A 54,029-nucleotide genomic window follows, 5' to 3' on the forward strand; every position below is an offset into this window, starting at 1 on the left:
ACTTCGGCCATCTCCTCAGGTGTCACACCAGGTCAACGACACCCACGAGCAAGCAGACACGCCACTCACGAGTGAAGATGACCAAGCCCTACTAGTGCTGGATTCCTCTTTAGCTGGGTATATGTCCTGGTGGCGGGGTAGTTGAGGGTGCTCGGGGGCGGGTGCTGGGCGATGGTTTTATGGGCACGGCCGGAGCGTGACGAGGACGAGCGGGCTGTCGTCCGTCGCCTGGCGCGGGCACGGAAGGCACCGCGGGATGTGGTGATGCGGGCCCGGATGATCGAGCTGAGCTGGTCGGGGCTGCGGGTGCCGGCGATCGCGGTGGAGCTGGACTGTAGCCAGAAGACGGTCCGATGCTGGGTGCACCGCTTCAACCGATCGGGTCTGCAGGGACTGGATGATCTGGGTGGGCAGGGCCGAAAGCGGCGGATCACCGAGGAGGAGCGGTCCCGGATCATTTCCCTGGTCAAGACTGTGCCGCCGGGGCGGCTGCGATGGGAGCCCGTCGGAGAACTGTGGGCCTTTGACGAGTCCGGGCCGGCCGAGTGGACGCTGGATTATCTGGCCGCGCAGGCGCGGGCCGAGGGGATCGAGGTGGGCCGATCGCAGGTGCGCCGCATCCTGCTGGCCGAGGGCGTGCGCTGGCGTCGCACCCGGTCCTGGATGCGGTCGAAGGACCCGGACTTCGTCCCAAAAGGACAAGGATCATCGGTCTCTACACCCAGCCGCCCGACAACGCGACGGTGATCTGCGCCGACGAGCTGGGCCCGGTGATCCCCCGGACCTTCCCGCCCGCACCTGCCTGGTCACCCGACGGCCACCGGATCAAGGCGGAACTCGACTACAGCCGCGGACCCGAGAAAACCTGGGTCTATGGGGGCTTGCGTGTCCGGGACGGCCAGCAGATCACCATGGCCGCTTCCTCCCGCAACAGCGTCTTCTACCAGCAGTTCCTGCAACTGGTCGAGGACGCCAACCCCACCGGTGAGATCTGGATCGTCACCGACAACCTGTCCTCCCACAACAGCCTGTCCACCCGCACCTGGCTGGAGGACCACCCCCGGATCCGCCACGCGTTCATCCCGGTCGGCGCGTGCTGGCTCAACCTCCAGGAAGGCTGGTGGCGGATCTTCCGCAAGACCGCCCTGGCCGGGCGGTCCTTCGCCAACCCCGACGACATCACCCAGGCCACAGCCCTGGCCACCACACAGCTCAACTCCCGCGCCCGACCCTGGATCTGGGGCCGACCCGCCCCGCCCACCCGCCAACTACGACGCCGATATATGTACATCCAATGAGGAATCCAGCACTAGGGCGCGTATCGAGTCGTGATCAATCTGCGGGTTTCGCCCTCGCGGTGGGGCCCGGACCCGTAGACCGTCTTGAGTGACGCGAGTGCAACTGACCGACGCCGAGTGGGAGTTCATCGGGCCGTCGGCGAGTACGGTCCGTACCCCGAGCGGCTGCGGCAGCAGTTCGAGGGCGTGATCTGGCAGTTCAAGACGGGCGGGCAGTGGCGGGAGATGCCGCGAGAGTTCGGTGCCTGGTCGACCGTCCACAACCGCTTCCGCCAGTGGCGTGACGCGGGAGTCTTCGAGGCCCTGCTGGAGGGGCTGATCACGGAGGCCGCGAAGCGGGGCGAGGTGGACCTGTCCCTGGTCAGTGTCGACTCCACAACCGCGCGGGCCCGCCACGACGCCACCGGGATGCACCTGGACCAGGGCGTCCTCACCGCCAGCGCTTGTGGGACTCCATCGCGGAACAACACCCTGACGAATGGGCGCAGCCGATGCAGGCCGCGGCCCGGGTCTGGAACATGCACAGGCAGCACCAGCGCTGACCTCCGATACGGCCCCGCTCCTGGTGGGCTTCATCAGCCCCCGGACCGGCTCGACGCCGCTCGAGCGCGCAGCAGCACGAGCGGAACCAGCCGACCACGGAGGCCGCTGCGTGACCCGTGGATTCTTCGTCACCCTCGACGGTCTCAGGGCGTCGGGAAGGCGACGACGATCGCCGCGTTGCACCAGACCAGCCAAGGAGCTGCGCTTCCATGAAGAAGCCGCGGCGGCCCTCGAAGAGCACGGTGTCGGCGTACTGCGTTGATTCGTCGACCACCACTCCATCGGGGGTAGCCGGCAGCGTCTGGTTTGGCGGCCTTGGCGTGGCCGCGCGGGCTCCGAGGCAAGTCAGCGTAGGGCGGGACGGAGAGGGAGGTCCGGGGCGCCACGCATGTCACCAGCAGGATCACCGCGTGCGGGATGACAGCGCACCCGCTCCAGCTACTGGGACCTCTTACAGTCCGGGAGCGTCAAATCCGTTGAGGGCCCACAGCGCGCCGGTATACCACAGCACTCCGACGGCGCAGACGAGGACGCTGCCGGTGACCGGGAGCATCCAGCCCGGCAGGCGACGGCTGCGCACCACGAGCACCTTGGCGACGAACGCGCCGTACAGCACGCTGCCGACAACGGAGTGCAGCAAGACCCGCGTGGTCGTGGTCTCCACCCCGTAGGTGCGGACGCAGTGGTACGCGATGGGCAGCGACAGCAGGAAGGCGACCAATCCCAGCACACGGTGTCCGGTACGCACGGGGCGAGGCGCGGCCGCGAGGCCGGGAAGGCGGTGGTACATCCACAGAGCCAGCACGAGCTGGACGAGCGCAAGGCCGAACAGGGCGCTGCCCAGACGGGCCTTGAGGTCGACGGCGTCGGTGCCGTGGGCGCCGAACAGTCCCATCTCGTACTGGGGGCTGTGATGCCGTCCCGTCACCCAGATCGCCACCGCCACGGCGGCGCCCAGCACCAGCGCGACGGCGCCCCCTGGCGGAGCGTCGCCCGGAAGCGCGGTGTCCTTCGGTCATCGTCGCGTCCGCTGCTCGGCGACGGACGGGGCGGCGGTCAGCTCAAGTCCACTTTTTGGCCGCTGGTGTTGAGCACGTACCAGGCGGCGCCGAACTGGTTGAGGCCCTGGCCGTTGGTGTCACCCGGCTTGGAGTCTCCGGCGTACCCGTACAGCGGATGCCCGTTATAGGTGACCTGCATCTTGCCGTCGGACCGCTTCGTGGTGCCCAGCAGTGCGGACTTGGCCGAGCCGCTCGCCGTCGGGCTGCCGGACGTCAGCAGCGGTGGCCAGGCCGCGGCGCACGAGCCGGTGCAGGTCGACTGCGTCGACTTGTCCGCCTCGAACAGGTAGAGGGTGTTGCCCTTCGCGTCGGCCAGGATCGTGCCGAGCTTGCCTGCCGTGGCGGTCATGACCGCGGCCTGAGCACCGGCCGAGGCGCTGCTTGCTGCTGCGGACGCGCTTTGAGCGTAGCCGGACGCACTGCTCGTGGCCCCGTTCGACGGCGTCGCCGACGAGGACGACGAACCACTACTGCTGGAGCAGCCACTGGCGCCGACGCCGAGCACCACAGCGGCAGCGGTCCAGGCAACAACAGCCAGGCGGGTGCGCCTCATCACAGCTCCACAGCATCGCAGTGCCCCGGACGGCTGACCGACGCATTGGAGTCATGCTCCCCGCAGCTCCCGGATCCGCGTGCTCCGCAGCGCCGCAGCACCGGGCGATTTCGCCCAGATGGATGCCCCGACGACACCCGATTCCGGCACGGCCGATGCCGAGTGTGATCGTGTACGGCACTGGCCTACCTTGACGACCTGGGCTCGAGGAGCAGGACACGCCTCGGGCCCGTAGTCGGTGCTGGAGGGATCACTAACTGTCGTGCCCTTCCTGTTCATCGAGGAGTTGGGCACTCTCGGCTTGCTGATCGAGGTCGTCCTCGTGATCCTTCTCCTCGCTCACCAGCGCGGCGACGTCGTCGGTTCTGCCGACCGTGCCCTGCGCGTCACGTGTGGTGAGTTTGAACAGCTCGTCAACATCGACGTGTTGCCCCTCGTCTCCAGGCGCTACCAGGTCGAACGTTTGGCGGAGGAACTTTTGCAGAGCTGCCCGGGGGGCCTCCAACAACGCTGTTCCCTCAGGGGACTGCAGGGTGATGAAGACAACTTCCATTCCCACCGAGACGGCAGGCCGCATCTTCACATCCATGACACCAGCAGAGGTGCGCAGGCCAGCGGTGAGAATCTCACGAGAGAAGACCCAGCGCACGAGCTCGTTCGGGCTCGCTCGAAACCACGCCTCGATGGCGTAGGGATCCGACGACCGGTAGCGCAGCGTTGTCGGCACGGGCATGGAGGAACTGCTGGAGACCACCAGCCGCATGCGGACGTTGCAAACTACCTGGAACGCTTGGGAACTGCCCTTGGCCTTCGGCTGCGCCTCGTTCTGCCGGCGCCGATGCTCTAGGTAGCCGCGCAACAGAGAGTGCAGCCGGCCCAGGGTCCCGCGCACAGGTTCAATGGCACCGTCGCTATGAGGTTGCGTGCCGGTGGTGGCGCACCCCTCCAGTTCGGCCAGCCGCTTCTCGACGCGTTCCCGGATTTCGGCGCCGGTACGCGCGCGAAGCGCCGCCGCTCCGGGCGCGCCGAGCGAGGACCGCTCCAGCAGGGTCGCGAAGTCCGGTCCGCTCAAGCCGTCCGGTCGCCCACTCGTATCCCCGAGCTCTTGGTCCACGCGCTCCTGCAGTTCCGTGAGGTGTTCCAGACACGCACGAAAACTCTCGCGCAACGCTTCGGGGGCATGCAGTTCTGCCTCCTGAATCCTCGCGATGGCCTGTGCGAGAACCTCTGCGGAGCCTTCTTCCCGCTTCACGTGTCCTCCCTGCCATCCTGCGCCGTCGAGGGGGTGAGTCGATCTTCCGAACCGCCCTGCTGCGGTGGGCTCTTTCTCAGCCGAGACATACGCATGGCGACGGCCGCCGCCGAAAGGTCGAGATGCTCGCCGATTTCTTTGGTCGTGTATCCCCGCCACTTGAGGAAGAGGGCGGTCCGCGTGGTCTCATCCTTCACTTCGGCAAGCACCCGCCGCACAGCGTCATGGCCGATGGCCTTGTTCTCGGGTTCCTCACCGGGATGGCCTGCGACATTGTGCAACGCTTCGATGCCGTCCGGGTCACACGGTGGGCGCCGGGCGCGCTCCAAAGCCCAGCGGTCATAGACCCCGGCGAACTCCCGCAGGACGCCACCGACGAAGTATGTCTTCAGCGCCGCGCCACCGTCTGGGCGCCAGCCCTTGCCGGCGAGTGCGTTGCGTCGGTAGACGTGCAACGCCCGCGCGATGACCTCGCAGAGGAGTTCCTCCCGTTCGTCTGGGTCGGTGCGCAAAGTCTCCCCGTCCTGCAGCGTCCGGGAAGCCCGAATAGGCCGCCCCCGATCCGCGCACAAGGAGAAGATCTCCCCTGTGTAAAGCCAGTTGGTCACGATCGGGTAGGCATACTCGGTCAACGCCCGAGCAAAAAGACTCCAAACCGGGCCATCGAACTGTGCCGCTTCCAGGGCTTGGAAGAGGGCCGCATCGTCGGCCGCTCTCTGGCTGGTCTCGGCAGCGGTCGCGTCTGCGAGTTGAACAAGAGCAGCGGAGTCCTCCTCGATCCGCACTCTGAAAAGCGGGGGCTCTTGGGCGTCGGTGCCGACGCGCGCGGCTGGCAGTTGCTGGGCTCCTAGCGGCGGAGCCCCGTCGAACTGGTCGTCGGGCATACCTCTCCCTGCGAACCGATGCGGTCACGTTCTGAGAGCTTTGTAGGGAGAGAAACGCCCTACAGATAACGCGATCCCGAAAAGGAATCCCTGAACGTGTGAACCGCCACCAGGACGTGATGCAACAGCCGTGTCAGCCCCTACGACAACGGCATGACCCAAACTGTCGTCATCGCCACGGCCGGCGTGCTGGCCGTCCTCACCGCAGTGGAACATCTGCTGCGGACCCTCACCCGCCTGATCTGGACCTGCATACCGCTGGCCAAGGCATGGAGAGAGCTGACGGGGACAACCGAGCAGAACGCGTCAGCCCAGATCCCACCCGAGCCCGAGCCACGTCAACTACTGAATAGGTCCCGCCCTAACCACCAGGCCCGTCAGTCACCCCTGGCTCTTCCCGGCACAATCCCACCTCCCGCCACCTCCTGCGCAACGACCGCATCATCGGCCGCGCACGTTCTAAGGCGGCGATCTTGCTTCGTGGTGGGTGGCGGGAAGCATGCTGAGACGGCCAGCGAGGCGCACAAGGCAGGCACCCTGGCCCCTGCCAGAGCGCTACGGGAGCCCGGGGGGCTGAGGACCCTGGGCCGGGCGCGAAGCCACAGTCCTCAGCACGCGCGCATCAGACGCGGGCCCGTGTACGCGATCGCTGGTGAAACGATCTCCAACGCTGGCACACACGGCGCGGTCAGAGTCGAAGAGGCGCGTGCCGATCTCCACCGGGCCATCAGAGGTGATGCCCAGATGGTGGGGATGGCGGCCCAGCACTCTTTGCAGAAGTCTGGGCCCCATCCCCTCCCGTATTGCAAACTGACCTGCAGATGCATGATCGAGGCATAGCGGGCGGGGGACGACATACTGGATGTAACGCTGAGGAATGCTCACTGACGACGTCACCGACAAGGCGGGCAACGCCCCCGCCATCACCGAGGACGACCTGGCCCTCCTGCGCCGAGCACTGATCGCTGAGCCCGAACTGCTCGGCCGGGCAAGCCTGGTCAACAAGGCCCCGTCGGAGGGCCAGATGGGATCCGGCATCGAACTGCTGACCATTGCCATCGGCAGCAGCGGCGCCGTCACCGCCCTCATACGCTCGCTCCCCACCCTCCTCAAAGCCTGGCGGGCGGCGGCCACGGTGGAGCTCACGCTGCCCGACGGCCGCAGCGTGAAGGTCACCGCCGACTCCGCCGATGACACCCAGACACTTTTGGACACCGCGCTGCGCGACCACCGCCAGCCGTGACCCTCCGCCGGCCGGACCCCCGGGGCTCCCGCGCGGTCCTCATCGGCACCTCCCGCTACGACAGCGACCTGCCGGATCTCCTCGCCGTACGCAACAACCTGGAAGTCCTACAGGAGCTGCTGACGTCCGACGCGTTCGGCGGCTTCCCAAGAGGGCGGTGCACTGTTGGAGCCACCGGTGGAGGGATACGGCCTCGCCTGGCAGCGGCGACCCGCGGCAAAGGCGCATGTCGCGCCCCCCAAGCGGTATCCCCATGCAGCGGCAGTACGCGGCCGCGTCGTCGGTGCTGCTGCCTCCGGCCCGATCGGACGGGGAGGAATTGGTGTTCTGAGGCCCGCGACGGGGAAACCACATTCAACTGGGCGGAGTCCGCTCGCGATAGCGGGGCGGCCACCTCCTCGGAGTCCGCCCGAAACGCTGAGCACGGGGAGTTTCGGGGGTAAAACGTGAAGCCGCGTCTGGTGTTCGTGCACGGCATCGGTGGACCACGAAATCCCACCGCCGAACTGGACCTGTGGTTACGCGCGTTGGCCGACGGCGCCCGCGACGCAGGGCATGCAAGCCGAGTCCTCGATCTGATCCAAGGCTGGGCGGCCGACACCCGCTTCGCCTACTACGGCGACCTGTTTCGAGACGCTCAAGCGCAAGGCGGGACCTCCACGGCGGACGACGACGAGGCCGTGTTCGTACGGGAGATGCTCACAGCAGCCGTCACCGAACGGCTGGAAGATCCCACCCACGGCGAAGAGATTCCGGTGCTGCGCCATGCCCAGGCACAACTCGGGCCCCGGGGCGCTCCCCAGGGACCCGGCTCGGTGGCCCGCCAGGTGCTCGGCGCCGCCAACACCCTGTTGTCCGTGCCCGGACTGCGCAGCTTCGGCGGCTGGGCCAGCGCCCGCCTGATGGTGGGTCACCTACGTCAGGTAGCCCGGTATCTGGGGCGTGGTGAGCCAAACGTGGAAGGTCTCACCCTCGACACCAGGATCCGCCGCCGTCTGGAGCGCGAACTGGACACCGGCGGGCCCACCATCGTCGTCGCGCATTCACTCGGAACGGTGGTGGCCCTCGAGACACTGGCCGCGTATCAAGGGGACGTCCCCCTGCTGGTGACCCTCGGATCCCCCATGGGAATGCGCGCGGCGGTGGGCCTGCGGATGCGCCCCCAGCCGTTACGAGTTCCCGGCTCGGTCGGCCGATGGCTCAACTTTTGGGACCGGGACGACCTCGTAGCCGTACGTCCGATACTGGAGAAGACCGTCAGCCCCAACGCGCGCCGCGTGCTGCCCCGCAGCAGACGCGTCGACTCGGACGGCATCTCGGTGCATCCCGCCGTCAAGTACCTCGCGCAGGCGCGCGTCGCCGGACCCGTCGTCGAGCAGCTTCAGGCGGTCACCCCTTCATGAGCGCCTCGATGCCACTTCGGCACGCCCTCGTCATCGCCCCGCAAAACACGGACCTGGGACTCCTGAGCGAACTGGAGGACGCCGCGCCCTCCCTGCGGGACGCGCTCACACACCACTGGACGGGAGGATGCACACGCAGCCCGTCGGTCACCTCGGCGCTCTTGTACGGCGATGCCGCCCGCAAGGACGACATCGAGCGGGCGGTGCGGACCGCGGCGGTCAGGGCGGGCGAGGCCTGCGCCGTCCTCGTCGTCGCGTTCCTTGGCCACGGCATCACCGACGGGGACAACCCCGGGCTCCACCTGATGGCCGCGGACTCCCAGGAGGACTGGATCGGCTCCGGAGTCGACGTCGGACAGGTGTTGACGGACATCCTCAGAACCCCCGGGCTTCCCGGGCTGATAGCCCTGGTCGACACCTGCCACGCGGGTGGCGCGATGCCCGATATCCGAGCACTGTCCGCCGGGGTCCGCAGGGGAGCGACCAGGTTCGCCCTCCTCACGGCGGTCGGTGCCACCGAGGAGGCGCACCGGCTCGCCTTCAGCCGAGCCCTGGTACAGGTACTCGCGGAGGGGGTGGTCGCATCCGGTGAGTTCCTGCGTCCCGACGAGGTGATCAAGGCCATACGGGATGTGGTGCAGGACCAGACCGCCCACTTGGCCGAACACGACGGCACCCGATTCGGCGCACCCCTATGGATCGCGCGCAACGCCAGCCACTTCAAGGGGATCGCATCGGTCCTTGGGCCCATCGCGACCGAGAAGCTGGAGGAGGCACTGGCCCCCATAGGCGGCTCGGAGCTGCTGCCGACACCCGTGACCGACCTCCTCGTACTGGAACGGCTGCACGAGGAACTGAGCCGCCGTACGGCCCGCGACACGACCGAACTGGCCTGGGCCCTGCGGGTCGTCGACGGTCTGCGCGCCGTGCTGCGTACCGTCGATCTGCTCTATTCCTGGTCGGGACAGCCACTAACCACCGACCGGCTCAAAGACGCCCTCCGGTCGGCCGCCGGACTACCCGAGAAGGAACTGCCCCAGACTCACGGCAGCGAACTGCTCCGTGACGCAGCGGAGTTCCTCCGGTTTCGGGCCCGTCGCCCCGGCGAGTCACCCACAGCGCGGCTCGCGGCCTTCGTGGCCGCGCTGGCCGGCGACGAGGGCAGAACCGAGGACAGCCCCGACCTCACCGCCTGGGCACGCGCGGTCGGCGCCAAGGTCGAACTGGGCGATGCCTTCGAGGCCCAGCGCAAGCAGCGGGACAAAACCCGACTCCGGCTGATCGTGAGCCTGCATGCCGCTCTCGCCGATGAATGGCCCGAGACCCTCGAGGCATGGCTGGTGGACGGCGCCCAGGTGCACGCACACGAGACCTTCGATTGCCGGCCCGACCAACCAGGTGCCGAGACGGCGCTGGCCCGGGCGCTCAAATGGGGCTCCCAGGCGGCGGGCGGGGAAGCAGGAGCGCTCCGTCGCGTCGAGGTCGCCGCGTCCGCGCCGCTGCTGCTGCGCTGGCGGCCAGAGCTGACCAACTTCGGTGAACGGCTCGGCGATCGGTACGACGTGGTGATGCGCTGGAGCGAGCGGCTATGCCCGCCTGAACACCTCTTCTGGATCAACTGGCGGGCCCGGGAGAAACTGACCGCGATGCGCGAGACCGGAGCGGAACACGCGCCGGTGGACTGGCTCAGCCCGCAACTGACCAAAAACCCGAGCGAGCTCGTCGAGCGGTTCCTGCGCGGTATGTACGTTCAAGCCATCGGACTGGGGCACCGGCCCAAGGACTTCGAGCAGGTCATGGAGGTCCTCTTGGCGTACGCCCCCATCGTGCTTTGGCCCGGTGCGGAAGGCCGCATGCCCGGCGGCTGCCGGACCAGTCTCGATCAGTACTGGAATCTGCTGCCCACAGAGTTCAGCGAGGCCTACCGTCGCAGCTGGGGCCCGGCAGGTCGGGCCGGACGCGAGCGCCGGGATCACCTGGCCCTGTGGCGGAGTGTGTGGCACGACCACGAGTGGCTCGACTTTTGTGACTGGTTCGAGCGGATCGACGAACGGGGAGAGCCCGCATGACTTGGCAGCCCTATTTCGTGGGCGACGGCGTTCCGCGCGACGTCGATCTCGGTGATCCGCCACCGTGGCGGAGCTTCCCACGCCAACCCCTGCACCGGCAGTTCCAGCCGCCGCCAGGACTCGTCTCCGCAGTCAACGCCGCGCTGGCGCTGCGCCGCCCGCTGCTGATCACCGGTCCGGCAGGCTCGGGCAAGTCCACAGTCATCGAACAGGTCGCGGCGGAACTGAAGCTGGGCCGACCGCTGCACTGGCACATCACCTCGCGCAGCACGCTCACGCAGGCGCTGTACCGCTACGACGCGCTGGGCCGCATCCACGCGCAGCGGCTCTCCGGTCCCCAAGGCAGCGACAACATCGCACCGTTCCTGCAACTGGGCCCCCTGGGAACCGCGCTCCTGCCGGCCCAGCGTCCCCGGGCACTGCTGATCGACGAGATCGACAAGAGCGACCTGGACCTGCCCAGCGATCTCCTCGATGTCCTGGAGCGCGGAGAGTACGAGATCCCCGAACTCGCCCGCTATACGGAGAGGCTCGTATCCGTGCGGCACTGGGACAGCGACCAGGACCGCAGCCCTGTCGAGCGCGGTCGCATCCAGTGCGACCGCTTTCCATTCGTCGTGATGACGAGCAACGGCGAACGCGACTTCCCCGCTGCCTTCCTGCGACGCTGCATCCGATTCACAATGCCGACGCCGACGCTCGAGGCGCTGCGCTCTGTGGTCGAAGCCCATCTGAACATCGGTACGGATCTGAAGCAGAGCACCGCAGTCGACGAACTCATCAGGTCGTTCGTCGCGCGCGTGGCGGCCGGTCAGAGCCTGGCCGTGGACCAGCTGCTGAACGCGGTGCACCTCCTGACCGGCGCCACCGCGCTGTCCGACGCAGACCGCCAAGAGCTCCTCGACCTGGTGCTGCGCGAGCTGTCCCGTGCCTGAACCGGGCCCTTTGGAGGCCGACCCCTTGGGGCAGGTAGTGGCGGCGATCCATACCGTGGCGCCCGGCCTCGACGGCACGGCCCTGGCCGACCTCCTGTGGCTCGCCTCCCGTATGAGCGAGGCGGGGGGACAGGGGCCCGCCACCACCATGCCCGTGCCACCGAGCGAGCCCCGCCGGGAACCACGGCCGGTTCCCGGGGTTTTGGCCCCCGAGCCCGCGGCGCAGCCGCAGGCACACGAGCACCCCTTACACGAGCGGCTTGCCGCAGCGCCCGCCCGGCTCCGCGGTGACGCGGTCGCGCTGTCGCGGGCGGGGGCCCTGCCTGATGGGCTGCCGCTGACGCGCGCCCTACGACCGTGGAAGCGGCCCTGGCCCCGCGGGCGCGAAGACGAGCTGGACATCGACGCGACGGTGGACGCCTATGCCCGCAGCGCAGAACTTGTGCCGGCGTTCCGGCCCGCCCCCGAGCGGTGGTTCGGGCTGGTCTTGGTGGTGGACCGCTCCCCGACGATGCAAGTATGGCGGGAGGTGATCGACGGCTTCACCGTCGTACTGGACCAGCTCGGTGCCTTTCGGACCCTGCAGGTGCGCGACCTCACCTTCGGCGAGCGAGGGCCAGAACTCCGGGACGGGCTAGGACGGTTGACCGGACCGGGACAGTTGTGCGCGCCAAACGGGCGCCTGCTGGTGGTGGCGGTGTCCGACTGCGTGGCCGCGGGATGGCGGGAGCCAGCCGTGTGGCGGCAACTGCGCGCCTGGTCGCGGTCGGCACCCGTGGCGCTACTCAACCCCCTGCCGGTGAAGCTGTGGCGAAGGACGGGGCTCGATCTGCCGACGGTCCGCGTGCTGCCCGGGCCACCAGGCGCGCACAACACCCAGCTGTCCTTCGATCAGCCCCTGCTGCCCGGCGCTGGACCCGACGCCGAGGACAAGGGCACCTGGCTGCCCATACCGGTACTGTCCATGTCACCGCATTCCCTAGGTCGCTGGTCGCGCACCCTGATGCGCACGGCAGCCGAGGGATGCGGCGCGGTCCTGGTCCCGCCCGGGGGACGACCCGCCCGCCGTACCGACCTGCACGGCGAGCCCGTCACGACGCAAAGCTCCGCACGGCCCGTTCCACCACCAGCGGTGAGATTCCTTCGCACGGCCTCACCCGCCGCCGCCCGCCTGGCCGAACTGTGCTCGCCCTTCGACAACCTGAGCATCGCCCTGCTGCACCTGATCCGCCAGGAACTGGTGCCCGAGGCGAGTGTGGCGGACATGGCCGAACTGCTCGTCAGCGGGCTCTTCCCGGTCAGCACTGACCAGGGCGGGGGTGCGGCGCTCCGGATACCTGAGGATGTGCGGGATCAGCTCCAGGACGGAGTCACCGAGCACCAGATATGGCAGCTGAACAGAGCTCTGAGCCGTTACCTCTCGTCCCGCCCGGGAGCGAGCGGGCAGCTGACCGCAATCGTGCCCGGCCCAGAGGGCGACACGGACGTTCCGGCCGAACTGAGGTCGTTCGCGCAGGCATCGCAACGGACACTGGAACTTCTGGGACTGACGGCCGCCCGGCGGGGACAGAGGAAAGAAGTGCGGCGCAGACAAGGCTGGACGGACATGGCCACAGCCGTCACCCAGCCGCCGAAGGCGGGACTTCGCCCACACACGACGGAACGGGAACGAGTGGTGGACAACCGGCCGTATTTCTTCCTGAGTTACGCACACACGCCGAGCTCAGGATCCAGCGCAGGAGACCCCGACCACTGGGTATCCGCCTTCTTCCGCGACCTTTGCGACCACATCATGGCCCTCACGGATCTGCCCGCGGGCTTAGCCGCGGGGTTCATGGACCGGGAGATGCGTTCTGGCGACGGGTGGCCCGAACGGCTCGCGGAGAACCTCGCCGCCTGCCGGGTGTTCGTCCCATTGCTCTCGCCGCGCTACTTCACGAGTGAGATGTGCGGACGAGAGTGGTACGCGTTCAGCGAACGTGTTCTACAGGCGCGTTCCTCGGGTGCGTTTGGACCTGCGTCGCCGATCGTCCCAGCCCTGTGGACGCGGGTCGAATACGCCCAGCTACCAGACTCCGTGCGCCATCTCCAAGTGGTCTCGGCGGAGTTCGGGAAGCCCTACATGGACAGCGGGCTCTACGGATTGATCAAACTCAACCGGCTGCGCGACGAGTACGAGGAGACTGTTTTCCGGCTAGCCCAGCGCATCGTGCAGACCGCGCAGGAGTTTTCGCTGCCTGCGGGCGTGCCGCGTGCTTACGAAAGGACCCCCAGTGCTTTCAAGCCGCGTGGCCAGGGCCCCCGGCGCATCCACCTGACCGTGGCGGCGCCCACCCGGGACACCATCCCACCCGGCCGCGACGTGCGCCCCTACGGCGACACCGCCCATGACTGGAATCCGTACTTCACCGAGTCCACCAGGCCCATCGCGGCCCTCGCGGAGGAGCTCATGCGAGCCCTCGACTTCCGGGTCACCGTCTCCTCTTTGGACGACTACGACGCCATGAGCGAACCCGCCGACGACGAGGAGTGGGCGAACCAGCCCAGCATCCTTCTCATCGACCGCTGGGTACTCACGGACAGCGCACGCCGGCGAAAGCTCCAACTCCTCGACGCCCGGTCACGACCGTGGGTCCGCGCGATCGTCCCCTGGAACCGTGTCGACGTGCAGTGTAAGGAGGAGGAGGGCCGCGTACTCACGCACGAGCTGGAGAACACCCTGCCGCTCACCCTTGACCGAGGCCGCCGTGCCGAGTCCCGTATCGCCGTGAACGGACTACCAACGCTTCGGTCCTTCGTCGACGAGCTCCCCTCGGTCGTCGCCCATGCGACCCGGCACTACCTCGAGCATGCCCCGTCGCATCCCCCCACCGGCCCTTACACCCCACGGCCCCGCCTCATGGGGCCCGCGCTCCCGTCCTACCGCCACCCCGCGGACACGGCGCCCGAGACCGGAGACGACGCATGACGACGCCGCAGCACGGGCGCATTGTCACCTTCTACGCTTCCTCGGCCACCGGCGGATACTCACTGCCGACCGCGGTCCGTCGGTCAGCAAATGCTCGCTGGGCAGCCGCTTTCTGGCGACCTCGGCATGTGGCACCGCATCCTCTCCGACGACATCAGCCGGGACGACAAGATCGCCCCCTCTCAATCGGACTGATTCATTCCACTACTGACAGGCTGTGGTCAGGTATAGGGTCTCCGCTGCTCAGGCCGTTGGAAGCGGTGGGCACGATCTTCGGGGCGCGGAGGCACAGTGGACAGCGAACGCTACATACCTGACCCCAACCAGACGATGCACCCCGGTACAGGCCGGGTTGAGCGGTACAACGACACCAACGGCGCCGTCTACGAGACCACTTGGCACGACGCCCACGGGCACACGTACACAACTGGCCACCAGTTGGGGCCTGCTGAACGGTACGGTTACGACTACGTGGGTGGAGCCCCTTCCGCCACGCGGCCGCAGACCTCGTGGCAAGCCCCTGACGTAGTGCCTGCTGTGCCGAGTGATGACCACTTCATCAACACCTCTCCGGATCGGAATCGGGGCAGCGACGACGAGGGCGAGCAAGGCCTCAGTGAGGGTTTCGGCATCCTCGTTCTGGTGGCCTTGGGTGTCGTTCTGGGGCCTTTGATCCTCGGCTTTTTCGGCGTTTTTGGCGTCCCGCGGAGAAGTAGATGGCTGGGCTATTTCCTCATCGCGCTTGAGCCTGGGTGGCTGCTGTGGCTCCGGTACTGGCTCGCGGATGATGCGTCAATGTGGCCTGCCGTTGTCCTGACATCGATACCGTTCGCTGTCCTGGCGGTGGCGTGGGCCGTCAACGACTGGCGTGTATTGCGGGCGCGGGCCACTCGGTCGTGAGTTCATCCGACCTTGCCGCTACGGCGGACCATGCTGAAAATCCTTACCGCCTGCCGAACGTGCCTGTGGCGGCGGATCGTTGCCGTTTCTCCTGCACGGCGAGGGCCGCGTCGAAGGCCCGCCGCATCCGCGGTCCAGCGAGAAGCTATTCCAGGCGGCGTACGACTGGGCACGGCCGCTCGCCGACGCCGAATGCATGAAGCGGCATCGGGTCGGCATCAATGTGAACATGGCCTTCGGCGCCGGCGCACAACGGCCTGATCGTCGGTCTCGGAGCTCCGGTCTATCTCACGCAGCCAGTGTTCGATGCGAAACTGCCCGGCTCGTGGCTGGCCGACCTTTCGTCCTGTGTGCAGGGCGCAGGGAGAGCGGGGCGTGGCTGTTCGGTACGCCGGGCCTGCTGGGTGGCGAGCCGCCTGGCCTTGCCGTGGACCGGTTCGCCGAAGGTGCTGGGGCCGCCGCCGGCCCTGGCACCTTCGGCGCCGGATGATGGCCTCGTCCTTGGGGTACGACGCGGATACCACCTGCCGCTCGGCGGCGTCGAGGCCGCGCAGTACGCGGTGACCGGGAGGTGGGCTGGGTTTGGTCAGGCGGCGCTGGGGGCGCCAGCGCCGTGCCCGTCACGGGTGATGAGCACGGGCCCCCGTGCTGGCCTGTTCTGCTTTCGCGCGACAGCCGGGCTGGCGCCGCCCGGTGGCTTGCGCAGTGTCACTGCCCTGCCGCCGTCTTGCGGACCCTGCCTTGGGCTGAAGGTGCTCTTGGCCTGTGTGTTCTGGGTGGCGATAGCGCCTGGTCCCGCCTGGACCATTCCGGCGTGCAGAAGATCTGAGCGGATCGGGGCTTCGCCGGCTGCCTCGTTGAGTGGTCACGCACGATCCTCGGCCTTGAGCTGGAGATCGTGCGCAAGACCCCGGACCAACGCGGATTCCAGGTCCAGCCCAAGAGATGGGCGGTCGAGCGCACCTTTTCGTGGCTCATAGCCCACCGCCGCCTCGCGCGTGACTACGAGACCGGCCCGGCCCGCTCAGATACCATGATCCGCTGGGCGATGATCGCGTCATGGTCCGCCGACTCATCCGTGGCCGACCGGCGACGCGTCCCGGCCCGTGCTCGTTTCTGCGAGACGTTCCGTAGGTCCCCCGGCCGCCTTCCCTTTCATGAGAAATGTCCTGAGCCGGTGCTCTATGGAGCCAGGAAGCGTTCGGCCCTCTGTTGCAGGTCAGGGGGCAGGCCGGTCAACTTCGAGACGATCGCACGAAACTCTCGGCCGAGTTCGGGAAACTCGGCGGCCCAGAGCGATGGGTTCCTGGTGAAGACCGCGGACAGCAGATCACCTTCGTACATGTGCCCCTGCGCCATCGGGTTCTCGCGCAGTACCTCCAGTGCCAGTGGCAGGAGGTAGGGCAGGCCTATGTCCTGCCTGATCAATAAGCGCATGTCCTCGACGGTCAGTTCGCCGATCGGCCGACGCCGCAAGGCGTGTGCAGTAGTGACAAGACGAGTGTCGTCGGCTGACGGGGCTCCAGCGGGCGCGTTCAAATTCTTCAAGGGAGCGGTCATGATTCAAGGGGCGCGTCGCCAAGGGATTGTCTTACGACCAGATCTCAAACGCGGTCCGAGCCACTCGGCCTCTGTGGTCACCCATTTGGCCCTGTCGACTTGCGCCGCGCGTATCAAATCGTACGGTTGCGATGGTGGTGATTGTAATTTTCGGCGACTGTTCGTTCGTGCCCCGTCTGGACAGACGCCTGACCCGTAGGGAAATGAGGAGATCTTGAGTACTCAAGACCTTTCGCAAATCCTGTCCAGCCTTACGGCGGACAAGATATCGGTTGACGAGCAGGGCAGGGTGGTCATCGACGACCCTCAGATCGCCGCGCAGGTCAGAGACGCCGCGGGCAAAGAAGTCCTTGCGGCCGATCCATCCAATGGAAACTGCGGCAGCGGAGGCTGCAATACGGTGTTGGGGTGTTCTACCAATACGGCAATTCACTGCGGCGCGCTCAAGGCGGTAGAGGCATAACTGCAGCGGTCCGGACTCAGGGAATGAGGAGATGATGGACGCTCAAGGCCTTTCAGGAATCCCGGACAATATTTCGGTTGACGAGCAGGGCAGAGTGGTCATTGATGACCCTCAGCTCGCCGCGCAGGTCAGAGACGCCGCGGGCAAAGAAGTTCTCGCCGCCAATGCCGCATCCAATGGAAACTGCGGCAGCGGAGGCTGCAATACGGTGTTGGGGTGTTCTACCAATACGGCAATTCACTGCGGCGCGCTCAAGGCGGTAGAGGCATAACTGCAGCGGTCCGGACTCAGGGAATGAGGAGATGATGGACGCTCAAGGCCTTTCAGGAATCCCGGACAATATTTCGGTTGACGAGCAGGGCAGAGTGGTCATTGATGACCCTCAGCTCGCCGCGCAGGTCAGAGACGCCGCGGGCAAAGAAGTTCTCGCCGCCAATGCCGCATCCAATGGAAACTGCGGCAGCGGAGGCTGCAACACGGTTGTCTTCTGCAGCACCAACACGTCTCCGCATTGTGGTCATCTGAAAAAAAAGAGGGTCTAGCGGGCGTACGGAAATGGGTTTTTGGTGAGTGACACCCGCAGACAGATCAAAGCATCACGGTGGCGGGCCAAGGGTGAGTTGTCATGTGTGACTCCGAAACAGACTCCGAAACTGCGAAGCATGTGCGGGACGAGGTGGCTGTCCAGCAATGCGATCCAGGGCTGGTCGAAATCAATCATTAGAAAAAGAGGTAGAAGAATGACCCATGTTATCACGCACGCTTCGGGGGTCTCGTCACGTCGCGATGCCGCGTTTGATCGGGAAATGGTTGCATCGCTCAGGTCGGATAGCCTGCACCTTATTATCTTGCCCACAGAGCAGTGCAATTTCAGGTGCACATATTGCTACGAAGACTTTGAGATCGGGCGCATGGGCAGGTCGACCGTGGAGGCGATCAAGCGCCTAATTGACCGGCGAATGGGCGATCTGCGGGCTCTTAGCATCTCGTGGTTCGGCGGTGAGCCCCTACTTGCCCGCAATGTTGTCGAAGACATCTCGACACACATTTCAGAAGCGGTATCAGGCCGAGAACTCGTCAGCTATGTGGCCGACATGACGACAAATGGCTATCTTCTCGATGCGTCAGCATTCGAAATGCTATCCGGTCTGGGAATTCGATCGTATCAAGTGTCCCTCGATGGGCCCTCGGGCGTTCACGATAAGACACGTCGGCGGGCAGACGGAAAGGGCTCTTTCGATCGCATCTGGCAGAATCTGGTAGCGATTCGGGACAGCAGGACCGAAGCGAACGTGCTTCTTCGCGTGCATCTGACACCAGCCAATATCCATGACGCTCCGGAACTCCTGGTCGCGATTCGAGATACCTTTCTGGCGGATGAGCGTTTCTCAGTTCTACTTCGCCCTATTGAGCGTCTTGGTGGACCCAACGATGCCAACATGGAAATCCTTGAAGGTCAGCAGCGGAATTCTGTCATCGCTGAGCTCGAATCAATTCTTCACGAGGGTATCGACCGCACTCCCCTCTTCGACGCTCCAAAGGTCTGTTACGCATCCCGGCCCAACTCTCTGATGGTGCGCGCTGATGGAAGGGTTGGGAAGTGCACAGTGGCTCTGAGCGACCCGGCGAACACCATCGGACGATTGATGCCTGACGGATCCGTCAAGATCGATCAAGAGCTGCTGAAGCCGTGGCTGCGCGGTTGGTCAAGCGGCGACTGGGAGGACATCGGCTGCCCCTACGGCGGTATGCCACGTAGGAGTTCACCACCGCTGCTGCAGATCGACCGAAAGCCCACGGATTGACATCCTCGCCCACCTGCGTTGCCACGCTTCCATACGGCTTTCGGAGAGCTCTCCGCTATACGCCACGCCCGTTTCCCCGAGCGGCGCGCTGCTCGGCGTTCTTACGGGTCTTACGGGTCGCGGCGCGCTGGTTCTTCGCCCAGGTTTCGATAGCCAGACTGCCGTCACCGCTACCACCGCCCCAGACAGCGTTGGCGGGCGGGAGGAAGTGCCCGTGGACGGCCGCGTAGTCCTTGGCGACGGCAAGGCCATCAGCCCAAGCCGTGTCCCACGCCGCCCACACCATCCCGAGCGCCTCGAGCTCGGTGACGCGCTTGGCCTCCAGCGTGTCGACGGCGTAGGAGCGTCGCACGTCTGCCAGCCACCACCTCAGCGGAAACCCGCCCGCCGCGCCGCCCCATTCCTGCGGCATCACGAAGACGTAAGGCACCCGTAGCTCCGTGCTGCCCATCTCGCGCAGCCACCGTGTCGCGGCCTCGATGCCGCGACGCCAGTACGCGCCCTCGGGGTCGATGATCCGCAGCCGGATGAACTGCCGTCAGCGCGAACGGATCCCGCTCCTTCCTTTCTCGTGGCGGTGAGCTAGTCATCGGGGCCATCAGGCCGCAGGGTCGGCGAGCCGGCGGGCCGGCGGGCCGTGTGGACCGCGCGCGACCCACGAGATCGGGGGCGATCGGACGGTCCGCTGCCGCATCATCTCTTGCACCATCTCCTGCAACTACTCTTGCGACATCTGTTGCGTCATCTCTTGCGTGAGATGCGGAAGCCGAAGCTGGCATCCACCCAGCTCAACCCACGTTTTTCACTCGTGGTCGCAATGCTGGCATCCTCTCGGGAGCCGCTTTTGCCAGGCCGGTTGAAGAAGAATGAGAAGAAGGCGGGACGGACGCAGACGAGCAACAGTCACAAAGATGGCGACCCATCCAGGCCGTGTCGGGCATCTTCGCTGCTGCGCCGGACCCACAGCGATCACGACGAGCCCACGCCGCAGGGCGGCCCGGTCGACAAACAGACAAGCAAGCGGCCGACGCCATGCCTCGACGATCGCCCCGCGCGCCGCCGAGTTGAGCCAGACCGCCCGACAAAGCCCGCGCCCCACACCCACGCTGCGCTTGGGCCTGACACCCACGCTGCGCGTGGGCCTGACACCCACGCTGCGCGTGGGCCTGCTCCGCAGGCTCGGAGCGCCGCCGCTTCGCGGCGTTGCGGTGGCTGTGGCGCTCCGCGCCACTGCGGTGCTCTCCCGTGCGCTCCGCGCCCGGGATCCTTACTGGTTGAGGTCGGTGTCCGTGGTGCGGGGCATCGTGCTGCCGCGATGGGGTGGCCGTCCCAGCGTGGCAGCGCTTTGCACCGTGAACAGAAGCTCGTTGGGCTGGTGTGGATTCCTCCTCGGTCGGAGCCGCTGTCCTGACGTCCAGGCACGCCGAGAACCTGGGAGGGGCGCAAGGTCGTACGTCCAGTGGGGCGCTCCACCTTGCGCCCCTCCCAGAACCTCGGCGGGCTATCGCCCATCAGGACAGCGGCCCCGACCGAGGAGGAATCCATGAACACCCATCGCTACCGCATCGTCAAACTTCGCGGCGGTTGGGCTGTCAAGGACACGCGAACGGGGGAGAGCTGGACCGGCCTGGTGCACGCGGGCGCGGTTGCTCTGGCCAGCCATCTGAACCGTAGGGCCGGCTGACGCACCAGGCCCGGAGGCATCCAGCCTCCGGGCCCAGCTGGCGCGGCTCGGGCGGGGTGGCCCAAGAGGCGACGGTGCAAGGAGACAGAATGCGCGCCAGCTTGCGGTTGTTTGGTGATCGGGTTGAGGACGGCGACTTTCAGCGGGGTCCGGGCTGCGGCCTGGATGCGGGCGAGCCAGATCTGGCCAGGCACCAGAATCGTCAGGTCCATCGGCCACCGGGGGCAAGTGCTGCGGGGTCAGGGCGCACCACGCCAGCGAGTCTGAACTCCCTGTGCAGTGTGGACCGGCTGTAGACGAGCAGTCCGTTGCCGTGGGCAGAGTTCTGACCGAAGCAGCGCGGACCATCCGTGTGAAGGCGGGCCACACCGCGGCGTCCATCCCCGCGTGTTCGAGGAAGGTTGCCAGGCGCTCGTACTCGGCCTGCTGTTCCTGCGCCTGCTGCAAGGCCTCGCGCAGGCGACGTTCGCCGACGGCGGCCCGCTGCGCCGCATCCCGGCGGCTGCGTTCGGCAGCCGCGGCCCGCGCGCCAGCCTCCGCCTCGGCTTCCAGTCTCGCGCGGGCTGGACGTACGGGAGAGCCGTCCACCACACCGTGGCGCCTGGACCGGTATGGGCGTGCACCTGCCCGTGCAGGATCCACCGGATCGCATTGCCGAGCGGGCAGGCGATGTGCGGCCACGCCGCTTTGCCCTGCAGCGTGCGGGGCTCCCAGGTGTAGCGCGCCATGCCGTACGAGACCGTCCAGCCCTGTTTCCGCGTCGTGGGGAACCGGGAGACAGGCCTCGATGAGGGAGGCCGCCTGGTCCCGACGCCGATCGAGAGTCAGCTGGGACCAGTTCCCTGAGCTCTGGCTACTTCCCATGAAGTCGAAGCCGAGTACCTGATATCCGAGCGCGGCGAGATCCTGCGCCAGGGAAAGGCTCGCCTCCTTGCCGTCACCCATGCCCCCGCCGTGCATGAGGACGATGCGCTCCGGCGCGGTCCTCGATGATCTGGTGCTACTTCAAAGTAGCTGAGCCGTTCCGCGTCCCATGCATGGGTCGATCTGACGATGGTGGGCATCGCGTCCTTCCCTGAGCGAGCGATGCGCCTGTGGGGGAAGATGCCAACCGGCGCTCGCCACCTCCAGTTTCGGCCCGTACTTTCACAGCGGTCATGCCGCCGCCAGGGGAGTTGCGGCACCTTCGCAGCTGCAGCACGCCGCGGCCCCAGCCCTGAGCTGGGGCGCTGCATGGCGGGAGCAGCGAGGGTTCGGTTCCCCGGCCGCCGCCGGTCTGGGCTGCTTGCGCTGCCGCGCTTCTCCAGTTGGTCGCTGGGATCGTGTGGACCGGCGCGGCCGGACCGCTGGCTCGAATGGCAGGGCGTCTGCCGTCTAACCTCTCCTCTTGAGGGGTGGGACTATGGGAAAGTCGATCTTGGTCGAGTCCATTAGGTACTCCGCTGTGTGCCAGGAGTGTGGTGCCGAGGCAGAGTGGTGCGGTGTTCAGGCACTGGTGGGCGAGGCACTGCGGTGGGATGTTGAGTTGACGTGTCCGACCTGCGGGTTTGCCCTGGCTGTTTGTGGCGGTGACCTGCCGGATGAACTGCGTGGCCGGGTGCTCTCCGAGCACGGGCGGGCAAGGTTGCGGGTAGCCCGGCCGACGAGGAACGCGGCCATCATGCGGGTGCTGCGGGCGGAACTCGGCATCGGCCTGGACGGCGTCCGGGCTGTGCTGGAGCAGGTCCTGACCGGGCAGTACTCAGGAACCCTGCCCGAGATGGAGCTCCTGGCCCGGAAGCTGCGGGCATCAGGCATCGAAGCGGCCGCTTCGCGGGCGGTGGAGTGAGTGAGCTTGCCGGACTGAACGCCGGGCGCAGGTTGCGCTGGATTTACACCTGCGTGCCTTCGCCGTGGATGCCGGTGTCCCAGCCCTCAGGTGCGAAGAGCTCCGCCCCGCATACGAAGCGACCGTCGCTGCTCTGGGGCACGCACCCGGCGGACTCACAGGTCGGCACGTAGAACCCCTCGACGGGCCCGCTCATCCGCCGGATGTCCTGCACCGGCCGAGCTGTCCAGGAGCACTGTGCAGCCTTGGCGCGGTCGACCCAGCGACCCGAGGCGTCGAGTAGTTCCGGCAGGAGGGGGGACGGGCAGGGTTCGCCGTCGCGGGTGGTGAGGTTGTGTACGAAAGCTTTCGTGCTTCGGTCGCTCACAGGCATCAAGATCGAAAAGCCCCGCAGCATTCGCGCCAAGCGCGAGACCGGTGACGTGGGAGACGGTCGGCGGCGGGTTCCTGTCCTGCAGCGACCACGTGCCCGAGGACCCACAGAAAGGCCGACGCTGCCGCGCGCGCCGCCGCCCGCAAGCTCTGTCCGGCCGGTTCACGGGCGGCTCAAAGCGCCTGATCACGAAGCCGGGGGGCCTCCCACGGGTCCTCACACCCACATCTTGCAGACGACCGCTGGCCGCGAGGCCTGGCTCCATCGGTGAGTCCTGGGTTCCGGCACACGCGTTGACCTGGCCAAGTACCAGATGGACAAGGTCGGACGCGTGCTCCTCACCGAGCTCCAGGTCTGCGTTGCCCACGCTGCCGGCATCGTGCCGTACTTCCGTAAAGTCCAGCGAACTGCCCTCTTCCAGCGCCAGCTTGAGGCCCGGGAGAAGATCGGCCACAGCTGGAGGGCCAATGCCTCACACGGACCCGCTCTCCGGCTATTCCCCGAATTCGGCGGGCTCGCCGTGGTTCCCACGGACGTGAAGGTGCAGATCGTCCGCCGGATGACCCTGTGCTACATCGGCGAACCGGGCGGTCATGGCACGAGGGGGCGCGGTCGACATGGCTTCTACAGCAACAGTGCTGCGCCTGTGATCGAGCAGATGTTCAAGGAGGACCGCGAGATCATCCGTGATGATGTCAGCGGCCTTCGGAAGGACCGCAGCGCGGGAGCAGTGTTCAGGGTGGGCTTACGGTGCTGTGAGGGCGAGGAAGACGCAGCCTCGCCCTCACAACGTGATCATTCTGGTCGGACGCCCTGCTCAGGCAGCCTGATCGGGGACTTCTGGGTCATGCTTCAGTCCGAGCCGACGACGAACAGCCACAAGCCGTTCCGCTTGAAGACGGTGAATGGCTCCGTCTGTTTGGTGCGGCGGTAGTGGATGTATCCGCCGCGGACGTCGTATGGATCCTCGGCGGTGAATTCGATGGAGACCGCGCCCGCTGCGCCCTTGCCGAAGGTACGAATGACCCGGCGCGCGCCGGCTGCCTCGTAGCGGCGTGCGAACCATTGGTTGTGCCAGGACAGATCTGACAGTCCGTCCACGTCGCCGGCACGCACGCGTTGCACGTACAGCGTCATGTACAGCTTGAGCGTGTCGGGGGTCGTCTTATCCCCTGTGTACGACACCGCCGGCAATCCAGCCTGGCTCGCTTGGCGGTAGTCCCACTGGTCGCGCGGAGCGCCCCAGGCGACGATTCCCCCGGCCAGCAGGACGGCCAGCGTCAGCGCGACCCATGGAATGGCACGTTTTATGTTCATACTAGTACCAATCCGGGGTTATGTGAGCGATGTAGATTTTGACGCCCGGCCTGCGCTTGATGATTGCCGCCATGTTTGTGTTCCGGTGGCTGCTGGAGTGCTGGTAGACCTTCATGGAGCCCCACGTGGAGCCGGCGCTGTAAATGACGCCCGCGTGGTCAAGGTTGCTGTCACCGTCACCAGCGTATTCCAGCAGCATGATGTCGCCGGGCACGGCATCATTGACGTATTTGACCCACTTGACGCTGTCTTCGTTGATTATGAAGCTGGCGAAGTTGTTCGCTGCGGTCCAGGTGTAGGTCATGTTCGAACTCGACTTGCGCCACCATTGGTAGGGGCTATGTATCGTGTCGATGATTGAGCCGTACTCCATGTGCGCGCCGCCGCCCCTGTTGAGGGCCTTGGAGGCGAAGTTGGTGCAGTCGGTGCGCAATTCGTCCTTGTCGGCGTAGTGCTTCGCTGCCCAGGAAGCGGTTCCGCTGTGGCTGATGGAGGCGTACTTGCTGGCGGAAAGGCCGGTGGTTTTCACCGGGAGTGGGTCTCCGTCGGTGTACAAGGCGTCCATGACGGGCGCGGTGGCGTCCGTGTCGTCGTCGGCGAGGGGAACCTGAGCGGCCGCGTTGCCGGAGACGGACAGACTGGCCAAAAAGTCGTCGGCGGACAGCTGCTGGGACAGGACAGGAACGGTGCCGCTGGTGTCGAAGGCGTAGACCTCGTACGCGTCCTCTTCGATCCCGGTGCTGCCGTCGGTCATGGTGGTGGTGCCTGTGTGGTGTGTATAGACCAGGTCCGAGGTGCTGCTCAGGGGTCCAGCAGTGGTACTGGCCAAGGTGGCGGTGATGGAGGAGTAGCCGAGTCCGTCGCCTGCGTAGCGGGCCTTCTCGGCGAGCAGGTCGTCCTCTTCGGCGTGCAGCCGGGCGCTGAAGGAGGCCCCGTTGGCGCTGGCTGCGACAGCAGCGTCCGCACTGGGGTAGCCGCCGGTGAGCAGCTTGTTCCGGGCGTCGAGGTACTGCTGGACGATCGCCTGGTATGAGGTGGTGCTCACGCCGTGTGTGGCGGCGGGCTTGGTCAGAGCGGAAGTGGCTACCGCGCTGGTGCCGTTGACGGTGGTCGCGGTGACGGTGACGGTGTATCCGGTGCCGTTGGTGAGGCCGGTGAGCACGGCCGTGGTGCCCCCGGTCGCGGCATCGACCGTGGTCTGAGCAGCCTGCGTGGTTCCGGCGGCGTAGGCGGTGACCCGGTAGGAGGTGATGTCACCGGAGTAGCCGGTGTTCTCGGGGGTGTTCCAGCTGACCAGCAGGCCTGCGGCGGTCGGTGTCGCGGTGACGGCCGTGGGCGCGTCGGGGGCGCCGGGGGCGATGTAGGTGACCGTGATCTTGGTTCCGGAGGCCGGGTAGGTGGTGCCTGTGGTGGTGTCCGAGGCTTCGTCCGCGCCTTGGAGGGCGAGCCCCTGATTGGGGTTAGAGCCGTCGAGCCAGAGCTGTACTGCTGAGGTGACGTCGAGCGCTGCCGGGTCGGCGGCGCTCAGGTCGAGAGTGTCGCTGCTTTCCGCCGAGACCAGGTCGGTGCCGCTGCCGGTGGTGGCCCAGTCGGCGTTGAGCGGGTGGACCTCGACATCGTGCGCCTCACAGATGCCTAGGCAGCCAGCGGTGCCCATGCTGAGGGTCGCCGAGGTGATCTGGGCTCCGGCGGGAAGTGCGGACAGGTCGGGCCGGATGTAGCTGCGCCAGTGGGTGGTACCGGAGGCGCCGACCTTCAGTGTCGCCGCTGCCGAGCCGGTGCACGTGGTGCCGGAGCAGTCGGTGGCTCCGGTGTCCACGGTCGCCTGGGTCAGTGCGGAGCCGCTGATGACCTTGGTTGTCGTGGTGGGCGTCGCGGGTGCACCGGCGAGGTGGACGGTGAAGCTCTGGAGAGCGGTGTAGTTGGAGCAGCGGCTGTTGGAGCAGCCCCTCATCTTCCAGGTGTAGGCGGCTCCGTCGCTGAGCAGTCCGACCGGGACCTGGACGGCTGCCCGCTCCCCGTTGCCGGCGCCGACCGTGGCCAGAGGGCTGCCCCCCAGGGTCGCGCCGGTGCCGTCGTACAGCAAGAAGTCGGCCTGGACCGTGTCGCCGGACAGGGCCGAGACCACGCCGGACAGAATCGGGGTGAGAGTCTGGGTAGCGCCATTCTGAGGTGCTGCCGGCACGTCGGCCGCGGGCTTGAGGGCCTTGGACGTGTCCACGGTGAAGGCCAGCCAGCCGGACCAGGCCGAGTAGTCGGTGCCGTCGTAGCTGCGCACCTGGTACTTGTACGTGCTCTTGTCGGAGAGAACGCCTGCGGGCACGGTCCAGGTGGCCTTCGAACCGGCTGCAACGGAGGCTCCCGAGCCCGTGGCCACCACGGTGCCGCTGCTGGTGGCCACGGAGAACTGAGTGGTGAGGCTGTTGGAGTCGGCGTCCTTGACCAGAGTGGACAGCGACGGGGTGGTGGAGGTGACGTACGAAGCGCTGCCGGAGGTGCTGCCCGGGGCGCCCTGCAGACTGGACGGCTTGGCGGGCAGCGTGTTGTAGGTGACGGCGAGAGTCGGCTCACGCGTGGCGGTGTAGCAGGACGTGTGCGAGGAGTCCGGGTTCATCGAGCAGAAGCGCTTGCCGTAGGTGAGGTCACCGTCGGCGTTGTTCAGCTGGATGCCGTGCTGGTCGTGGGTGCCGTCCACCCAGCCTTTGATGATCTTGGTGATGTCGACGGTCTCGGAGGCGTTGTCGCAGCCGTCGGTTTCGTCGCCGTGATTGAAGCTGTCGCTGAGGAACCATGTGCCGGAGTAGTCGGCAGCCGGCCTGTTGGACCACACCGACGAACCCGAGAAGTTGGCGTCGAGCGGGTGGATCGACATCGGCTTGGGCGTGCAGGTGTTGGCATCGTACTGAAAGAGCTTCAGATTGGCGCTGACGACGTGCTTGCCCTGGATGGCGTCGAGCTTCCAATTCAGGTACGAGCGGTAGTTGGTGGCGCCGTCGTCGAACGTGCCGACCATCAGGCGGTAACTACTGATCTGAGGCGTCGTGCTGTTGGTGTAGACGTAGGTGTCGCCGTTGCGGCTGAGGGAGGAGATGTCCGGGTCGATGGTCACGGGGTAGACCGTGTGCGGGCTGGTCAGGAACTTCATCGAGGGCCGGAGCCGCATCCGGGTGGTGCCGTCCGGGGCCTTGGTCAGAGTGGTGGCGACCGTGTGCTCGGCGTTCGGGTCCGGCTCGGCGCCGTGCGCGGAGTCCCACATCGTGAACTGATGTGCCGAGGCGACGGTGGCACCGGAGCTGCTGTGGCGCAGGGTTATCGCGCCGTCGGAGGACTGACGGGCCTTGAGACGACCGCCAAGGACGAGCGGAAGAATGAGGGAGACGCTCTTCGTCGGTCGTGCGGTGAGCACGACATGGGCCGTGAACCCGCTTGCGGTGGTCGACACGACCAGCTTCTCGGTGGCGGAGATCCGGTACGCGGCCACGCCGCCGTGGATCTTGGGCGAGGGCAGCTTCGAGGGCCAGCCGACGCCGACCTTCGAGCCGTCGCTCTGGGTCAGCGTGGCGACCGTCCGGGAGCCTCCGCCGGATATCAGCACATGAGCTGGTGAGTTCTTCGGGGTCCAGGCCCCGTTGGCGGAGTGCTTGAGGGTCAGGTCGACCAGGCTGTAGGTGCCGTCGGGGCGGGCAATGCGCTGCTGGCCCTCAGATATCTGGGTGGTGAGCGTGCCGTCGGGGTTGGCGAACGTGGTCGAGAACTCGTCGTCCAGACCCGTGATGTGGACCTGTTCACCGGTGTCCGCAGCCTCGGACAACGCCGATGCCGCGTCTCCGCTTATGGCGTCTGCTTGCGCGCTGTTCGGCGACAGAGCCGGGGTGGCTGCCGCCGCGCCGACTCCATTGGCGAGCAGCATGTCCAGCGTGAGTGCGGTAGCCGCGAGCATGGCGGTCCGTCTCAGGCGTCTGGTGAGGTGCAAAGTCGTTCCCTTGATCATTAAACGAGACGCCGTGAATATTCACAAGAACTTCACGTTTCTTTCAAGGGGGTTGGCGGTAAATATACCGTGTCTTTACTCGATTTCCGCAGGTCAGGGCGCTGCATGGGCTCTGATCGACCGGATACCACCACCAACACCTGCTAGAGACCATCACGCGCTATGAAGGCTGCGGCCAGGAAAACTGAGGAGAAGTCCCGCCCCAGGACTGCTCGTTGGGCAGGCAGGACGACGCACAACACAGCTCCCAGCCCGCCCCGAAAGCCGAGGACACCCTCCTGACAGCAAGCCGCTTTGACCCCAGTGAGACCCTAGTGTCCTGCGCCAGTAGTTGATCGTTAGAAGTTGCGTGACCTCTACTGCTGGTGCGTCAGCTCCACGTCGGGGCCCGAAGTTGGAAGCGTTGCTGCTGTCTGGTGATGAGCGGGCGGTGTTGGAGCGGCGGACGCGTCGGGCGACGCAACCGCCGAACGACGTCACGTTCGCCCTCTCGTCGACGACACCCGAGGTGTGGAGGGCTTTGGCGATCCGGTCTGCCGCCGCACCGCCGGAGGCGTGAAGAGAACAGCGTGCACATCGGCCTGCGGGAACGTCAGCGGACGTCGACGTAGTCACCTGAGGACGAGGTGTCGAAGTACTGGCTCGTTGCCGTCCACGTCGTGGTCCAGGTGCCGTCCCGCAGGGCTGTGAACTTCTTGGAGAAGGTGCCGCCCTTGCCGGTCTTCACGGTGCTCATCAGGGTGGGTGTCTTCGAGCCCGGGACGGTGAACCAGACGTGGACCGTCTGCCCGGACAGCCCGGCCCAGGTCTTGCCCTGGTTGGCCTGGAGTGTTCCGGCCACGGTGATGAGCTGGCCCTTGCGCACCGGCTCGGGGCTCGCGTTGAAGGCGGTGATGCGGGTGGCGGTGCGAGAGACCGGGATGAAGTAGCGAGCTGTCGCGGTCGCGTCGGCGCTGCCGGGGTAGTAAAGCCGCAGGTAGCCGTTGCGTTTGGCAGCCGGGATGGTGGCTGTGGCGTCGAAGGCCCCGGTGCTGTTGGGGGTGACCGTGGCGATCGTCGACCAGCCGGTGCTGCCGTCGGGGGACTGCTGTACCTGGACCTTGCCCTGGGGGCACGGGCCCGGGGCTGCTGTGAGGCTGCCCTTTACCCGCACTGTTCCGGCGCCGGAGATCGTCCGGTCGGTCCAGGACAGGACGGAGCGCGAAAGAACATGCACCTGGGTGCCGGCGTAAGCCTGGAGGAGGAAGCCGTAGCCGCCGATGCTCGCACTCCACTCGCCTTCGTTCTGCACGTCCGGGGTGGTGAGGGAGAAGGACCCGTCAGGCGCGGTCGGACGGATGACCTGGAAGTGATCGGGGCTGCTGACGGCGATTCCGGTGTCCGGGTCGTCCGCGATCAGGCCGGTCCACTGGTTGGTGGTGGGGCTCAGGTATTGGGCCTTGCCCCGCAGCGTGAAGCTGTTGCCGCGGACGATGGTGGCGGAGGCCTTCTCGACGACGACACGCGTCGGGACATACACCCTGTCGACCTGGACGAACGGGGAGTTCGTCGTGCCCATACTGCCGTTCATCGCGCCGACGCTCAGGGTTCCGTAGAGCTTGCTCGTCACCGAGTACGAGCCGTCAGCGGCCACGGACGGGACCCGCGTCTCCTGCGCGTTGTTCTGCAGAGAGGACAGATAGAGCGAGCCGGCCTTCCAGCCAGGTGTGGTCAGACCAGTGGCTGGGTCGAAGGTGGACACCGTCCCGGAAACGGTCACCCATCGTTGCTCGTAGTCGACCGTGCTGCGGTCGGCCCGCGTGTCGGTGAAGACCGGCCAGTCGTTGTAGTTGATCTCCCCATGAGCCGGGTAGGCGGGATGGTCGCCGTCGGCGTCCGCGAGGTCCAGCGTTGCGTCGTACCAGCCGTGCGCCGCCAGGGACAGCCGTGTCGTGGTGCGCCAAGTGCCGTCGGTGGGCGTGCCGGAGACCAGCTCGAATCCGGTGTCGACGGTCGTCACCGGCCGCTCGCCGGAGACTCTCAGAGTCAGCTGCGCCGTGACCGATGCCGGATCGATCGGTGTGTCGGAGGCGGCGTGGAACTCCAGGAAGCCGGCGTCGTCGGAGGAACTGCCCAAGGCGCTGATGGCCGGCGCGACGGGACCCGGCGTGTCCGCGGACGCGGGAGCCGCGAGAGACAGGCTCACCAAGCCGACGAGTATGACGCCGGGAACAGCACGGGATCGACGCACGCGGGGCTCCATCAATTCATGCACCACCAGAGGGGACAGGTCTTCTGACCAGCCAGAATGCGCACAGTAACGCGTGCCGGGATCCGCGATCACGCGGGGCCCCCATGTCTTTGGGCAAGAAACACCCGGCCGCTTTGGAGCCGTGCCTGCGGCCGCCATCCTTGTCGTGGGAGTGGCCATGCCGTCAGGGACTGCGGAGACGCGTTGAACCGGTGACTCGGCAGTGGACCTCTGAGATGGATGCGATGAGGTCAGGGGTGGGGGCGGTGCCGGTGATTGCCCGGTGGGTTGGCAGGCGTCGGTAGGATCAGCGCTCTCACGGGGGGTGTGATGCGAGCATCGGGGCGGGACGGCGAGGGGCAGAGGTACGCGCTGACCTCGGACGAGGACGACAGCGACTTCTGGGGCTTTGCTCACGAGGCCGAGGGCTTCTTCACGCCTCTGGCAGATGAGGAGGGCGCACGTCGCGTGCGCCTTGAAGGTTGCCTCCCGCAGGGTGGCCTGCTGAAGTGCGTCGATCATGTCGGTGGTCGTCGTGCCGTGGGCGGGAACGCCATGTTCGCGATTCTCGACGGCGACGGTGCCACCATGGGCTCCTACTTCGTCAACGAGGTCACCGTCGTCGGCATCGAACCTTCTGCCCGTGGAGCCGGCCTCGTCGACCTCACGGTGACGCTGTGGTGCGAGGACGCCCTGCCCGGAGCGGAACGAACGTGGGACCTGGTGCGCACGGGTCACCTGAACCGCACCGGCATGTGGCACGAACTCGCACCCGAAGAGAGGCGCGCATGGCTGTCGGTGGCGTTGTGGTCCCGGAAGTACCAACTCCAGGGAAAGCCCGATGCTCCCGCAGGCCAGGTGTTCACGTTGGACGGCCAGCACATCGTCGACAAGGACAGCTTCTACTGTGCGATCGGTGAGGCCGTCAACGGGCCCGGCGGATACTTCGGCTGGAACCTTGACGCTCTGGACGACTGCCTTCGCGGCGGCTTCGGCGCCACCTCTCCGTTCACCTTGCACTGGGATGCCTCGGCCCAGGCCCGGGCACGGTTGGCGGAGCGCGTGCCCGGCGACGATTGGACGGTTGCGCTGTTCGACCTGATCCTGGAGATCTTCGAGAGACGGGGCGTGAGCGTCATCCTTCGGTGACAACTGGTCGCTCCCAGGCATCGGCCTGGGCAAGGTCATTCGGATACCACCCCACTGCCCCGACAGCAGCAACCCGCTCCTCCTTGGCCCACTGAACCGTCGGCAGCTGGCCCTCACCCGGCAGCCGATCAGGCCCGTGTCAGCCGGGGCCAGCCCGTGGCCGTGGAGGGCGCTTTTGCCAACGCCCAGGCCGAGAAAGACGCCTATGTCGCGGGTGTCGAACATCGTGTTCCCCACTGCTGTCGTGCAGTGGTGGCGCCGTATTCGAGCATCCACGTTGTGCAGACCTGCCGCCCGTGAGCTGTCCGGCGTTGCGCCGTCCAGGGGGCCGGCGCCGGCGGCTCCGAGTTCAAGGAGATCGCGGCCGAAGCGCTCAAGGAGGTGTACTTCCAGGACGGCGGCCACCGCGCCAGCAGCCTGGAAGAAGTCCGCTTCACGGATGTGGAGCACCTGGAACCGCGTCGACCGCATTAGCCTGAGTACTTCGCCTGGCAAGTGAGCCAGTGACTTGCCGGGGTTGAACGCTTGAGTTGGCGGGCTGGCTTCTGACCTGCGGGGGCGGGGGCAACGCCAAGGCATATCAATCGCCCTCCACCGCATCGCTCGCGTTGTCTCCGCCGCGAGCGCCAGGCGGCCGCTGGAACTGATGGCGAGGCGGGTCAGAGGAAAAGCAGGTGCCGACTCATGGGCCGTGCGGGCAGCATGCCTGCATGTCTACCGAAGCCAGCGGGATGATTGAGTGCCGACCAGGTGCCCGCCTCTGGGGCCCCGACGACGAGGACTCCGTGTGGCACGCTGCCATCGACCTCTTCCTGCTCAACAACGGCAACGCCTATGACGCCCTCGCCTGCATCTTCGGTATCCGCAACCACTTCGACTTCCGCCCTCTGGCCGAAGAACGCGGCTTTCCGAGCGACGCGTCCAAGGGTCTGCAGACCGAATACGCTGCGTACGGCGGACCTCCTGACGTCCACGGCACAACATGGATCACCTGGGCCGAGCTTGCCTCCACCGACTGGCAGGAGGTAGACCGTTCCGGCACGCGAAGCCGAGAATCGGTCGCCGGAGACAAAACCCACTGGGGGCCGGTCTGGAGCGTGATGCGGACACTCGGCGAACTCCACGGAGCGGACCATGTGCGACTCGTTGCCTGGTTCCACTGACCTCGACTCCGCGGCGAAGCGCCGCTTGTCCGATGGGAGGCAGCCTTGATTGAACGCGACGTCATGCTCAACGAACTTGCTCAGGGACTCCGTCCGATGTCACAGGGCATCGCATGGTTTGACGCACTCGGCCCGGAGGAGCAGTCCGAGGCGCTGCTGTTCCTGCGCCACCACTGTGTCCAGGCACGCGCCGTCGCCGAAGACGGACCGGAGAGCATCCTTCGTGCCGGGCTGCGCCCGACGCACACGCCCGCGGTGCTGATCACACGCGGTCGGATCGACCATCAACTGGGGAAGATCGCCTCTCTCGCTCCGCGCGACGAACGCCGAAAGGCGTTCCGGCTGCTGGTCGCGGTACTCGCGATCGCCGATGGGCGACGGCGTGAGCGTTTCTGCTCCGAGGGGTGCGGGCACTGGTGGCACAGGCTGGCCGCCGCTGACTGATCCCGCCGTCGGCTCCTGCACACGGCTCGGCTCCTGCGATCAGGCGCGTACGTGGCCAGACGGGCCGGCAGTGGCATCGAGGCATTGCTGCGGCGGCACGGTGGGATGCCGGTTCACGCGAGGGTGACGTGCAGCCCGCCCTTGGTCAGGACTTTGGGCAGCAGGGCGACCAGGTCGTACTGCTCGCCCTCCGGTGTCAGGAGGCGGGGCAAGTGCTCGCGCGCGGTCGCGGTGTCAGCGTTCACGGAATTCCCCACAAACACCATGATCAGCTTCATGCGATTCCTCACCGGGACCTGCTATCACCGGTCCGCCTCGGCGCGAGCCAGTTCGGCGTCGTACTGGCTCGCCTCAAAGTGAAAGTCCGGCGGCGGGGCTGCGGGGGCGTACGGAACCTCCCAGCCCGACCATCGAATGATGTCCCCGAAGCGCTGCACGACCACAGAGAGGAATCCGCAGCAATCGCCGGTGCACTCGGGTTCGCCCAGCTCCACGCGCCGCGCCTCACTGGTTGCCCGGAGCAGGCTGGGGCGGCCGGCAGGCAGAACATCAGCCACGAGCGGCCCGCGACCCCCCTCTTCGACTGCGACTTCGACTACGTCCTCGCCATTGACCAAGAACCGAAGTTGGGCAGCGAACCGAGGCCCTTGCGGTAACACTCTGATCTCCAGCCGATCGAACATCAGCTCACCCTACGTGCCGCGCCTCCGTCGTCCCGATGGCCAATTGCCTGACATTCCGGGTGGGGAAAACGGTGGCCGCCCACACGCGGCGTCCCGCCAGGGCAGGGTTGCATGGGCGGTGTACTTCGACGCCACCGGGACCGAGCTCTTGGCGTGCAGAGGCGTCAAGAACGAGCGTCCCTCGCAGGATGGCGGTCAGAAGCTCCAGCTGTAGAGGCCACCACCCGTGTTCACCGCAGACGTCGCGAGCCGGGCAACCCCCTGCAGGACCGCCAGTAGATCATCACCGGTCATATCGTCCCCGTCTTCGGACCTGAGCCGTGTGGTGCAGCGACCTGCAAGCTCTTCCAGTTCGGCGGAGCTGGCGTTGGCCAGTGCTCGGGTCAGCCGCTGCGGCAGAGCGAATACCTCAACGCCATCGTTCAAGGGCGCAGTGACCCACTTTGGCTGCATAGGTGAGAACCAAGAACGCATGTCGGTGGGTTTCGGGATCATCTGATGCTGGGCTGGCTCTGGAGTGTTGCCGAGTTCTAGGAACGGTTCACTGACCCGTGTCGGGTCCATGACTGGTGCAGCATCAGAACGTGCGATCGATAGCATCGCGTCGAGATGTTGCAGTGGGCTGACGAGGTGGGGAAGCTATGAGCGATGACGTGCTGTCGATCATTCCGAATGATCCGCAGTGGCAGCCGAATCGCGATGCGGTTGATCGCGTCATCGCGCTCGTCGAGGACCTGACTCCCGGGGTTACCGACGGCGTAGACGTGGAGATCGACGTGACGTGGCACGACGTGGTGACCGCCGTCGACTGTGGAGAGAACCTGGAGAGGATCGGTTGCCCCTTGTGTCAGGCGGCCATCGACACGGAGTGGTGGGGCGACCTCCTTGAGGCTCACTGCGACGACGGGTTCACCACGCTCGCGGTCGAGGTCCCGTGCTGTGGAGGATCAACCACTCTGGACGTGCTGGATTACGACTGGCCCTGTGGTTTCGCCCGCTTCGAGATCGCCATCTGGAACCCCGAGCGTCTCTGGTTCAGTGAGGACGAGCTGACGGCACTGGCGGACAGACTGGGCCACCCGGTGAAGCAGATCCGGGCCCACGTCTGAACTTCCGCAGCTCAGCTGAGTGCCTGTTGCTCGGCTCGGGCGCGGGTGGTGGCCAGGCGGTAGGAGTCGGTTCCGGTCTCGATGATGTTGCCGCCGAAGGTGAGGCGGTCGACGATGGCCGCGCAGAGGCGGGGGTCGGTGAACGTCTTTGTCCACCCAGAGAAGGACTCGTTCGAGGCGATCGCCACGCTGTTCTTTTCCTCCCGCTCGGTCAAAACCTGGAAGAGGAGTTCGGCGCCGCGGCGGTCGAGTTCCATGTAGCCGAGCTCGTCGATGCAGAGGAGATCGACGCGGCCGTAACGCGCGATGGTCTTGGTCAGCTGCTTCTCATCAGCAGCCTCGACAAGCTCGTTGACCAGCTTCGTCGCCAGCACGTACTTGACCCGGTAGCCGGCCATCGCAGCCTCAGTGCCGAGCGCGATCAGCAGGTGGGACTTGCCGGTGCCGGAATCTCCGATCAGGCAGAGGGGCATGCCCTTCTTGATCCATTCGCATTTGGCGAGGGTGTGGATCACGGCCGCGTCGATGTTGGGGTTCGCGTCGAAGTCGAACTTTCGGAGTGCCTTGTCGCGGGGGAACCCGGCGGCCTTGATGCGGCGCTCGGAGCGGCGGCGGGCCCGGTCGTCGCACTCGGCCAGCAGGAGCTCGGCGAGGAAGCCGAGGTAGGACATCTGCTCGCGTTCGGCCTTCTCGGCGAGCTCGGGGAACTGGCACCGGATGGTGGGCAGCCGCAGCATCCTGCATGCCTGGTCGACGGCGGTGGTGGCGGCCTGCTCGGTGAGCCCTCGCTGACGGGGAAGGGACACGGCGTTCTCCTCAAGGGGTGGGGCGGTCGGATCGGTGGAGGCGCAGCAGCTGGTCGTAGTGGGCGACGGAGGGCAGTGGCCGGTTGTCGGGCGGCAGATGGGCCCGGACTGCAGCAGGCAGCGGAGCGATACCGGATCTACTCCCGGAGGCGGCCAGCTGCGGCGGTTCCTCCGGCTCGGCGTCAGCTGCCTTGCGGGCCTCCAGAGCGACGGCGTCCGCGGTCAACGCGCCCGTCTTCAGGGCTGCGGCGAGCCCGGTGATCAGGTATTCGTGGGGCAGGTGCCGGCTGAGGAGCAGGACTTCGATCAGGGCCCGGGTGCCTTCGCGTTCGCCGTGGGCCTTCACCGCGGCCTGCCACCAGGCGTCGTGGATAGGGGTGAAGCGGCCGGCCGCGCGGGCCTGGTCGAGGGCGGTGGCGCCGGGCAGGGCACCCGGCTTGCGGATCAGGGCCTCCAGGTAGTGGTCGAGTTCGAGACGGGTGGCGCCGCGGGCGATGAGCCGTTCGTGCCGGGCGACTTCCTCGCGGCCGTCGTAGACCACCAGCTCGGAGGCGTGGAGCATGACGCGGACGGTCCGTCCGATGAGGCGGACCGGCACCGAGTAGCGGTTCATCCGGACACAAATCTGGCCGTAGCGGTCGACCCGCGGGGTGGAAAGTCGGCCCGTCTCGAATGGCTCCTCTGGCAGCGGTGTCAGCAGCGGCTGTTCCGCCGCGAAGTACTCTCCGATCGTGCGGGGGCGGGAGCGGATGCGGCGGGCGTCGTCCTCCTGGTCCCACCGGTCGATCATCGTGTTGAGCTCGGCGAGCGTGGCGACTTCGGGGACTGGGACGAGGTGGTTGCGGCGGAACCAGCCGATCTGGCCCTCGACTCCGCCCTTCTCGTGGGCCCCGCGGATGCCGGGCTGGCAGTAGAAGGCTTCCAGGCCGTGGTGCGACCGGAAGGCGGTCCAGCGTTCGGCCTCCACTCGGCGCCGTGAGAGGCCCAGTACCTGGGCGACTGCGGCCCTAAGGTTGTCGTAGCGGACCTTCCCGGTCGGCACCCCGCCCAGCACGTTGAGAGCGTGGACGTGGCCCTCGAAGAACGCCTCTTGGCCCGCCGAGGCGAAGATCCGGTGGACGGCCTTGCCCGAGTACGACAACCGGAACGCGAACAAGTAGCAGGTCACCAGCTCGCCGGCCAGCTTTACGGTTACGTCCCCGAAGTCGACCTCGGCCTCCGCGCCGGGCTTGTGGGTCTGCGGGACGAACGCGTCCACGACTCCTTTGCCGGCCTGCTGGCGGATCTCCTCGCGGCGGACAGCGACGTATCCGCGGACCATCTGGTAGGAGATGTCGACGGCGTCGTGCTCGTCCAGCAGCCGGTCGAAGATCCGCTTGACGGTGTGCCGCTGCTTCCGCGGCGCGGTCAGATCCGCCGTAAGCATGGCGTCGATCACCGGCTTGTAGGTGTCCAGCCGCGTCTCCCGCGGGCTCATCTTCTTCCGCGGCTCGGGCAGCGCCGACACCATGGCCCGCTGCACGGTCTCGAAACCGACGCCGTACTTCCGCATGAGCGCCCGCAACGACATGCCAGTCCTCGCGTCACGGCGGATCGCCGCGTACAGATCGACCTTGGACTTCGGCAGCACCCTGGCCCCCTCGTCGTGCTGAGCACAACCAGGCTCCCGAATCAAGCACCGGAGCGTTCTCGAAACTCGACGACATCACTCTCACGTGGAACCGGGCGATCCCCGCGCTGAGCAACAGACGTTCCTGGAACTCATAAACAAAGCCACCGCTGTCGTCCTGGCCTTCCTTGCAGGCCTTTGGGTCGGAGGTTCCGGCAGTGGCTCGAGTACATCGTCCCCGGATCCCTGGGTGCAGGGTCAGCTGGACGACCAGTCACAGAACAACCAACAGCAGAACAACCAACCTGCCGGGGTGTCCGCCGCTCAGAAGTTCCAGATCCTGAACAGGTTCTGCACCCAGCAGGCTGGCGGTCCGTACGACGTGTCGGAGGCTGCGCTCATGGAGTGCAAGAGCAGCTACTACGTGACGGATCAGGGCCAGGTCCTGCCGAAGTAGGGCGCGTATTGGGTCGTGATCAATTGAACTCGGCACCACGCCGCCGCGCTGCGACCCGGCGAACTCCAGCGGATGGCCCTCACCCACCGCGAACGGTCACCGGCCATGCCGCCCACACCACCGCGGCCACGACGGCCGGTACACCCACGGGCTTCCGGCGATGCCGCGCCGGGCGGCGCAGAGCCAGGCAGGCGAAGAGCATCGGACCCCACTCCAGCGCCCCCACCCTTGCCCGTTCCTGCCACGGCGGCCACCCTCTCGGGTCCGGCTGTCCACGACGGCAGCGCCCGATGCCCGCACTAACCTGCGGCACCGGGTTCTCCTAGCGCCACCACGCCCGCAGGTTGCTGACCTGCAGACGGTAGGCGCCTGCGACGCGGTTGAGGAACGTCGTCTCACCCACCACCGCACCACCCGCAACCCCGCAGCCTGCCGCCCGCGATCTGACTCCCGGCGGCGGCTGCACAACAGCATCGAGCGCCCCTCAGCCCGCTGCCCGTGCACGGCCAACGATCCCGAGCACCCCCCCGGGTACCAGGGGATCAGCGTTCTTGGTGGCGGCGCTCGGCCAGGAGCAGGGCCAGTGGCCCGGCGGGCAGGAGGAACCGCCCCTCGCCCACGGCGCGGAGCGCGTCCCTCATCGGCCACCACATCAGCTGGAAGTCCTGCTCGGTTGCGGTCAGTTCCTGGGTTCCCAGGGTCAGTTGGCGGGCTTCGAAGAGGTGCACGCGTGCGGGGGACTTCAGCGTGATCGCGTGCGAGCCCAGCGGTGTCCAGTGCTCGGCGCTCACACCGGCTTCCTCTCGCAGCTCGCGGCGGGCGCACTCCAGCGGACTCTCGCCCTCTCCACGGCGGCCGCCCGGCAGGAACAGATACGCGCCCCCGTGGGCGGGAAAGCTGGCGCTCAACAGCGCCACGAGATCGTTCTCATCGCGCGCTACGACCACCGAGGCATCGCGCAGGGATCCATTTCTCATGCCAGCTCTCCAGGGCGGGGGCAGCGGTCGGCGACCGCGGGCGGGCATGACGCGCACATCGGGCAGCAGGCCTGAGCGAGGCAGGCCGACGAGAAGAGGGTGCGGCCCGGCCCTGCCAGAGCGCGGACACGGGCCGGGCCACGGCTGAGAACCCTAGACCGGGCAGCGGCATCCAGAGCCCTCAACGTTCGCGCATCAGGTCCACTCCCACGTACGCGACCTCTGGTCCAACGATCTGCGAGCTGCCCGGACACGGCGCTCCGCGCGGCGAAGATCGCCCTGGGGAGCGGGCGCCGAAAGAAGCATGGCGATGCAGTCCGCGCTTGCACGCCCCTGCGGGGGCAAGCCGCGTGGACGGCAGCGGTCCTCTGACACGGGCAGACGGAGCCGCGCGGCCCAGCGCGCGGCTGCCCCGCGCTGTTTTCCCGTAACGGCGCCGGCGATGCAGCGGGTTGAGGAGCCAGTCGTTCTGCGGCACGGACAAACGGGCGGTTCTGCTCAGGGACCGGTGCCGCCGTGGTGGACAGGAGTGTGTGCGGGAGCAGGATGCGTTCGTCCGGCGGGGCATCGGATTCGTCGGCGAACTGCATGGCACGCAGCAGGCTGATGGGCACGGTCCGCGTCGCGCAGGTCGAAGAACTCGATCCGCCCCACCGGCAGGTCCGTCTGCGCGAGCGCGAGCGCGGCCGCGGTGCGCTGCCTGGTCTGCCCGGCTGCCTCCTGCAGCAGGGCACAAAGGAGGGTGCCGCCGGCTGGGGCCGGTGTTCGCTTGCGCGGGGGAGCGGAGCGCAGGCGGAGGTGGCGGAGCCGAGCCGGCGCGCAGAGACCGTTCGCACGGTGCCGGCGCTTTGCCGACAGTGGCTCGGGGCCGTGGGCGCCCTCGTCGAACGGTGGGGTGCGGAACCGGTTTCCGGCTGGCGGGCGGTGTCGCTCCAACGGGTGATGACGGATCGGTTCTGCGCGCGGGTGCCAGGGTGTGGCGTCTGTTGGAAGGCTGGGCGTCCGGGCGCTGACTCAATGGGTGTGACATGCGCCACGGTTGTGGTCGTTCCTGCCGGCAGGACCGTGCTCCTCTTGCGCGTTGTCGCTGCTCACGGGTCCCGTCTCGAACGGAAATGCCCATAGGGAACTAACGTTCCGCTTACGTTCATGATCGGTGAGTAATAATTTCTGGGGGCGGCATGAGTCTTACGCCTCCGAAACCGAGAGTGTGGTGCCTGAGGACCTCGATCAACTGGGGCCTTACGCAGGCCGGTTGGTCCGCGTCTGGATATGCGCCGTCTGCTCCACGAGGAGCAGGCGGCGCTTGCATCGCCTGGAGGTTTCATGGGCACTGGCGACGTCAGCACTGACCTGTCGCCCCAGGACGGCGGCCATGCGGCCCCTCCTGATCTGCCCCTCGACTTCGAGGGTTTCTACCTCGGACACCAGGAGTTCTTCCACGACTTCGCGGAGATCCACCTCGGTGGCCGCCGGGTCGCGGAGGAGGTGGTGCACCAGGTGTTCCTCGAGATCCTCGGCGGCTGGGACGCGCTGCTGCAGCAGGGTGATCTCGAGCAGCAGACCCTCGCCGTCCTGCACCGGGGTGTGACGCGGCGTCTGCAGGAGGACGACCGGCCCCCAGCCTTCCTCATCGCCGGCCCGATAGCCAAGAACCTCGAGGCGGTCCGCAACCAGCTGGAGATCAACGGTGCGGCAGGCGGCCTCTACGAGGCGATCCTGGGTCTGCCGACCCGCCAGTTCACCGTCATCGTCCTGCGCCATCTGCTCGGCTATCCGACCAAGAGGATCGCCCGCTACATGGGCCTGGACACCCGCACCGTCGACTACCACGGCCGCAAGGGCAAGGAACGCCTACGCATCCAGCTGGGCCTGCCCGCTCCCGCGGGCAGGCCCGTCAAGAAGGGAGCAGGACAGTGACTGCCATCGATGACCTCCTCGCCGACGCACGGATCACCACCACACTGCGCGACGGCTTCGACGTGGGCGCGGCGCTGCGCCGCCTGGCCGCGGACGCCGCCGGCGCGGCGGCGCGGCCAAACCCGGACATGCTGCGTGCCGCGCAGGCGGGCCAGCGGCTGTCGACGGTGTGCCGGTGGATCCTCAACAAGCCGGATGCGGCCCACCACGTGGACCGTCTCGCGCAGGAACCCGATGCTCCTTTGGATGTCGGTCATCTGGATGTCGACGGCGCGCTGGTCTTCGCGTGCCTGCTCCATCTGACCGGTCATCCCGAGAGCGCCCAGTTCTGGTGGCAGCTCGCCGCGGGCGCCGGGCACCGTGCTGCCGCCTACTGCCTGCACCTGCACCACCTCGCCCTGGGCGAGGCCCGTGAGGCACGGCACTGGCTGCATGAGGTGACCGACGGAGTCCTGGACTCCGAGGCCCCCGACAACGCCTTCCTCGCCTTCCTGGAGAGCGTTGCCACCTACGTCCGCAAGTCCGGCCTGAGTCATGCCAGTTCCCCGACCGGGGGCTTGGAGATGGAGGTCGACCGCCTCGCCACCGCGAAGGCCGGCTCCTGCATCATCGTCCAGCGCCCCGACCGGCGTCTGGCCGACAGGCTCTACGACTTCACCCGTCGCTGATGCCCCGGCGACGCGGCCGGCCGATGGGCGCCGGCATCCGCAACGCTCGCCGCTGGTCGGCCGCCCGCTCGCCGGAAGTCTGTCCGCCGAAAGCTGGTCGGCGGTTGGCCGGCACGGTGCGAGCGGTGCAGAAGTCCGCTGTCCTGCCTTCGCCTACCCGTCGCCGTCCCCGGCCCCGTTCTTCGGCCTGCCGGGGTGAGGCGAGCGGTGCGGGAGGCGGTGGCTGTCTTCCGGTACCCCGGGGCCGTCACCGGTGTGGTCGGCCCCCTTGCGGCAGCAGAGTTCGAATCCCTGCCGGGGGAGGGGCCTTGGGGGCCGGGACGTGCCGCAGTCCTGTGCGTCCCGGGGGCGTTTGGGGTGGCCGGATCTCACGCAATCCGTCACTTCTCGTTGCTCAAAGTGAGACCCAAGGGCAGCGCAGGATGAGATTATCGGGCCGTACTTATGCCGGGCATTTTCGCCTGTCATGGGCGAGGGCTGGGCGCAGGTGCCGAGGGGGAGCCCGCCTCACCCCTGCCGTCGGGCGACGGTCCTGCCCGTTCACTGGAAAATCTGGGGCCGTACATGCACTGGTATCAACAGACGTGGTTCACCGATTTCGCATTACCGGCCGGGATCTGCGCGGGTGTCGCCTGGTTCGGCCTGCTGCGGCAGTTCAGCGGCAAGGGGCGGCTGCTGGGCACACACCGCTCCGCGGCCCTGGCGTTCAGCGTCGTCGCCCTGATGTGCGCGATCGCCATCGGAGCGGGCCTGCTGCTGCCGCACCTGGCGAAGGTTCCTCCGGCAGCGGCAGGCTTCGCGCTCGGCGCCACGGCAGCCCCCCGCCGCAGGCAGGACGGCACGGCCCAGCCGGTCGTCAAGTTCATGACCCTGGGCGTCGCGTGGCTCCTGGAGCGCCTCGAATACCGGATGCGCACCGACGCCCTGAACTGGAGCACCGAATTCCTCGCCGACTTCAGGGAATCACGGCAGCTGCGCCTGTTCATCCATGAACTCCAGCAGTACCTGCTGGCCCGGCAGGACCACGCAGCCGTCATCAAGTCGATCAAGGCCCAGTACGAGGCCGCCGAGAAGGCGATCGACAAGGCACTGGAGGTACAGACGAAGACCGACGACGCGTGCAACGTCCAGACGCCCTGGCTCAAGAGGGAACCGGACGACGACGAGGAATTCGCCTGCCGCAGCACGTTCGCGGAAGCCCGCACCCTGAGCGAGCACTTTGTGAAGCTGGCCTACCTGCACGGGCGCAGGTCCGAACATCCTGCACTCGAAGTCCTGCGGACGGGAGCCCTCAACGCCGGCGCCCACCACCGCGCCCCGGTGCCGCCGCAGAGGCGCCGGCTGTCCTGGCGCCGCAGCCACCGCTGAAAGCGCCGCTTATCCCGTCAAGCGAGCGAACACGCCGCGCCCGGGCAGCAGACGCCTCGTCAGCGACGCGAGGGTAGGCCGGCACCGCGCCTCGGCGACGAGTCCCCGCTGCCCTTCGCCGGCACGCCAGCGGTCTGGGGATGCACCGAGAACGTGATCTCGACCTGGGCTCCCAGCGCCTCGGCTGCTGCCGCCAGCGTGCGCACCGTCAGATTTGCGTCCCCGGACATGATCTGACTCACGCGCCCCGGGCTGACACCCATTGCTTTGGCCAGGTCGGAACGAGATCTGCCAAGGCCCGCCAGAATCCCCGCCAGAGAGGCAGTCGCCTGCCGGGCCAACTGGGCACCGGCTAAGTCTGTGCTGTTCTCACCTCGAGCGAAGAAGCTCATAGAGGACCCCCAAGTCCGTTGGCAGCAACGTACGTTGCCTCAACTAGAATGCCACCTTTAGCTCTAACTAAAAACTCGGTTCTCGCAAAAAGCATGGAACATCATCTGCTCCAACCTGACGCGCACGCACTCTGGCCTGCACATACGCAGCCCAGCCAGGCAGCCGTGCCCTGGCAGCCAAATCACTCTGACGGCGGCTCTTCACAGCCTTTGCGACTGTTGTTTCAGCCACGGCCGCGAACCGGTCAAATCTGTGGGCGGCTGCGGTAACGAGAGCGTCTCACCGCCCCAGCAGCGCTCAGCGTGAACGCGAGTTCCACGCAGATCCCTACGGCAGCCCGGAAGAAGTCGAAGTCCGCGACACGGGGAGGTTCTACGTCGCTCCCGTTACGGATGGCGGGTGGTGGTGCGGCAGGTGGGGCATGCGAGGGGGCTTCGGGGGCCGTAGCGGTGGATGGGGGTGGCGCACAGGGTGCAGGGCCCGATTTCCCAGGGCGGGCATTTCAGATCTGCGGCGATGACGAGGCGTTCACGGGGGGATAGGCGCAGCGCGATGGGCCGGCTGGGCTGGAGCAGGGTGTGGTCGGGTGCCTGGTCGAAGGTGTGGAGTCCTGTGGCGGATGCGGTCTCGCGTAAGGGGCGCGGGCTGCTGGTGTGGGGGCCGTCTTCGCCGTATCGGCAGGAGCCGTCGATTTCTTCTTCGGTGTAGGTGACGTGTTCGTCGTCGCTCTGGTCGGGTCCGGCCGGTGCGTCGGATGCGCCGGTGATCTCGCGCCAGCGCTGCACATCGCGGGCCAGTGCCCACAGGTAGGTGATGCGCCGTGGGTCGTGGGGGCTGCGGGAGCGCACGGCTAGGTGTTCGCCGTCGGCGCTGGTGATGACGAGTTCGTCGAGCGGGGTAGCACGTTCCTGGGGCAGGCACAGGGCGGCCAGGTACCACCCGCAGTGCCATTTGCCGCACGCGTCGCCCGTATCGGGGCAGGCACGCTCGCTGACGGGCGTGCATTTCCATATCTGCAGGTGGCGGACCCCGGCGCGGATGATGAGGGCGAGCGGGGAGATGATGCGTTGCCAGGGGACGTCGTCGACGCGGGTGCAGGGAGCGCTGTCGATCAGCTGGGAGGTCGCGTCGCCGGTCACCCACAGGGGCGCGATGCCGCGGGCGCGGGCTTTGGCGGAGCGCCGGCGGACGGTGTTGGCGGTGATGGGGGAGTACTGAGCTTCCCATCCGACACGTGCGCCGGCTCCGGTCACAAGGACATCGGTGACCACTCGTCCGTCCTCGGACCGTGCTTCGGTCTGTACGTCCAGACCGTGCCGAGCCGCGGTACGGGCGATCCGTTCCTTCATCGCTTTGTGCTTGTCGCTCTCCTGGGGTGTTGCGACGTGGGTGAGCGGCAGGTGGGCTGCCTCCCAGACCAGCTGGCCGTTGCGGCGTTGACGGCGGACGAACATCCAGGGGGTTTTGCCGTCCAGCGCACATTGGCATTCGCCCCCGTTGCGGTCCTCCAAGCACTGCAGCAGGTCGCGGGCGCGCTGGTTGACAGGCTGGGTGATCTCCTCCAGCAGGTGTTCACGATCGGGGTTGGCGAGGTCTTTGCGGTGCAGGTTGATCTCTATGCCGTACCTGGTGTGAAACCCCCATTGGCCATGCATTCCACGGTATTCGGAGAGAGCAGGTTCAGATAGAGCACCGGCCGCCAGCCGTCACGGGGAAGAGCGTCAGCCGGCCTCAGAGGTTGCGGGGTGCCGGGTGAGAAGCGGGTTCTATGCCCAGCCGACATGGCTCGTACGCAATCCGTACGGTCTATGTCTGCCATCTGTACGGTTCACGGGTAGAGTGTTGGCTAGGAGGTGTTGCATGTCCGAGTTGTTCGACGCGGTGGATGCGTTGGTCGCGTCCCGTTCGCCGTTGCCGCCCGCGGCGGAACGCAAGCGGCTGCGTACCGCGCACGGCCTGACGTTGGATGAGGTTGCTGCGGCCCTGCATGTGCGCCGGGCGACGGTGTCCGGGTGGGAGTCGTTGACGAAGCCGACTGAGCCGCGGGGGCCGGAGCGTGAGGCGTATGCGCGGCTGCTGCGGCAGCTCGCGGAGCTCTACCCCGCCCCGCAAGAGTCGGCCACTCCGGCGCCCACCACGGTCGCCGGCACGCTCGCTCCGGCAGCACCCGCGCCCGCCTCGGTGCAGGCGCGCCCCGTGTCCACCGGTCCGGGGCCCGAGGCGGCGGCCGGGACCGTAACTGAGCACCCCCAGCCCCCTGTTCCCCCTGTCACCGCTGCTCCGGTGGCCGCGCCGCGCCCGCCACGTACCGCCGGGCCATCGTCCACGTCGCGTCGTCCGCCCGCACGGAAGGCGGCCCCGGCCGGCAGTCCGGCTGACGTTGCCGACCCGCGGTTCGAGAACGGGCCGCTGGCTGTCGTCGACGTCGACGCGGACGGTCAGGTTCTGGCGTACTGCGCCGGCGGCCTGATTCTGGACGTGCCTGCCAAGTCCCTGCCGTCCCTGGTGGACTGGACGCTGAAGGAAGCGAAGCTCGGCCAGCCGAGGCTGTCCGGCCCCGGAAAGGACGGCGACCCCCTGCTGGTCCTCACCGAGGCCGCCCTGGAGCGCTACGGCCTGCCCGTCACCCTCGGCGACGCAGAGCGTCTCGCGGGACGAATCCCGGAAAGCCACAAGGTCGTCAAGCAACTGGTGCGCGCCGAGTGGCAGCTGACCAAGCGCGGGTTCGGGCCATGGGCACGGATCTACCGCCCCGCGCAGGGCTCCGACCGCCAGTGCGTGCAACTGTGCATTCCGTCCTGGCACGCGCTGGGCACCCGGCACTGGGGCGAGGTGGGGCAGCTGGCGCCGGCCGAACTCGCCCGCGTCCTGGGCGTGTTCGCGTCCCGGGTGATGACGCCGCGCGGATCGACGGCCGTGACCGGCCTGGAGCTGATGACCGCGCTGCACCCGCCGACCAGGGCCTCCGACCCGGACACCGACGGCAAACGCCACTCCGAGCACAACCCCGGAAGCCTGGGCCGGGATCCGGTCGACCCGGCGCCGTGCGAGGTCCCCGACGGACACCCCCTCCTCAAGGACCTGCCCCGCTTCCACGTCCGGGGACCTGCGGAGAAGCTGTTCGAGGAGGCCTACGACTGGGCCCGGCCGATGACCGACGCCGAATGCACCCTGCGCCACCTGGTCGGCATCGACGTCAACATGGCCTTCGCCGCCGGCGCCAACGGCCTGACCGTCGGCCTGGGTGCGCCCACGCACGTCAAGGCGCCGGTGTTCGACGCGAAGCTGCCCGGATCATGGCTGGTGGACCTCTCCCACGTCGACCTGTCGAGGGTGAAGGTCGGCAAGGACAAGTGGGCGGACCTGGACGCGAGTCTGCTGCCCAGCCCGTTCACCCCGAAGGGCGACCGGCCTCAGGGCCCGGCCTGGTACGCGACACCTACCGTCGCCTACGCGGCGGAACTCGGCTATGAGGTGAGCCCGGTGGAGGCCTATGTGCGGTACGAGAACGGCCGTTACCTGGACGGCTGGTACAACCGGCTGCGCGACGCGTACCTCGCCACGATGGCCGACCTCGGCATCGACGCCGACCTAGCTCCGGCCGACTTCCTGGCGGCGATGGACGGCTACAAGGACCGGGATCCGGAGCTGGCGATCGTCGTCTCGGCCATCAAGGCGACGGTGAAGGGCGGCCTGGGCAAACTGCGCGAACGCCCGCGCGGGGAGGGCTGGCGACCGGGCGAGCCGTGGCGGGCCCTGTCGCGTCCGACGTGGCGGCCGGACATCCGCGCTGCGGTCATCTCCCGCACCCGGATCAACCTGCACCGCAAGATCGTCAAGCATGCGGCGTTCACCGGCCAGTACCCGGTCGCGGTCCTGTCCGACTGCGTCGTCTACGCGGCCGGCGGTGAGAGCCCGCTGGACTTCCTGCCCTACCGGGACGGCAAGTCGCTGCCGGGCGGCTTCAAGCTCGGCATCAACCCCGGCCTGGTCAAGCACGAGGGCACCCAGTCCGTCCTGTGGGGCGAAGAAGTCCGCGAGCGGTTCAACGCACCGGAGCTCAACCTCGCCCGGTACATCAAGGACGGCACCGTCACCGACGCCGACAACGGCGAATAGGGGAGTGGACAGGCGATGAGCATGTTCGGCGACGGCCTGGACGCCGCGGTCCGCAAGGCGTTCACCCGCCCGACGCCCAAGACCGCACCCGCGCAGATGCGCTACCTGGTCAAGCAGTACAAGGGCACGAAGGCGGTTGCCCAGATGCTGCGGATCTCCCAGCGCACCGTCGAGCGGTACGTGAAAGACCAGATCAAAAAACCCCGCCCAGACCTTGCCGCACGCCTGGAGCGCGAGGTGAAGGCCCGCTGGCAGCCCCAGATCCGCGCCAGGGCCCGCAAGAAGGCGGCGACCACCGGCGGCATCGTCATCGACACCCGCGCCCGCCTCGGCTACACCGCTCCGATCGGGTCGACGGACCAGGACCGCATCCGGCACCTGACCGTCGCCCTGCCACCGCAGTACGCCGCCCGCCTCTTCGACGCCCAAGAAGCTGGCGCCAGCGATCACGAGCTCCAGGAGATCGCCGCTGAAGCGCTCAGGGAGGTCTACTTCCAGGACGGCGGCCGCCGGGCCGGCAGCCTGGAAGAAGTCCGGTTCACGGACGTCGAGCATCTCGAGTTCGATCTGTAGTCGCCTCCCGAACAGTCTGCGAGCCCGGACCGGTGTGATGAGCGCGCCAGGTGGCCACGGAGTGCTTCAGGTGGGCACTTCGACACTCGGAGTCGGCCCCTGTTGCTCCGGGAGCCGTACGACCCCGCCGCACGAGACTCTCTACTCGCTGGCCGCTGTGTCGGCATGCCCTTCCCCCACAGCAATCCGCTGAACAAGTTCATCGAGCTGACCGGCGATGATCATCCTGCGGCGCTCCAGTAGATTCCTGTAGACGGTCAGAGGCACGGGTTCCCCGCTGGATGCCGCTCGTGTCAGCGCGAAGCGGGCCTCCACTTCCAATGCCAGGTAGGCCCTGCGGCGTGCGTGAGCCGCGCGCTGATGCACCTCCGGCTTCAGGAAGGCGATGGCAGCGCTGAGTCCCGCGCTGGCGAGTGCCAGCACGGCCGCCGGGATACGGGCATCTGCTGAAGAGAGCCCCGTTGCGCCCGAGATCCCGGCCAGTACGGCAGCGGGCAGTCCAAGCGCGGCATGGGTGAACCGCCAGAACTGCCGACGGAAGCGGTTCTTCCGGGCTTGTTCTTCGCACTCGGTCTGAAGGTCGGCGACCTGACCCCCCACGACGTCATCTGCCATGGAGCGAGCCTGCCAGCCGCGACTCTTACCTGGACGGTGTATCCCTGTTCCGATCGCCACTCTGGCCAACTGTGCGCTCAGAGTGGCCCACTGGCGCGCTCCGACGGCAGTCGCATCGGCGGCGGCCTGCGGGTACGGCAGCTGCGCCCGCTCGTCGAGGGGCAGACCGTGGACCCTGGCCACGCTCGCCGACGCGACCGGACTCGCCTTGGAGGACGTCGTCGGGCTGGTCCAGGAGCTCGCTGGCGGATGGGGCCGGGGAGTAGGTCGGTCATTGAGTGCCGCGAGGACGGGGGTGGCTGTGGAACGATCAGGGTGAGTCCGGCGTGTCCTTGGGATGGCCAGCTCTCCGGCCGGGGCGCTGGTCTGGGCCGGGCGATAGGGGGTGGCACCGGTGTCGGAGGCGCAGGACTGTCCTCTCGAGCGGTTGTCTGGGCAAAAGTCCGGCCCGGTCGACCTTGATCGGCGGGAGCGGATTCTGGGTCGCCTGCGCCGGTTCGGCCCCGATGCGTCTCCCAGGCCCGCAATCCCTGGAGCCCCAGCCGCGTGTCGAATCGCCACTGCCTGGCTGGCTGATCAATCTACTGACACGACCTCAGCACCTGTGGCAGGGTGCGGTGATCGGGTCAGCAGACGATAGGGGGTCCCCGTGGAAGCACGGATGTGGAACGGACCGGTCGGCGTCGCGAAGGAGACGTACACGGCCTCGCTGGGCGAGGTGCCGCGCCCGCTGATGATGCCGCTGGTGCGCGGCGAGCTGGACGGCTGATTTGAGTCCGCCCGCTCAAGACCTGCCCGGACGCGCTCGTTGGGATCGCCGAACTCGCGAACATCGCTGCGGCGGCTGGCGCGGACGAGGTCGTCCTCGCTTGAGAGACCCACGACGTCGGCACCGCCTAGGAACTGCCCATCGTCGGCCCGGCGCCGTGCCTGAATAGGGGTGCTCGCCGCCGCGACGGCCACGTCCTGCACCAGTTCCCCTGCAACGAGCAGTTTCTGTCCCGCAGCCCGGAGGGCTGGGTGTCGGTCGCCCCGGATTGGAGGCCGTCCCCCGCAGCCCGGCGGCGAACTGCGCCGATCAATAGCGCCGTTAACTTCTCCTGCACCCGATTGAGCTGGACTACCGCGACCCGTTCGGCGTCACCGTCGTGCCTCACCGAAGCCTTCGCCCGCTGAGCCGGCGCACACGAGAGGACCGAAGCTGTGGCCCGCAGTCTTGACGACGATGCGCCTCGCCGGATCAGTGAAGCCGATGACCACCTGAGTGCCGAACAACGGCAGACCGAAGCCGATGAACACGCCTTTCTGCGCAAGCTTAGACACGACGTGAGGCAGACGGAGCGGGACCTGGTGCGGCGAAGGCGAAGGGTTCGTTTAATGGCCCTGGCCCTGACCGTGGCCGGCGGCGCGATCATGGCGGGCCTGGTGTGGACCGTGTTGACCTGGGGCTCACCCTCCCGACTCCTGCGGGTCGACATCACCTGCGCACTGCTGGCGCTGGTCTCCGGCCTCGCCGCCTGGGTCGCCGCGCCTCCCCGCGGGCAACTAGGCCTGGCCCAGCTGGAGGACGTGCTCGCGACGAACCGCGACGCCCTGCGGTTTCTCAGCGCGCTCATCCACCCGACGCTGAAGGAACGGCGCAGCCTCTACCGCGAGGATGTGGCCGGGGTGATCGAGCAGCATCGGACGGACAGCCGCAAGTACCGGCTCATCCACAACATGCTGCAAAACCTCATCATGATCGGGTCTGCGACCACGACCACCGTCGCTGCCCTGGACACCCGGAACCAGTTCACCTGGCAGAACATCACGATCGTCGCCATCGGTTTCACCGTCACGCTGGCAGCCGCCTTCACCGGCTACTACAAGTACCGCGAGCGCAGCTACTTCCTCCTCCAGACCGCCGATGCCATCGAGGAGGAGGCCAACGCCTTCACCCTTGGCGTCGGCCCTTACAGTGACTTCGATGCCGACCAAGACCAGCAGGCACTCAAGCTGTTCACCCAGCGGGTCGAAGAACACCGCAACGAGCAGCGGCGCCGGCAGCAGCAGTTGGACCAGCCCGCCGACCACACCGCGCCTTCCGGCCAGCCGCCGACGGCCTGACCTTCCGGGTTTCTTTGAGCGCGCGGGGCAGGGGGCTCGCGGTTCCCGCGTTATGCCTTGGCGTACGCGGGGGCTTTAACCCGGCGCATCCTGGGACGGGTGTCACCCGCAGGTCACAGTGGGTAACCGTTTCTGCGCAGGGGTGCATGGACTGAGCCACCTTGGATGGAACGCTCCCCGACGTGAAGGCCACAGGGTTAGCATCCGCAGGTTCTGCACTCGGGGGAAGGTGGACGGATGCTGCGGTTCCGGGCCTGGTTTGAGTTATGGGGTGCGAGGGCCTTCGACTTCTTGAGCGGGGAAGACAAGACCGAGATCTACCGTCGATGCGTGCTGGCCGCGCTCGACGAGCCTGAGACGGAGAAACTGCTCGGCAAGCGCGAGGGAGTGGACCACGCCGCCGTCATGGAACATATGAGGACGGTGCGGTACCACCGCTACGTTACGATCCGTTGCCCATCGCTTCCTCTTGACAGGGCGATCGCAGAACTCGACGAAGCGCAGGACAGGTATGAGAGAGCTGTAGATGCGACGCAGTGGGACTGGCGGGTGGTCTGCTCCCTCATAGCTGGCGGGGCACTAACACTGTTGATCTTTGGTGGCCCACTCGTCCTGCTCGTAGCGGCTTTGATAGCGGCAGCCACGATGGTGACGCTGGTATGGCGAGGCTCAACAGCGTGGTCCAACCTGAAACGGTGCTTGATTGCCGCCGGGCTGGAGGTCGGCTGGCTGATTCAGCGCGTTGAGGTGGGAACATGCGCCGTCCGCTGGGGTGAAGACCTCCAAGAAAACGGCACCGGCCCCGTAGTGGCCGATCTTGTCCGCCACATGCTGGGTGACGACCCCGACTCCCTTTTCATCCCGGACGACTATGAATGGGGCCTGCGCGCGCCTCGAGCACCGGGCTACATCGTTGAGAACGGGGCCCGGCGGCAACTGGAGCGCAAGCTCACCCATCTTGAGGACGGCACCATCGCCGTCTGCGGCCCGCGAGGCGCAGGCAAAACGACACTGCTGGAGCAGTGCGTCAAGAAGGCCGGCTTCGGCGTGATCGTTCAAGCGCCGGCCACCTACGCTCCGCACGACTTCTTGCTGTCGCTGTCAGTGCAGTTGTGCGAGAAATACATGCGCAATCAGGGCTATGAACCCACCGGCTTCGCGCGACTGTCGCCCACACGCAGGCTACTGCGACGGGTACGGCTCCAGGCTAAGCGGCTGAGCCGGTGGAGCTCCTTCGCAGTACCGGCCGCCGCCTTGGTGGTGCTGGGTCTGACCGCCTCGGTGCGCTCCCTGTATGAGCAGTACGCCACGTCCGCATCCGACGTCGTGCACAGGTACACCAACGCGATGCACGACGACGTGACGGCGATCTGGCAGGGCCACACAGTCGTCGCAAGCCTGACCGTCACGATCGGCGGGATCGCCTGGTGGCGGTCACGACACACCGCCTGGCTGCCACGCATGCTGGGACGATTGTGGATGCGCTCCATCAGACGCATCGGGCTGCTCCTGGCCTGGGCATCCGCTGCCACAATCGTGTGGGACGAACAGATCCGCCAGCAGGCCCGGCACCTCCACAACACCCAGCCCGAGGCCTTCTACCAGGCCGTCGGCTACGCAATCGCCCTGCTGCTCCTCTGGGGCTTTTTGCGACTCGCCAGTGATTCCGAAGTCGAGTTTCCCCTCGGAAGATGGCGTATCTCCCTGGAGACGGTTTTCCGCCCCCTCGCCGCCTCTGCCGGGATTTACCTGCTGCTGTTTCTCATCGCCAATCCGCAGATGCGCTCCCTGCTCGCGGACCCAGAGAACCCGCTGCGGCTGGCGGGCGTCATCACCGGCGTCCTCGTGTCGAAAGCAGGGGACTGGCACCCGCAGCCGGAAGAACCAGAGTTGGTTACCCGGTGCCAAAACCACCTCTACCGTCTCCAGACCATCCAGCAGACTGCTCACGGCCTGACCACCGGCGGCAGCGCCCAGATCCTGAGCCTGGGCACTAACCACTCCGCGTCCGTCTCCACAATCCCGCCGAACTACCCCGAACTGGTCGAAGAGTTCCGCGAACTACTCAAATGCATCGCAGTCGAGAGAGCCGGAGCGGGCAAGACCGTCGTGATTGCCATCGACGAAGTGGACCGCTTGGGCGCGGACACCGATGCTCTGGCGTTCCTCCGAGAGATCAAGGCCATCCTGGGTGTTCCCCTGGTCCACTACCTGATCTCGGTTGCCGAAGACGTCGGAGCCGCCTTCGTTCGCAGAGGCCTGCCCCACCGGGACGCCACCGACAGCTCCCTGGACGACATCATCCACGTCCAGCCCAGCACCCTCAGCGACTCACGTGCCATCCTCGCCAGGCGCTCCCAGACACTGAAAGACCCCCACATCCTGCTCGCTCATGCTCTGTCGGGCGGCATCCTGCGCGACCTATTGCGCTACGGACTACAGCTCCGCGAGACACAGGACAAGACCCAGTCCTACGAGCTCACAGACATCTCCCGCCACCTCATCCTGGAAGAACTGGCGGAAACTTTTGCGGGCTTCCGGACCCTGCTGAGCAAACAGCAGTGGACGCACGACACCTACAGCGTCCTCGCGTCGTTCCGCACTCTCAGCAGCTACCTGCGCGACCCCTGCCCGTGCGTAGAAACGGACATGTTACGCACACTGAATCACTTCGCCTTCTATGCCGACGGTCCTCGCCCACATTCCGCGAACGCGGACGACTCATCGCACCGACCACCAGGCGACGCGGATCTCAGCAGAGACGCACGCCAGCTCATAGACGAGGCATCTACGTACGCCTACTTCTCACTCACCCTGCTCGACATATTCAGCGCCGAGGGGCTCGAGCGCCGCACACAACTAGCAGCGGAGCACGGGCAGGACGGCGATCCTGAACGGCTGGCCGACGCACGACAGGAACTCGGGATATCGCCCTACAGTGCGCGGCCCTTGATCGACACCATCCGAAAGGCGTGGTCGCTGCCTCACGGGCCGACCCCTGGTGATCGTGTCCCGGCATCAGCTGTGCGATGTCCCCGCCACGGTCGCCGCCCGAACATTCCGTGAGGTCGAATACCGCGGTTCCAGTTGACGCCTCCTGCGCAGCTGCCCTGTGGCTTCACCGATGAGTCGTGGCCCCACCCAACAACGAGTTCTGGCCCCACTTCCTGATCTTCATGGCCGGAAATAACAACGAGAGTTGGCCCCATCTTCAGGCCGCTCTGCCGCCTCCCCTGCGCGGGTCTGACGTGAGAGTCTTGGCCGTTGACGAAGGGTTGGCGGTATGGCGGAGACGGCAGATCGAGGTGGCCGGACGGTCCTGGAGACGCTGGAGCGGGGCCAGGTCTGCAAAGGGGTGGTGTCGTCCATCGAGAGGTTCGGCGCGTTCGTCGACATCGGGGGCTTCCACGGGCTTGTGAACGTAGCCGAGTTGACCTGGGCTCATCACTTCGAGGCGGTGTCGGACATCGTGGAGGTGGGACAGGAGGTCACCATCGTGGTCCTGGACGT

Annotated in this window: 46 protein-coding genes and 5 pseudogenes; 33 read left to right on the top strand and 18 right to left on the bottom strand. The window is 67.1% G+C overall.

The genetic code is table 11. The features are described from left to right. Window positions 1–171: 171 nt before the first annotated feature. The 3 genes and pseudogenes from ABZV42_RS37960 to ABZV42_RS37970 all read left to right on the top strand — a co-directional run. Window positions 172–747: a helix-turn-helix domain-containing protein gene (locus ABZV42_RS37960; RefSeq protein ID WP_356056161.1), complete on the top strand. Its 576-nt coding sequence runs from the start codon at window positions 172–174 to the stop codon at window positions 745–747. Then, the gene (locus tag ABZV42_RS37965; protein ID WP_356056076.1) at window positions 744–1,298 is read left to right on the top strand and encodes a transposase; all 555 of its coding nucleotides are present in this window, start codon (window positions 744–746) and stop codon (window positions 1,296–1,298) included. Before ABZV42_RS37960 ends, ABZV42_RS37965 begins: the two co-directional genes overlap by 4 nt. Window positions 1,299–1,386: 88 nt before the next feature. Then, window positions 1,387–1,736 (top strand): annotated as a pseudogene (locus ABZV42_RS37970) (transposase); the annotation flags it as partial. 556 nt (window positions 1,737–2,292) lie between these two features. Here ABZV42_RS37970 and ABZV42_RS37975 read toward each other — a convergent pair. The 4 genes from ABZV42_RS37975 to ABZV42_RS37990 form a co-directional block, all read right to left on the bottom strand. Continuing rightward, window positions 2,293–2,802: a DUF6529 family protein gene (locus tag ABZV42_RS37975; RefSeq protein WP_356056078.1), complete on the bottom strand. Its 510-nt coding sequence runs from the start codon at window positions 2,800–2,802 to the stop codon at window positions 2,293–2,295. 95 nt (window positions 2,803–2,897) lie between these two features. Next, a complete protein-coding gene (locus ABZV42_RS37980; RefSeq protein ID WP_356056080.1) occupies window positions 2,898–3,251 on the bottom strand; it encodes a hypothetical protein in 354 nt (117 codons plus the stop codon). 457 nt (window positions 3,252–3,708) lie between these two features. Beyond that, window positions 3,709–4,707, bottom strand: a complete 999-nt coding sequence (locus ABZV42_RS37985; RefSeq protein ID WP_356056082.1) for an SsgA family sporulation/cell division regulator — start codon at window positions 4,705–4,707, stop codon at window positions 3,709–3,711. Beyond that, window positions 4,704–5,591: a hypothetical protein gene (locus ABZV42_RS37990; RefSeq protein ID WP_356056084.1), complete on the bottom strand. Its 888-nt coding sequence runs from the start codon at window positions 5,589–5,591 to the stop codon at window positions 4,704–4,706. The genes ABZV42_RS37985 and ABZV42_RS37990 overlap by 4 nt, the downstream gene beginning before the upstream one ends. 877 nt (window positions 5,592–6,468) lie before the next feature. Between ABZV42_RS37990 and ABZV42_RS37995 the strand changes: the two genes are divergently transcribed. The 8 genes and pseudogenes from ABZV42_RS37995 to ABZV42_RS38030 all read left to right on the top strand — a co-directional run. Then, window positions 6,469–6,834 (top strand): hypothetical protein, encoded by a 366-nt coding sequence (locus tag ABZV42_RS37995; protein ID WP_356056086.1) that lies wholly within the window; start codon window positions 6,469–6,471, stop codon window positions 6,832–6,834. A gap of 446 nt (window positions 6,835–7,280) precedes the next feature. Next, window positions 7,281–8,237 (top strand): alpha/beta hydrolase, encoded by a 957-nt coding sequence (locus tag ABZV42_RS38000; protein ID WP_356056089.1) that lies wholly within the window; start codon window positions 7,281–7,283, stop codon window positions 8,235–8,237. Between the two features lie 8 nt (window positions 8,238–8,245). Next, the gene (locus tag ABZV42_RS38005; protein ID WP_356056091.1) at window positions 8,246–10,306 is read left to right on the top strand and encodes a hypothetical protein; all 2,061 of its coding nucleotides are present in this window, start codon (window positions 8,246–8,248) and stop codon (window positions 10,304–10,306) included. Beyond that, window positions 10,303–11,241: an AAA family ATPase gene (locus ABZV42_RS38010; RefSeq protein WP_356056093.1), complete on the top strand. Its 939-nt coding sequence runs from the start codon at window positions 10,303–10,305 to the stop codon at window positions 11,239–11,241. The genes ABZV42_RS38005 and ABZV42_RS38010 overlap by 4 nt, the downstream gene beginning before the upstream one ends. Before the next feature lie 25 nt (window positions 11,242–11,266). Then, window positions 11,267–14,209, top strand: a complete 2,943-nt coding sequence (locus ABZV42_RS38015; RefSeq protein WP_356056096.1) for a TIR-like protein FxsC — start codon at window positions 11,267–11,269, stop codon at window positions 14,207–14,209. A 291-nt stretch (window positions 14,210–14,500) separates the two neighbouring features. Then, window positions 14,501–15,109 carry a hypothetical protein gene (locus ABZV42_RS38020; protein WP_356056098.1) on the top strand — a complete coding sequence of 203 codons (609 nt, stop codon included), beginning with the start codon at window positions 14,501–14,503 and terminating at the stop codon, window positions 15,107–15,109. Window positions 15,110–15,245: 136 nt separating this feature from the next. Beyond that, a pseudogene (locus ABZV42_RS38025) lies at window positions 15,246–15,453 on the top strand (transcriptional regulator); the annotation flags it as partial. Window positions 15,454–15,962: 509 nt separating this feature from the next. Continuing rightward, a pseudogene (locus tag ABZV42_RS38030) lies at window positions 15,963–16,163 on the top strand (IS5/IS1182 family transposase); the annotation flags it as partial. A gap of 128 nt (window positions 16,164–16,291) precedes the next feature. Here the strand turns inward: ABZV42_RS38030 and ABZV42_RS38035 are convergent. Further along, window positions 16,292–16,585 (bottom strand): contact-dependent growth inhibition system immunity protein, encoded by a 294-nt coding sequence (locus ABZV42_RS38035; RefSeq protein ID WP_356056100.1) that lies wholly within the window; start codon window positions 16,583–16,585, stop codon window positions 16,292–16,294. Window positions 16,586–16,883: 298 nt separating this feature from the next. Here ABZV42_RS38035 and ABZV42_RS38040 point away from each other — a divergent pair, with 298 nt between their 5' ends. The 4 genes from ABZV42_RS38040 to ABZV42_RS38055 all read left to right on the top strand — a co-directional run bounded on the left by ABZV42_RS38040 (window position 16,884) and on the right by ABZV42_RS38055 (window position 18,937). Next, window positions 16,884–17,132, top strand: coding sequence for a hypothetical protein (locus ABZV42_RS38040; protein WP_356056102.1), 249 nt, complete (start codon window positions 16,884–16,886; stop codon window positions 17,130–17,132). A gap of 31 nt (window positions 17,133–17,163) precedes the next feature. Continuing rightward, window positions 17,164–17,403, top strand: a complete 240-nt coding sequence (locus ABZV42_RS38045) for a hypothetical protein (protein ID WP_356056104.1) — start codon at window positions 17,164–17,166, stop codon at window positions 17,401–17,403. Between the two features lie 31 nt (window positions 17,404–17,434). After that, complete coding sequence (locus ABZV42_RS38050; protein ID WP_356056105.1) at window positions 17,435–17,674, top strand: hypothetical protein; 240 nt, start codon at window positions 17,435–17,437, stop codon at window positions 17,672–17,674. Between the two features lie 198 nt (window positions 17,675–17,872). Beyond that, a complete protein-coding gene (locus tag ABZV42_RS38055; RefSeq protein WP_356056107.1) occupies window positions 17,873–18,937 on the top strand; it encodes a radical SAM protein in 1,065 nt (354 codons plus the stop codon). Between the two features lie 55 nt (window positions 18,938–18,992). Here ABZV42_RS38055 and ABZV42_RS38060 read toward each other — a convergent pair whose 3' ends face one another. After that, window positions 18,993–19,388, bottom strand: a complete 396-nt coding sequence (locus tag ABZV42_RS38060) for a helicase associated domain-containing protein (protein ID WP_356056109.1) — start codon at window positions 19,386–19,388, stop codon at window positions 18,993–18,995. A 1,092-nt stretch (window positions 19,389–20,480) separates the two neighbouring features. On the opposite strand from ABZV42_RS38060, the gene ABZV42_RS38065 reads away from it, so the two are divergent. The 4 genes from ABZV42_RS38065 (at window position 20,481) to ABZV42_RS38080 (ending at window position 23,756) form a co-directional block, all read left to right on the top strand. Continuing rightward, entirely contained in the window at window positions 20,481–20,621 is a 141-nt protein-coding gene (locus ABZV42_RS38065) for a hypothetical protein (protein ID WP_356056111.1), read from the top strand. 387 nt (window positions 20,622–21,008) lie between these two features. After that, the gene (locus ABZV42_RS38070; RefSeq protein WP_356056113.1) at window positions 21,009–21,341 is read left to right on the top strand and encodes a hypothetical protein; all 333 of its coding nucleotides are present in this window, start codon (window positions 21,009–21,011) and stop codon (window positions 21,339–21,341) included. A gap of 940 nt (window positions 21,342–22,281) precedes the next feature. Beyond that, entirely contained in the window at window positions 22,282–22,449 is a 168-nt protein-coding gene (locus ABZV42_RS38075; protein WP_356056115.1) for a hypothetical protein, read from the top strand. Window positions 22,450–23,153: 704 nt separating this feature from the next. Then, window positions 23,154–23,756 (top strand): hypothetical protein, encoded by a 603-nt coding sequence (locus tag ABZV42_RS38080; protein ID WP_356056117.1) that lies wholly within the window; start codon window positions 23,154–23,156, stop codon window positions 23,754–23,756. Here the strand turns inward: ABZV42_RS38080 and ABZV42_RS38085 are convergent. From ABZV42_RS38085 to ABZV42_RS38095, 3 genes are all read right to left on the bottom strand, one after another. Then, window positions 23,675–24,139, bottom strand: a complete 465-nt coding sequence (locus tag ABZV42_RS38085; RefSeq protein ID WP_356056119.1) for a hypothetical protein — start codon at window positions 24,137–24,139, stop codon at window positions 23,675–23,677. The genes ABZV42_RS38080 and ABZV42_RS38085 overlap by 82 nt on opposite strands. Before the next feature lies 1 nt (window position 24,140). After that, window positions 24,141–28,079 (bottom strand): DNRLRE domain-containing protein, encoded by a 3,939-nt coding sequence (locus ABZV42_RS38090; RefSeq protein WP_356056121.1) that lies wholly within the window; start codon window positions 28,077–28,079, stop codon window positions 24,141–24,143. Between the two features lie 643 nt (window positions 28,080–28,722). Beyond that, window positions 28,723–30,318, bottom strand: a complete 1,596-nt coding sequence (locus tag ABZV42_RS38095; RefSeq protein ID WP_356056170.1) for a hypothetical protein — start codon at window positions 30,316–30,318, stop codon at window positions 28,723–28,725. Window positions 30,319–30,690: 372 nt separating this feature from the next. On the opposite strand from ABZV42_RS38095, the gene ABZV42_RS38100 reads away from it, so the two are divergent. The 4 genes and pseudogenes from ABZV42_RS38100 to ABZV42_RS38115 all read left to right on the top strand — a co-directional run bounded on the left by ABZV42_RS38100 (window position 30,691) and on the right by ABZV42_RS38115 (window position 33,116). Further along, window positions 30,691–31,509 (top strand): barstar family protein, encoded by an 819-nt coding sequence (locus tag ABZV42_RS38100; protein ID WP_356056163.1) that lies wholly within the window; start codon window positions 30,691–30,693, stop codon window positions 31,507–31,509. Between the two features lie 321 nt (window positions 31,510–31,830). Continuing rightward, window positions 31,831–31,983 (top strand): annotated as a pseudogene (locus ABZV42_RS38105) (XRE family transcriptional regulator); the annotation flags it as partial. Between the two features lie 236 nt (window positions 31,984–32,219). Continuing rightward, a complete protein-coding gene (locus ABZV42_RS38110; protein ID WP_356056123.1) occupies window positions 32,220–32,672 on the top strand; it encodes a hypothetical protein in 453 nt (150 codons plus the stop codon). A 63-nt stretch (window positions 32,673–32,735) separates the two neighbouring features. Beyond that, a complete protein-coding gene (locus ABZV42_RS38115) occupies window positions 32,736–33,116 on the top strand; it encodes a DUF5958 family protein (protein ID WP_356056165.1) in 381 nt (126 codons plus the stop codon). 113 nt (window positions 33,117–33,229) lie between these two features. Here the strand turns inward: ABZV42_RS38115 and ABZV42_RS38120 are convergent, their stop codons facing one another. The 3 genes from ABZV42_RS38120 to ABZV42_RS38130 all read right to left on the bottom strand — a co-directional run bounded on the left by ABZV42_RS38120 (window position 33,230) and on the right by ABZV42_RS38130 (window position 34,363). Further along, entirely contained in the window at window positions 33,230–33,361 is a 132-nt protein-coding gene (locus tag ABZV42_RS38120; protein WP_356056125.1) for a hypothetical protein, read from the bottom strand. 57 nt (window positions 33,362–33,418) lie between these two features. Continuing rightward, window positions 33,419–33,799, bottom strand: a complete 381-nt coding sequence (locus ABZV42_RS38125) for a hypothetical protein (RefSeq protein WP_356056127.1) — start codon at window positions 33,797–33,799, stop codon at window positions 33,419–33,421. Between the two features lie 195 nt (window positions 33,800–33,994). Further along, window positions 33,995–34,363: a hypothetical protein gene (locus ABZV42_RS38130; RefSeq protein ID WP_356056130.1), complete on the bottom strand. Its 369-nt coding sequence runs from the start codon at window positions 34,361–34,363 to the stop codon at window positions 33,995–33,997. 77 nt (window positions 34,364–34,440) lie between these two features. On the opposite strand from ABZV42_RS38130, the gene ABZV42_RS38135 reads away from it, so the two are divergent. Further along, window positions 34,441–34,908: a hypothetical protein gene (locus ABZV42_RS38135; RefSeq protein WP_356056132.1), complete on the top strand. Its 468-nt coding sequence runs from the start codon at window positions 34,441–34,443 to the stop codon at window positions 34,906–34,908. Between the two features lie 11 nt (window positions 34,909–34,919). Here ABZV42_RS38135 and istB read toward each other — a convergent pair whose 3' ends face one another. Beyond that, window positions 34,920–35,714, bottom strand: a complete 795-nt coding sequence (gene istB / locus ABZV42_RS38140; RefSeq protein WP_356056134.1) for an IS21-like element helper ATPase IstB — start codon at window positions 35,712–35,714, stop codon at window positions 34,920–34,922. A 10-nt stretch (window positions 35,715–35,724) separates the two neighbouring features. Continuing rightward, on the bottom strand, window positions 35,725–37,341 hold the full coding sequence (istA, locus tag ABZV42_RS38145; RefSeq protein ID WP_356056167.1) for an IS21 family transposase: 1,617 nt from the start codon (window positions 37,339–37,341) through the stop codon (window positions 35,725–35,727). A gap of 232 nt (window positions 37,342–37,573) precedes the next feature. Here istA and ABZV42_RS38150 point away from each other — a divergent pair, with 232 nt between their 5' ends. Next, entirely contained in the window at window positions 37,574–37,780 is a 207-nt protein-coding gene (locus ABZV42_RS38150) for a hypothetical protein (RefSeq protein WP_356056136.1), read from the top strand. Window positions 37,781–38,322: 542 nt separating this feature from the next. Here ABZV42_RS38150 and ABZV42_RS38155 read toward each other — a convergent pair. Next, window positions 38,323–38,757: an NUDIX hydrolase gene (locus ABZV42_RS38155; protein WP_356056138.1), complete on the bottom strand. Its 435-nt coding sequence runs from the start codon at window positions 38,755–38,757 to the stop codon at window positions 38,323–38,325. Between the two features lie 1,326 nt (window positions 38,758–40,083). Between ABZV42_RS38155 and ABZV42_RS38160 the strand changes: the two genes are divergently transcribed. The 3 genes from ABZV42_RS38160 to ABZV42_RS38170 all read left to right on the top strand — a co-directional run bounded on the left by ABZV42_RS38160 (window position 40,084) and on the right by ABZV42_RS38170 (window position 42,713). Continuing rightward, entirely contained in the window at window positions 40,084–40,677 is a 594-nt protein-coding gene (locus tag ABZV42_RS38160; protein WP_356056140.1) for a sigma-70 family RNA polymerase sigma factor, read from the top strand. Then, complete coding sequence (locus ABZV42_RS38165) at window positions 40,674–41,345, top strand: hypothetical protein (protein WP_356056142.1); 672 nt, start codon at window positions 40,674–40,676, stop codon at window positions 41,343–41,345. The genes ABZV42_RS38160 and ABZV42_RS38165 overlap by 4 nt, the downstream gene beginning before the upstream one ends. Window positions 41,346–41,909: 564 nt before the next feature. Further along, window positions 41,910–42,713 (top strand): hypothetical protein, encoded by an 804-nt coding sequence (locus ABZV42_RS38170; RefSeq protein WP_356056144.1) that lies wholly within the window; start codon window positions 41,910–41,912, stop codon window positions 42,711–42,713. A gap of 59 nt (window positions 42,714–42,772) precedes the next feature. Here ABZV42_RS38170 and ABZV42_RS38175 read toward each other — a convergent pair whose 3' ends face one another. Together ABZV42_RS38175 and ABZV42_RS38180 are read right to left on the bottom strand one after the other, a co-directional pair. Further along, the gene (locus ABZV42_RS38175) at window positions 42,773–43,105 is read right to left on the bottom strand and encodes a helix-turn-helix transcriptional regulator (RefSeq protein WP_356056146.1); all 333 of its coding nucleotides are present in this window, start codon (window positions 43,103–43,105) and stop codon (window positions 42,773–42,775) included. 387 nt (window positions 43,106–43,492) lie between these two features. Further along, window positions 43,493–44,761 (bottom strand): hypothetical protein, encoded by a 1,269-nt coding sequence (locus ABZV42_RS38180; protein WP_356056148.1) that lies wholly within the window; start codon window positions 44,759–44,761, stop codon window positions 43,493–43,495. Between the two features lie 205 nt (window positions 44,762–44,966). Here ABZV42_RS38180 and ABZV42_RS38185 point away from each other — a divergent pair, with 205 nt between their 5' ends. Together ABZV42_RS38185 and ABZV42_RS38190 are read left to right on the top strand one after the other, a co-directional pair. Beyond that, entirely contained in the window at window positions 44,967–47,225 is a 2,259-nt protein-coding gene (locus ABZV42_RS38185; protein ID WP_356056150.1) for a helix-turn-helix transcriptional regulator, read from the top strand. Between the two features lie 15 nt (window positions 47,226–47,240). Beyond that, window positions 47,241–47,798 (top strand): XRE family transcriptional regulator, encoded by a 558-nt coding sequence (locus ABZV42_RS38190; RefSeq protein WP_356056152.1) that lies wholly within the window; start codon window positions 47,241–47,243, stop codon window positions 47,796–47,798. Window positions 47,799–47,939: 141 nt separating this feature from the next. Here the strand turns inward: ABZV42_RS38190 and ABZV42_RS38195 are convergent, their stop codons facing one another. Next, the gene (locus tag ABZV42_RS38195; protein WP_356056155.1) at window positions 47,940–48,413 is read right to left on the bottom strand and encodes a hypothetical protein; all 474 of its coding nucleotides are present in this window, start codon (window positions 48,411–48,413) and stop codon (window positions 47,940–47,942) included. Between the two features lie 1,203 nt (window positions 48,414–49,616). Between ABZV42_RS38195 and ABZV42_RS38200 the strand changes: the two genes are divergently transcribed. The 3 genes and pseudogenes from ABZV42_RS38200 to ABZV42_RS38210 form a co-directional block, all read left to right on the top strand. After that, window positions 49,617–50,519, top strand: a complete 903-nt coding sequence (locus ABZV42_RS38200; protein ID WP_356056157.1) for a DUF4231 domain-containing protein — start codon at window positions 49,617–49,619, stop codon at window positions 50,517–50,519. Between the two features lie 237 nt (window positions 50,520–50,756). Next, window positions 50,757–53,585 (top strand): hypothetical protein, encoded by a 2,829-nt coding sequence (locus tag ABZV42_RS38205; RefSeq protein ID WP_356056159.1) that lies wholly within the window; start codon window positions 50,757–50,759, stop codon window positions 53,583–53,585. A gap of 244 nt (window positions 53,586–53,829) precedes the next feature. Then, a pseudogene (locus ABZV42_RS38210) lies at window positions 53,830–54,029 on the top strand (S1 RNA-binding domain-containing protein); the annotation flags it as partial.

Source organism: Streptomyces sp. NPDC005281 (genome assembly GCF_040607495.1).
In the GTDB taxonomy this organism is placed as follows: Bacteria; Actinomycetota; Actinomycetes; order Streptomycetales; family Streptomycetaceae; genus Streptomyces.

Bases quoted from the DNA above. Each gene is read 5' to 3' on its own strand.
- ABZV42_RS38195 (WP_356056155.1), bottom strand. From the start codon at position 48,413: ATGGCAGATGACGTCGTGGGGGGTCAGGTCGCCGACCTTCAGACCGAG.
- ABZV42_RS38065 (WP_356056111.1), top strand. From the start codon at position 20,481: ATGAACACCCATCGCTACCGCATCGTCAAACTTCGCGGCGGTTGGGCT.
- ABZV42_RS38075 (WP_356056115.1), top strand. From the start codon at position 22,282: ATGCGGGTGCTGCGGGCGGAACTCGGCATCGGCCTGGACGGCGTCCGG.
- ABZV42_RS38160 (WP_356056140.1), top strand. From the start codon at position 40,084: ATGGGCACTGGCGACGTCAGCACTGACCTGTCGCCCCAGGACGGCGGC.
- ABZV42_RS38090 (WP_356056121.1), bottom strand. From the start codon at position 28,079: ATGCTCGCGGCTACCGCACTCACGCTGGACATGCTGCTCGCCAATGGA.
- ABZV42_RS38135 (WP_356056132.1), top strand. From the start codon at position 34,441: ATGAGCGATGACGTGCTGTCGATCATTCCGAATGATCCGCAGTGGCAG.
- ABZV42_RS38060 (WP_356056109.1), bottom strand. From the start codon at position 19,388: ATGGGCAGCACGGAGCTACGGGTGCCTTACGTCTTCGTGATGCCGCAG.
- ABZV42_RS38205 (WP_356056159.1), top strand. From the start codon at position 50,757: ATGCTGCGGTTCCGGGCCTGGTTTGAGTTATGGGGTGCGAGGGCCTTC.
- ABZV42_RS37960 (WP_356056161.1), top strand. From the start codon at position 172: ATGGTTTTATGGGCACGGCCGGAGCGTGACGAGGACGAGCGGGCTGTC.
- ABZV42_RS38115 (WP_356056165.1), top strand. From the start codon at position 32,736: ATGCTCAACGAACTTGCTCAGGGACTCCGTCCGATGTCACAGGGCATC.
- ABZV42_RS38130 (WP_356056130.1), bottom strand. From the start codon at position 34,363: ATGGACCCGACACGGGTCAGTGAACCGTTCCTAGAACTCGGCAACACT.
- ABZV42_RS37995 (WP_356056086.1), top strand. From the start codon at position 6,469: ATGCTCACTGACGACGTCACCGACAAGGCGGGCAACGCCCCCGCCATC.
- ABZV42_RS38100 (WP_356056163.1), top strand. From the start codon at position 30,691: ATGCGAGCATCGGGGCGGGACGGCGAGGGGCAGAGGTACGCGCTGACC.
- ABZV42_RS38110 (WP_356056123.1), top strand. From the start codon at position 32,220: ATGTCTACCGAAGCCAGCGGGATGATTGAGTGCCGACCAGGTGCCCGC.
- ABZV42_RS38190 (WP_356056152.1), top strand. From the start codon at position 47,241: ATGAGCATGTTCGGCGACGGCCTGGACGCCGCGGTCCGCAAGGCGTTC.
- ABZV42_RS38185 (WP_356056150.1), top strand. From the start codon at position 44,967: ATGTCCGAGTTGTTCGACGCGGTGGATGCGTTGGTCGCGTCCCGTTCG.
- ABZV42_RS37990 (WP_356056084.1), bottom strand. From the start codon at position 5,591: ATGCCCGACGACCAGTTCGACGGGGCTCCGCCGCTAGGAGCCCAGCAA.
- ABZV42_RS38005 (WP_356056091.1), top strand. From the start codon at position 8,246: ATGCCACTTCGGCACGCCCTCGTCATCGCCCCGCAAAACACGGACCTG.
- ABZV42_RS38050 (WP_356056105.1), top strand. From the start codon at position 17,435: ATGATGGACGCTCAAGGCCTTTCAGGAATCCCGGACAATATTTCGGTT.
- ABZV42_RS38085 (WP_356056119.1), bottom strand. From the start codon at position 24,139: ATGAACATAAAACGTGCCATTCCATGGGTCGCGCTGACGCTGGCCGTC.
- ABZV42_RS38010 (WP_356056093.1), top strand. From the start codon at position 10,303: ATGACTTGGCAGCCCTATTTCGTGGGCGACGGCGTTCCGCGCGACGTC.
- ABZV42_RS38170 (WP_356056144.1), top strand. From the start codon at position 41,910: ATGCACTGGTATCAACAGACGTGGTTCACCGATTTCGCATTACCGGCC.
- ABZV42_RS37980 (WP_356056080.1), bottom strand. From the start codon at position 3,251: ATGACCGCCACGGCAGGCAAGCTCGGCACGATCCTGGCCGACGCGAAG.
- ABZV42_RS38125 (WP_356056127.1), bottom strand. From the start codon at position 33,799: ATGTTCGATCGGCTGGAGATCAGAGTGTTACCGCAAGGGCCTCGGTTC.
- ABZV42_RS38055 (WP_356056107.1), top strand. From the start codon at position 17,873: ATGACCCATGTTATCACGCACGCTTCGGGGGTCTCGTCACGTCGCGAT.
- ABZV42_RS38155 (WP_356056138.1), bottom strand. From the start codon at position 38,757: ATGAGAAATGGATCCCTGCGCGATGCCTCGGTGGTCGTAGCGCGCGAT.
- ABZV42_RS38175 (WP_356056146.1), bottom strand. From the start codon at position 43,105: ATGAGCTTCTTCGCTCGAGGTGAGAACAGCACAGACTTAGCCGGTGCC.
- ABZV42_RS38045 (WP_356056104.1), top strand. From the start codon at position 17,164: ATGATGGACGCTCAAGGCCTTTCAGGAATCCCGGACAATATTTCGGTT.
- ABZV42_RS38180 (WP_356056148.1), bottom strand. From the start codon at position 44,761: ATGCATGGCCAATGGGGGTTTCACACCAGGTACGGCATAGAGATCAAC.